This window comes from Aquibium sp. A9E412, from assembly GCF_030398335.1.
Classification (GTDB): Bacteria; Pseudomonadota; Alphaproteobacteria; order Rhizobiales; family Rhizobiaceae; genus A9E412.
In genome coordinates, this window is sequence record NZ_JAOAOP010000001.1 from 167,979 (window position 1) to 224,329 (window position 56,351).

Genomic DNA, 56,351 nt, shown 5'->3' on the forward strand with positions numbered 1-56,351 from the left:
AGCCGCGCGGCGAACTCGCGCAGCACCGCGTCGCCGGCGTCGTGGCCGTGCGTGTCGTTGATCGCCTTGAAGCGGTCGATGTCGGCGATCATCACCGACAGCGCCGTGCCGCGGTCGGCGGCGCGCGCCACCAGGGCCTTCAGGTGGGTGTCGAGATAGGCGCGGTTGTGCAGGCCGGTCAGCGGATCGGTGACGGCGAATTCCAGCGTCTGGCTGACGCTGGCGCGCAGCGCGTCGTTGTAGCGCTTGCGGCGGAACTGGCCGCGCAGCCGCACGACGAGCTCGTTGCCGTCGAGCGGACGCACCAGATAGTCGTTGATGCCGAGCTCGAGGCCGCGCAGGATGCGCCCCTCTTCGCCCTCGCCGACGATCAGCATGATCGGCACGAAGCGCGTGCGTTCGAGCGCACGGAGCTGCGAGACGACGCGCAGCGGATCGTGCTCCGACGGCCCGGTGGCGACCACAACGCAGTCGCAGCCCTTTTCCGCGGCGAAGAACAGCGCGGCCTGCGGATCGGCCACCACCTCGACGTCGCAGGCTGTGCCGACCAGCCGGCGGAAGCGGCGCGCCGCCGCCGCATCGGGCTCGACCAGCAGGGCCAGCGGCCGCCCGTCGGTCTCCTCGGCGCCGCGCAGCATGGCGGCGATGCCGATGTCGCGCGTCGTCGCCGCGCGCAGCCGCAGCTCGTCGGTCAGCGATTTCAGCCGCACCAGGTTCTTGACCCGCGTCATGAGCTGCAGGTCGTCGACCGGCTTGGTGAGGAAGTCGTCGGCGCCCGCCTGCAGCCCGCGCACCCGGTCGGAGGCCTGGTCGAGCGCGGTGACCATGACGACGGGAATGTGCGCGGTCGCCGGATCGGCCTTGAGCCGGCGGCAGACCTCGAAGCCGTCCATCTCCGGCATCATGACGTCGAGCAGCACGACGTCGACGGCGCCGTTCTCGCACTGCTCCAGCGCCTCGGCGCCGCCATGCGCCGTCAGCACCTCGAAATACTCCGCCCGCAGCCGCACCTCGAGCAGCTTCACGTTGGCGGGAATGTCATCGACGACGAGGATGCGTGCGGTCATGGCTGCCTTTCCTGCGGCCGTCAGGCGTCGCCCAGATAGGATTTGATCGTCTCGATGAACTTCGGCACCGAGATCGGCTTGGAGATGTAGGCCTCGCAGCCGCCCTGGCGGATGCGCTCCTCGTCGCCCTTCATGGCGAAGGCGGTGACGGCGATCACCGGGATCGAATGCAGGTCGTCGTCCTCCTTCAGCCACTTGGTGACCTCGAGGCCGGAGACCTCGGGAAGCTGGATGTCCATCAGGATGAGGTCGGGCCGGTTCTCGCGCGCCAGATCGAGCGCCTGCAGCCCGTTGCGCGTGCGCACGGTCTCGTAGCCGCTCGCCTCGATCAGGTCGCGGAAGAGCTTCATGTTGAGCTCGTTGTCCTCGACGATCATCACCTTCTTGGCCATCGGTCTCCCGTCCTCCCGCGCCGGTCGCCGCACCCGCGGTGCCTGCCGGACGAGGGGCTCATGCGCCTGTTGGTACACTGGTTTGCTTTAAGAATCGGAAACTACCGCCGACGAAACGGCGCGATCAAGCGCCGCGGCCCGCGACGCTTGCGCTCTGGCCCGGCCGCGCGCTTTGGGCTAGACAGGCCGCATGATCCGACAGCCGACATCCGCACCGCCGGCGGGCGACGCCGAACGCGAGGCCGCCGAGCGCCTGGCGATCGAGGCGCTGGGCTTCCTGGCGCGCGACGAGGAGCTGATGACGCGCTTTCTGGCCATGAGCGGCATCGAGGCGGCGGCGATCCGCCGGGCGGCGCGCGAGCCGGGCTTCCTGGCCGGCGTGCTGCAGTTCATCGCCGCGCACGAGCCGACGCTGCTACGCTTCTGCGAGGACACCGACACGCCGCCGCAGCGGGTGACGCGGGCGCTCGAGGCGCTGCCGCACGGCCGCCGCAACGACGAGAGCTGGTCGGCGTGAGCGACGATCCCGAGACGCGGCGCCAGATCGCGGCCCTTGCCGCCGACGACCGGCCGCTGCTGGTGCTCGACGTCGACGACGTGGTGCTGGAGTTCATCCGCCCCTTCCCGCGCTTCCTGGAATCGATGGGCTACCGGCTGAAGCTCGACAGCTTCCGCCTGCATGGCAACGTGGTCGCCGTCGACAGCGGCCGGCCGGCCGAGCCGGCCACGGTGACCGAGCTGATGGACGCCTTCTTCTCAAGCCAGGCCGACTGGCAGATGCCGACCGAGGGCGCGGCCGAGGCGCTCGCCGCCTTCGACGGGCCGGCCGAGATCGTCATGCTGACGGCGATGCCGCACCGCCACCACGCGGTGCGCCGCGGCCATCTCGAGGCGCTCGGCCTGTGCCACCCGCTGGTCACCACCGAGGCGGCCAAGGGCCCGGCGCTGAAGGCGCTGCGCGGCGCGCACCCGCGGCCCGTCGCCTTCGTCGACGACATCCCGCGCAACCTGATCTCGGCGCGCGAGACGGTGGCCGACGCGCATCTCTTCCACCTGATGGCCGACAACAGCCTGCGCGCCCTGCTGCCGCCCTTCGAGGCGGCCGGCATCACCACGGTGGAAAGCTGGCCCGAGGCGCAGCCCAAGATCGCCCGCGCGCTGGGGCTCTGAGGCCGCCGGGCCGCAGGCGGCGCGCGATTGCCGACAGCGCGTCAGCGGCCGAAGCAGGTGCCCCGCCGGCCGGGGCCCGGCCTCGACCGATCGCTGGAAACGGCCGGCGCGCCCGCGCGACGGCTTGCCGAAGCGGCCCGGCGGGCCGATACTGGCCGACCAGATGTTCGTGGAACGTTCGCACCCGTGACGGCGCCTGTCAACGACCCCGCAGCCGGCTTCTGCCGCGACTGCCTCGCACCGGCGGCCCCCGCCCTGCGGCGCTGCGCGGCCTGCGGCAGCCCGCGGCTGGTGCGCCACCCCGAGCTTGGCGGGCTGAGCCTGGCGCATATCGACTGCGACGCCTTCTATGCGGCAATCGAGAAGCGCGACGACCCGGCGCTGCGCGAGCGGCCGCTGATCATCGGCGGCGGCCGGCGCGGCGTCGTGTCGACGGCCTGCTACATCGCCCGCATCAACGGCGTGCGCTCGGCGATGCCGATGTTCAAGGCGCTGCAGGCCTGCCCCGAGGCGGTGGTCCTCAAGCCCGACATGGAGAAATACGCCCGCGTCGGCCGCGAGGTGCGCGACATGATGCGCGCCCTCACCCCGCTGGTCGAGCCGCTGTCGATCGACGAGGCGTTTCTCGACCTGGCCGGCACCGAGCGGCTGCACGGCGCCATGCCGGCGCTGGTGCTCGCCCGCTTCGCCCGCGCGGTCGAGCGCGAGATCGGCATCACCGTCTCGGTCGGCCTGTCCTACTGCAAGTTCCTCGCCAAGGTGGCCTCCGACATGGACAAGCCGCGCGGCTTCTCCGTCATCGGCCGGGCCGAGGCGCAGGGCTTCCTGGCCGACAAGCCGGTGACGCTGGTCTGGGGCGTCGGCAAGGCCTTCGCCGAGACGCTGGCGCGCGACGGGGTGACGCGCATCGGCCAGCTCCAGCGCATGGAGCGCGGCCAGCTGATCGCGCGCTACGGCACGATGGGCGACCGGCTCTACCGGCTGGCGCGCGGCGAGGACACGCGCGCCGTGGTCGCCGACCACGCCGCCAAGAGCGTGTCGTCGGAGACCACCTTCGACCGCGATCTCGCCGCGCTCGAGGACCTGGTGCCGGTGCTGCGCCGCCAGGCCGAGCGCGTCGCGGCACGCCTCAAGCGCGCCGGCCTGGCCGGCCGCACCGTCGTCCTGAAGCTCAAGACGGCCGACTTCCGCAGCCGCACGCGCAACCGCCGCCTCGCCGACCCGACGCGGCTGGCCGACCGCATCTTCGCCACCGGGCTGGAGATGCTGAAGCGCGAGGCGGACGGCACGCGCTTCCGGCTGCTCGGCATCGGCGTCGCCGAGCTGGCGCCGGGCGAGCGCGCCGACCCGCCCGACCTCGTCGACCCGCTGGCGCAGAAGCGCGCGGCGGCCGAAGGCGCCGTCGACGCGCTGCGCGAGAAGTTCGGCACGGCGGCGGTGGAGACCGGCTACACCTTCGGCAAGGGCCGTCCCGACCGCCCGCAGCGCGAGGGGTGAGGACGACCGCCGGCCGTACGGCTCGCCAGCCGGCCGTCCTGCCTCTACGGTGAGGCACCCTGGACCGTGCTCGACCTCGGGAGACCGACCATGACGAATCCGGCCGCATCGCAGTTCGAGACGCTCGCCGCGCTCTACGAGGACATGGCGCGCTGGCCGTTCCGCCGCGACATCGAGATTCCGAGCGTGATGGGCGTGCTGGGCGACCTGTCGGGCAAGGACGTGCTCGATTTCGGCTGCGGCACGGGCATGTATGCGCGCTGGATCAAGGATCGCGGCGCGCGCCGGGTCGTCGGCTTCGACCTGGCCGAGGGCATGCTGTCCTTCGCCCGCCGGCAGGCGGCCGCGCAGGGCTACGACATCCGTTTCGTCGACGCGCTCACCGACGATCTCGCGCGGCAGTTCGACGTCGTCGTGGCGGTCTACGTGCTGCCCTATGCCGGCAGCCGCGACGAGCTCGACGCCATGTGCGCCTCGATGGCGCGGCTGCTGCGCCCCGGCGGCCGGCTCGTTGCCCTGCCGATCCACCCCGACTACCACCCCGATCCCGATTTCTACCGGCCGCTCGGCCTGTCCTACGCGGCCGACGATCCGGCGACCGCGCCGCACAAGGACGGCGGCGTGATCCACGTGTCGCTGTCGCGGGGCGGGCAGAGCGCCGCCTTCGACGCCTGGTACTGGTCGCGCGGCTCGATCGAGGCGGCGATGCGGGCGGCCGGCCTCGGCCCCGTCACCTGGCATGCGCTGACGCAGGCCGAAGGCACGCAGCCCGACGTCGACCCGGCCTTCCTGCGCGCCTTCCTGGCCCGACCGCACGCCGTCGTCACCGAAGCCGTGCGCATGGCGGGTTAGCGCCGATCCGCGATTCCGCGACGAGCAGATCGGCTCCAGCTTCTTGTCTTGACGTCGAGCACCGCGTCGATCTGGTCGGCGACGCCATCGGGTTCGAGCGCGACGAGGGATCGCGCGCCCGCGGTGTCCCGCGCCACGACGGCGGTGATGGAGCTGCAACGCAACCCTGCGACCATCGCGGATCCTGCGTCCGGTCGGACGGGCGGACATGCCCGCCTTCAAAGAACAAGCTGGGTCTGAACCGACAGCGCGATCGCCCGCGCGGCTTCGTCCTCGATGGTCGTCTGCCACACCGAAACGCGCCTGCCCACCGACACCGGCAGCGCGGTCCCCACGAGACGTGTGCCGCTTGTCGCGCGTCCCAGGAAATTCGTCTTGCTCTCGATCGAGACCGTGCCGCCCGCCCCGTCCGGCAGGTTGAGATGGGCGCCGATCGCGGCGAGACAATCGGCAAAGGCCATCAGCGCTCCGCCATGGGCGCTGTCGCCGACGGTGCACAGCTCCGCCTTGACGGTGATCGTGCCGACCACCCGGTCCGGCGTCGCATCGGTCAGGTCGAGCCCGAGCAGCCGGGCGAACGGCATGGCATGGGCGAGTTCGGACATGGGGCACCTCCTATCCATGATCGTTTCTGCCATGGCGCCCGAACGAGGTGCTGGAATCAATAACCTCGCAGGTTATGATTACCGAGAAGCAATCGCGTCGCGATCGCGGGATCGGAGGCCAAGCCCCTTGCAGGCGTTCGGACCGACAGTGAAGGCCTGGCGGACACGGCGGCGGATGAGCCAGATGGCGCTGGCGCTCGCCGCCGACGTCTCGACGCGCCACGTCTCCTATCTCGAGACCGGAAAGGCGGCGCCGAGCCGCGACATGGTGCTGCGCCTTGCCGAGGCGCTGAACGTCCCGGCCCATGCCCGCAACGACTGGCTGACGGCGGCGGGCTTCGCGCCGATCTACCAAAGCCGGCCGCTCGACAGCGCGGAGCTTGCGCCCTTCATCGAGGCCGTCTCCCGCCTTCTCGAGCGCCACGATCCCTATCCGGGCTGGGCGCTCGATCCCGACTGGCGGATCGTGCTGTGCAACCGCGTCGGCGCGAGACTGCTGCGCCGGGTCGGCATCGCGCCGGGCGACAGCCTCGTCGCCGCCCTCGTCGACGACCCGACGCTGGGCGGCGCCCTTCTCAACTGGCGGGAGGCGACGCTGCCCCTGGCCCACCGGCTCGGCGCCGAGGCGAGACGGCGCGACGATGCCGAGACGGCAAGAGCGGCCGAAACGCTGGCGGCGCTCGGCGGTCAGAGCCCGCTTGCCACACCGGCGTCGGCCGCCGTCACCACAAGGCTCGGGATCGACGGGCGGGTGATCGAACTCGTGTCCATCCAGGCCGCCTTCAACACGGCGAACGACCTGACGCTGGCGGACCTGAGGGCGGAACTGTTCTTTCCCCTCGGCGCCGACAGCGAGCGCAACCTCGCCAAGGCGTTCCCGCTCTATAGCGTTTCCAGGCGAAGTGGAAACCGGTTCGCCGTTCGGAAGCGCGTGAAAACAATGAGTTAGAGCCGATCTGCGATTCCGTGAAACGCAGAACGGCTCTAGGCGGTAAAGCCCGATCAGGCCGCGCGCTTCCGCGCCTCGAAATGGTGGTTCTCGCCCTCGTCGACATGTTCGGCGATCAGGTCGAGACCCGCCGCGTCGAGGAGCCGGCCATATTCCGCCGCGCCCAGCGACGACGACCGCCGGCCGGTCAGCACATCGTCCCAGGCGCGGGCCTGGCGCGGCGCGGTGAACAGGAACCGCCCGCCCGGCTTCAGCGCGCCGGCGACCCGCCCGACCAGGGCGCGCTGGGCGTTCTCGGGCAGCAGGAACATGAGGCCGATCGCGACGGCGCCATCGAAGCGGCGGCCGAAGAACCGGCTGCGTTCGGCCGGCTCGCACGCCACCTCGACAGCGGGGAAGCGCCGGCGGAACGCCGCGACCAGCGCCGGCGAGGCATCGAGGGCGGAGACCGCCAGTCCGGCGTCGATCAGCGCGGCGGTGACCGGCTCGCCCGACCCGCAGCCGATATCGACGACCGTTCCTCCGGCCGGCAGCGACGCCGCCCATCGGCGGATGACCGCGCGCCCGGTCGTCGAGCCCGATCGCGCGGCCACGAACGCATCGGCGATCGCGTCATAGCCGTTGGACCTGTCTTCGATCATCGCGTGCTTCCGATGCCGGCAGCCGGCGCACTCGCCGTTCCTCGACGGTGCAATCGACGGGCAGCTCAATCGCCGGCTTGTCCATCGCGGCGACGCGGCTGCCCGAACCTGCGGGTCCGCCTTTCACGAAACCGCGCGGCCGCGCGCATTCGCGGCCTCGATGCGGTTCGCGGACGGCGCACCGGTTGCCGCTTGGCCTGCAAGCGGGCCCGGAGCCGGCCCGGCTCACACCAGCTCGACGTCGACCACGCCGGGCACGGCGCGCATGGCCGAGGCGATCTGCGGCGAGATGCGGTAGCGCTCGGGCAGCTCGATCTCGACCTCGCCGGCGCCGCCCTGCTTGATGACGACGAGGCTCACCTGGCCCTCGCCGCGCGTCGTCAGGTGGTTGCTCAGCGCCGCCACCGGGGCGGCGTCGCGCAGATAGACGCGCAGCGCGCGCTGCAGCCGGCTCGCCTCCTCCTCGAGCGACTGCACGGTCTGGATGCGCAGGTTGACGCCCTCCGGCCGGTCCTCCGCCGAGACGGTGACGACCAGCGAGCGGCCGGGCTCGAGCAGCTCGCGGTAGTGCGCCAGCGCCTCGGAGAACAGCACCGCCTCGTACTGGCCGCTGGTGTCGGAGAACTGCACCACGCCCATCTTGTTGCCGGTGCGCGTCTTGCGCTCCTGGCGCTGGGTCACGGTGCCGGCGAGCCGGCCGGCCGTGGCTCCCTGCTTTACGGCGGCCTGGAAGGCGGCCCAGCTCTGCACGCGCATCTTGTCGAGCGTGGCGGCGTACTCGTCGAGCGGATGGGCCGACAGGTAGCAGCCGACGGCCTGGAACTCGCGGTGCAGCTTCTCGGCCGGCAGCCACGGCTCGACGTCGGGCAGGCGCAGCGCCGGCTGGCTGGCGGCGGCGCCGAACATGTCGCCCTGGCCGATCGCGGCGTCCTCGTGGCTGCGCGCGGCGAGCCCCATCAGCCGCTCGACGCCGGCGAACAGCGCCGCGCGCTCGTGGCCGAAGCAGTCGAGCGCGCCGGCGGCGACCAGGCTTTCCAGCACCCGCTTGCCGACGATCTTGGGATCGATGCGGGCGCAGAAGTCCTCCAGGCTCGCGAACGGCTTCTCGCGGCGCTTGTCGACAATGTGCGCCACGGCCGCCTCGCCGACGCCCTTGATGGCGGCGAGCGAATAGTAGATGCGCCCCTCGCCGACCTCGAAGTCGCGGTGCGAGCTCATCACCGAGGGCAGCACGACCTCGATGCCAAGGCGCATGGCGTCGCGGCGGAAGTCGTTCAGCTTGTCGGTGTTGGCCATGTCGAGCGTCATCGAGGCGGCGAGGAACTCGACCGGATGATGCGCCTTGAGATAGGCCGTCTGGTAGGAGACCAGCGCGTAGGCGGCGGCGTGCGACTTGTTGAAGCCGTAGTCGGCGAACTTGGCCAGCAGGTCGAAGATGAAGTCGGCCTGCTGCTTCTTCAGCCCGCGCTCGACCGCGCCGTCGACGAAGCGCACGCGCTGCTTGTCCATCTCGGCGCGGATCTTCTTGCCCATGGCGCGGCGCAGCAGGTCGGCTTCGCCGAGCGAGTAGCCGGCCAGCTCCTGGGCGATCTGCATGACCTGCTCCTGGTAGACGATGACGCCCTGCGTCTCGGCCACCAGGTGGTCGATCTTGGGATGGATGGAGGCGACCTCTTCCTCGCGGTGCTTGCGCGCGTTGTAGGTCGGGATGTTCTCCATCGGGCCGGGGCGGTAGAGCGCCACCAGCGCGATGATGTCCTCGATGCGGTCGGGCCGCATGCCGATCAGCGCCTTGCGCATGCCGGCCGATTCCACCTGGAAGATGCCGACCGTCTCGCCGCGCGCCAGCATGGCGTAGGTGTCGGGATCGTCGAGCGGGATCTGCGACAGGTCGATGTCGATGCCCTTGCGGCGGATCAGCCGCACCGCCGTCTCCAGGACGGTCAGCGTCTTCAGGCCGAGGAAGTCGAACTTGACGAGGCCGGCGTCCTCCACCTTCTTCATGTTGAACTGGGTGACCGGCATGTCGGAGCGCGGGTCGCGGTACATCGGCACCAGCTCCGACAGCGGCCGGTCGCCGATGACGATGCCGGCGGCGTGCGTCGAGGCGTGCCGGTAGAGGCCCTCCAGCTTCTGCGCGATGTCGAGCAGCGTGCCGACGATCGGCTCGGCCTCGACGGCCTCGGCGAAACGCGGCTCGTCCTCGATCGCCTTGGACAGCGACACCGGGTTGGCCGGGTTCTGCGGCACCATCTTGCACAGCCGGTCGACCTGGCCGTAGGGCATCTGCAGCACGCGGCCGACGTCGCGCAGCACGGCGCGCGCCTGCAGCGTGCCGAAGGTGATGATCTGCGCCACCTGGTCGCGGCCGTACTTCTCCTGCACGTAGCGGATCACCTCGTCGCGGCGGTCCTGGCAGAAGTCGATGTCGAAGTCGGGCATCGACACGCGGTCGGGATTGAGGAAGCGCTCGAACAGCAGCGAGAAGCGCAGCGGGTCGACGTCGGTGATGGTCAGCGCATAGGCGACCAGCGAGCCGGCGCCCGAGCCGCGGCCCGGCCCGACGGGGATGTCGCGCGCCTTGGCCCACTTGATGAAGTCCGACACGATGAGGAAGTAGCCGGGATACTTCATCCGCTCGATGATCGACAGCTCGTGGTCGAGCCGGGCGCGGTAGTCCTCGGCGGTGAAGCCCTCGGCCGGCCCGTGCCGCGCGAGCCGGCTGGCCAGCCCGTCGCGCGCCTGGCGGCACAGCTCGGCCGCCTCCTCGGCGACGGCGGCCTCCGCGTCGTCGGTCTCGCCGGCGGCGAAGCGCGGCAGGATCGGCGCGCGGTTCTGCGGATAGTAGGAGCAGCGCCGGGCGATCTCGACGGTGTTCTCAAGCGCCTCCGGCAGGTCGGCGAACAGCGCCGCCATCTCCGCCTGGCTCTTCAGGTGGTTGTCGGGCGTCAGCCGGCGGCGGTCGTCGGAGGCGATCACCGCGCCCTCGGCGATGGCGATCAGCGCATCGTGCGCCTCGTGGTCGGCGCGCTTGAGGAAGAAGGCCTCGTTGGTGGCGACCAGCGGCAGGTCGTGGCGGTAGGCGAGCTCGACCGTGGCCGCCTCGACGCGGCGGTCGTAGCCGGCCAGCCGCTCGATCTCGACATAGAGCCGGTCGCCGTAGATCGCCCGCAGCGTCAGCAGGCGGCGCTCGGCCAGCTCGGGATGGTCGGCCTTGAGCGCGGCGCCGAGCGGGCCGCGCGGACCGCCGGTCAGGCAGATGATGCCGGCACCGGTCTCCGCCATCCATTCGGGCGTCACCTGCGGCGGGGTGCCGGGCGGATTGTCGAGATAGGCGCGGCTGACCAGCCGCACCAGATTGGCGTAGCCCTCCTCGGTGGCGGCGATGAGAACCAGCGGGTGGAGCGCCGGTCCGGCGCGGCGCGCATGGCGCCCGTTCGCCTCCTCGTCGCCGAACGCGACGTCGAGCTGGCAGCCGACGATCGGCTGCACGCCGTCCTTGGCCGCCTTCTGGGCGAACTCCAGCGCGCCGAACAGGTTGTTGGTGTCGGTGACGGCGATCGCCGGGGCGACGTCGGACACGGCATGGCCGATCACCTTGTCGAGCGGCAGCGCGCCCTCGAGCAGCGAATAGGCCGAATGAACCCTGAGATGGATGAAGCGCGGCGGCCCATCGGCGCGCGGCCGGGCCGCCTCGGCCTTGATCGGATCGGTCTTTCTGCCGCCTGCCACCGCTGTCGCTCGCTGCCGGAATCGGGAATGGGTCGCAGCCATTGTCGGCCGCCGCCGGCCGCCTGTCCACAGCGCCGGCGGGCCGTCAACAGGCGCGCGGCGCAGGCCGGCCGCGGATCAGGCGGCGGCACCGGCGAGCAGCCCGGCGACGGCGCCGGGCAGCGCCGGCGGCCGCTCGGCGATCGCCGCGGCGCCGGCCGTCTCGAGCTCGGCGCGGTCGCCGAAGCCCCACAGCACGCCGAGCGCGGCCAGCCCGTTCGCCCGCGCGCCGGCGACGTCATGCCGCCGGTCGCCGATCATCAGCGCCTCAGACGGCGCCAGCGCGTGGCGCGCGACGACGTCGGCGATCAACGCCGCCTTGTCGGCCAGCGCGCCGTCGGGGCGCGAACCGCAGACCCCCTCAAAATATTGCGCAAGATCGAAATGCTCAACGATGTCCGCCGCATAGCTCTCGAGCTTCGACGTACACACGAACAGCCTGAAGCCGGACGTCCGCAGCGTGTCGAGCGCTTCGGGAATGCCGTCGATCAGCCGGTTCTCGAACTTGCCGACGGCGGCGTAGCGCTCGCGGTAGAGCGCGACGGCGCGCGCCACGGCGGCCGCATCGTCGTCGAGCAGCGCGGCGAAGACGGCCTGCAGCGGCGGGCCGATGCACCAGCGCAGGCTTTCGGCCGGCGGCACCGGCCGGCCGAGGCCCTGCAGCGCATGGCCGATCGAGCGCGTGATGCCGACGAAGGGATCGGTCAGCGTGCCGTCGAGGTCGACGAGCAGCGCCGGCCGGCCGCTCACCCGTCGAACTCCATGATGACGGCGTCGACGGCCAGGCTGTCGCCCGGCTTGGCGTTGATCTTGGCGACGGTGAGATCGCGCTCGGCGCGCAGCACGTTCTCCATCTTCATCGCCTCGACGATCGCCAGGATCTCGCCGCTCTTGACCTCCTGGCCCTCGGCGACGGGAATGGTGACGACGAGGCCGGGCATCGGGCACAAGAGCATGCGCGAGGTGTCGGGCGGCGTGCGGATCGGCATCAGCCGGTCGAGCTCGGCGATGCGCGGCAGCATCACGCGCAGCGTCTCGGCCATGCCCTTCCAGGCGATCCTGACGCCGTTGAGCACCGGGCGGATCTGCGCGGCGACGGCGTGCGTGCCGACGACGCCCTCCCACACCGGCTCGCCCGGCCGCCACGACGAGGCGACGGCGAGCGCCGGACCGCCGTCGACGCGCACGACGAGGTCCATCGGCAGGCCGATGCCGCCGCTCTCGATGGTCACCGGCACGAAGGCGTCGCCGATGCGCACCACCCAGTCGCGCTGCAGCCGGCCGGGATGCGGCGCCAGCCGGCCGGGCAGCCGGTCAAGCCGGTCGCGCCGCAGCAGCTCGGTGACCAGCGCCACCGCGCAGAACACCGCGCGCTCGTCGGCATCGGGCGCCGGCGGCGCGAAGCCGTCGGGATACTCCTCGGCGATGAAGCCGGTCGACAGCCGGCCCTCGCGCCAGCGCGGATGGCGCATCAGCGCGGCGAGGAAGGGAATGTTGTGCTCGATGCCGTCGACCACGAAGCGGTCGAGCGCGTCGGACATCGCGTCGATGGCGGCCAGCCGGTCGGGCGCCCAGGTGCACAGCTTGGCGAGCATCGGGTCGTAGAACATCGAGATCTCGAGGCCCTCGGCCACGCCGGTGTCGTTGCGCACCACGACGTCGCCGAAGCGGCCCTCCTGCGGCGGCCGGTAGCGCGCCAGGCGGCCGATCGAGGGCAGGAAGTTGCGCGTCGGGTCCTCGGCGTAGAGCCGGCTCTCGATCGCCCAGCCGTCGAGCCGCACCGCGTCCTGCGCGATCGCCAGCCGCTCGCCGGCGGCAATGCGGATCATCTGCTCGACGAGGTCGATGCCGGTGACGAGCTCGGTCACCGGGTGCTCGACCTGCAGGCGGGTGTTCATCTCCAGGAAGTAGAAGTTGCGGTCCTTGTCGACGATGAACTCGACGGTGCCGGCGCTCTGGTAGTCGACGGCTTTGGCGAGCGCGACCGCCTGCGCGCCCATCGCCGCCCGCGTCTCGGCGTCGAGGAAAGGCGACGGCGCCTCCTCCACCACCTTCTGGTTGCGGCGCTGGATCGAGCACTCGCGCTCGCCGAGATGGATGCAGTGGCCGTGCGCGTCGGCCAGCACCTGGATCTCGATGTGGCGCGGCTCGACGACGAACTTCTCGATGAACACGCGGTCGTCGCCGAACGAGCTGCGCGCCTCGGAGCGGGCGCGCTCGAAGCCGTCGCGCAGCTCGCCGTCGGACCAGGCGATGCGCATGCCCTTGCCGCCGCCGCCGGCCGAGGCCTTGATCATCACCGGATAGCCGATCTCCGCGGCGATCGTCTCGGCGTGGCCGGTGTCCTCGATGACGCCGAGGAAGCCCGGCACCGTGCTGACCTTCGCATCGCTGGCGAACTTCTTCGATTCGATCTTGTCGCCCATGGCGCGGATCGCCTTGGGCTTGGGGCCGATGAAGACGATGCCCTCGGCCTCGAGCGCCTCGCAGAAGGCGGCGCGCTCGGACAGGAAGCCGTAGCCGGGATGCACCGCCTCGGCGCCGGTCTGCTGGCAGGCGGCGATGATCCTGTCGGCGACCAGATAGCTCTCGGCAGCCGGTGCGGGGCCGATATGGACCGACTCGTCGGCCATGTCGACATGCACGGCATCGCGGTCGGCGTCGGAATAGACGGCGACGGTGGCGATGCCCATGCGGCGCGCCGTCTTGATGATACGGCAGGCGATCTCGCCGCGGTTGGCAATCAGGATCTTCTTGAACATGCTCGGCCCTGCTCCCCCGGAATATGCGGCCCTTTTATAGGCATCGCGCGCGTTTCCCAAGCGGCACGGTGGTCGCGGCCGCCCGCACCGGCGCGGAACGGGCCGCTCACACCTTGGGCACGGGCCGCGGCCGCTCGCGCCGCCGGCTCTCGCGCCAGAAGGTGTAGAGGCCCGAGCCGACGATGATGGCGATGCCCAGCCATTTGGACGCGCTCGGGAAATCGCCGAACACGAGGAGCCCGACGAGCGTGGCGGAGATGATCTCGATGTACTGGAAAGGCGCCAGCAGCGAGGCCTCGGCATGGCGGAAGGCCTGCACCACGAACAGGTGACCGAAGGTGGCGAGCACGCCGAGCAGCAGCAGCAGGCTCCAGGCGGCGGCGTCCGGCGGCAGGCCCGGCATCAGGTCGTCGATGCCGAAGACGAGCCCGACGCCGAGCGCGGCGCCGGTCAGCGCCGTGCCGCCGATGCCGGCGGCATACTGCATGACGAGCGGCGAATCGTGCAGCGTCAGGCGCCGGTTCAACAGCATGTAGGTGGCGAAGAACGTCGCCGTGCCGAGCGGCAGCAGCGCGGCCAGGCCGAACAGCGCGAAGCTCGGCTGGATGACGATCAGCGCGCCGACGAAGCCGACGCCCACCGCGCTCCAGCGGCGCCAGCCGACCGGCTCGCGCAGGAAGACGGCCGACAGCACGGTGAGAATCATCGGCTCGACGAAGAAGATCGCCATCGCATCGGCGAGCGGCATGTACTTGACCGCGGTGAAGAAGCACAGGCTGGCGCCGCCGAGCAGCACGCCGCGGATCAGGTTGGGCCACAGCCGCGCCGGGCGCAGCCGCGCAAAACCGCCGGTGCCGGCGACCAGAAGCGCGGAAAACAGCATCTGCAGCGCGAAGCGCAGGAACGTCACCTGGCCCGGCGCCATGCTCGAGGCGGTGGCGAGCCACTTGGCGATGGCGTCCATGAGCGGCAGCAGCATCATGGCGAAGGCCATGATGGCCATGCCGCGGGCGTGGTTGGCCTGGTGCGTCATGGGCGGCGACACTGGGCCGCCGGCCGGCAGGCTGCAAGCACCCTGCCCGCGCCAAGCGCTGGGCCAGCGCGACCGATCGTCCGCGGCCGCGCATCCCGGTTGACGGCGCGGCCGGCCGTCTGGTCAGATCGCGCCTTTGCGTCTGGCGGGAAAGGATCGGCGGGATGAAGACACGGGCTGCGGTGGCGACGGCGGCGGGCAAGCCGCTCGAGATCATGGAGGTCGACCTGGAGGGCCCGCGCGCCGGCGAGGTGCTGGTCGAGGTCAAGGCGACCGGCATCTGCCACACCGACGAGTTCACGCTGTCGGGGGCCGACCCGGAGGGCCTGTTTCCCGCCATCCTCGGGCACGAGGGCGCCGGCGTGGTGGTCGACGTCGGGCCCGGCGTGGAAAGCCTGAAGAAGGGCGACCACGTCATCCCGCTCTACACGCCCGAATGCCGGCAGTGCCCGTCGTGCCTGTCGCGCAAGACCAATCTGTGCACCGCGATCCGCGCCACCCAGGGCCAGGGCGTGATGCCCGACGGCACCAGCCGCTTCTCGGTCGGCGGCGAGCGGCTGTTCCACTACATGGGCTGCTCGACCTTCGCCAACCACACGGTGCTGCCGGAGATCGCGCTCGCCAAGGTCCATCCGGAGGCGCCCTTCGACAAGATCTGCTACATCGGCTGCGGCGTGACGACCGGCATCGGCGCCGTCATCAACACCGCCAAGGTGGAGCCCGGCGCGACGGCGGTGGTGTTCGGCCTCGGCGGCATCGGCCTCAACGTCATCCAGGGGCTGCGGCTGGTGGGCGCCGACATGATCATCGGCGTCGACCTCAACAACGCCAAGAAGGAATGGGGCGAGCGCTTCGGCATGACCCATTTCGTCAATCCGAAGGAGCTCGGCTCCGACCTGGTGCCGCACCTCGTCGACATGACCAAGCGCGGCGCCGACACGATCGGCGGCGCCGACTACACCTTCGACTGCACCGGCAACGTCCAGGTCATGCGCCAGGCGCTGGAGTGTGCCCATCGTGGCTGGGGCGAATCGATCATCATCGGCGTGGCCGGCGCCGGCCAGGAGATCGCGACGCGGCCCTTCCAGCTCGTCACCGGCCGGGTGTGGAAGGGCACCGCCTTCGGCGGCGCGCGCGGCCGCACCGACGTGCCGAAGATCGTCGACTGGTACATGGACGGCAAGATCGCCATCGACCCGATGATCACCCACACGCTGACGCTCGACGAGATCAACAAGGGCTTCGACCTCATGCATGCGGGCGAATCGATCCGCAGCGTCGTCGTCTACTGACCGGCGTGGCCGGCCCCACCGTCTATGTCGACGCCGACGCCTGCCCGGTGAAGGCGGAGGTGCTGCGCGTGGCCGAGCGGCACGGCGTGCCGGTCGTCTTCGTCTCCAATGGCGGCCTGCGCCCGTCGCGCGATCCGATGGTGCGCCACGTGGTGGTGAGCAAGGGCGCCGACGCGGCCGACGACTGGATCGCCGAGCACGCGGCGGCCGGCGACGTGGTGGTGACGGCCGACATCCCGCTGGCGTCGCGGGCGCTGGAACGCGGCGCCCAGGCGCTCGGCCCGACCGGCAAGCCGTTCACCGAAAGCTCGATCGGCGGCGCGCTGGCGATGCGCGACCTCAAGCAGCATCTGCGCGAGACCGGCGCCATCGCCGGTCACAATCCGGCCTTCACGACGCGCGACCGCTCGGCCTTTCTCGGCGCGCTCGACCAGGCGCTGCGGCGGGCGGCGCGGCAGGCCGCGGAGGCCGGACCGCGCGACGGCCCGGCCCGACACAGCGCCTGATGCAGTAGGCTAAGAATCGCCTTCAACCTTCTGCAATTGAAGAACTTTCTCAAGATTTGGCCGGACCATGCCGGGCGTCCGCAGGCGGCCAAACTTGCGCTCGCAGGCCGCTTCCTGCATGCTTCCGGCAACCACACACCGCGTGGACGCGATCGGAACCGGATGCGTTTTCCAGCCAGGCGACGTCGCTTGGCGTCGCGCCGATGCGAAAGACGATCAGATAGAGTGGGCAGGTGAACGGTCATCGGCGCATGCCGCTCTGAACCAATTCGGGAGATGCCAGTGGCGTCGGACACCAGCAACATCTATTCGGAAGCACAGGACATGGACACGATCGGCGGCCGTCTTTCACGGGCGCGCGATGCGGCCGGCCTCAGCGTCGCGCAGCTCGCCCGCCGGCTCGGCGTCAAGAGCGCCACCATCCAGGCATGGGAGAGCGACCGCTCGCAGCCGCGCGCCAACCGGCTGGCGATGCTGGCCGGCGTGCTCAACGTCAGCCTGTCGTGGATCCTCTACGGCGTCGGCACGGCCCCGGTTGAGGACAACCGCTCCGACCTGGTGCGCTCGCTGTCGACCCAGCTCGACCGGCTGCGCCGGCTGCAGCAGGAGACCGACCAGGTGATCGGGCAGATCGAGAACGACCTCAACCGCTTCGCCGCCAACGGCTGAGCGCCGCCCGACGCGGCGACTGCGCGCGGCGCGTGACATCGCCGCCGCGATCCGATAGCGTTGGATTCGTCGAGGGCCGCGAGGCCCTGCCGGTCTGCGGGAGAGAGTCGCCACGTGCGACCGCCGAAGGGGAAATCGCCCGAAATCTCTCAGGCAAAAGAACCGCAGACGGGTCAAGACACTCTGGAAAGTCGGGGCTTTGGCCCCGCGCCGAAGGTGTAAGCGTCGCCGACAGGGTTCCGGTGGCGCGAGTCTCTCAGGCTTCCGACAGAGGGGCATCGACGGGCTGCCGCAACGGCGGCTCGCGTGTGCCTTTGGAGGACCGATGCCGGAGACGGAACCGACACGACACTTGCCGCTCGAAGACTTGCACGAGGCCGCCGGCGCCCGCTTCGGCCCGTTCGCCGGCTGGCGCATGCCGATCAGCTATCCGCCGGGCGTCATGCGCGAGCACCAGCACACCCGCGCCGAGGCCGGGCTGTTCGACATCAGCCACATGCAGCTCGTCGAGATCGCCGGGCCGGACGCCGCCGCGCTGCTGTCGGCCGCCTGCCCGCTCGATCCGGCAGCACTCGGCCAGGGCCGCAGCAAGTACACGCTGCTGCTCAACGAGGACGCCGGCATCATCGACGACCTGATCGTCACGCGGCTGTCGCCCGAGCGCTTCATGGTGGTGGCCAACGCCGGCAACGCGGACGGCGACGTCGCCCACCTGACGGCGCTGGCGGCCGGCCGCGACGTTTCGGTCGCGCCGCTCGAGCGCGTCTTCCTGGCGCTGCAGGGGCCGGCCGCCGAGGCGGTGCTGACCGCGGCGGGGCACGACCTGTCCGCCCTCACCTTCATGACCGCGGTCGAGCCGAAGGCCGACTGGTTCGTCAGCCGCTCCGGCTACACCGGCGAGGACGGCTTCGAGCTGGCGCTGCCGGCTGCGGCCGCGCGCGAGGTGGCGGCCGCGCTGCTCGCCGACGCGCGCACCATGTGGGTCGGGCTGGCGGCGCGCGACAGCCTGCGGCTGGAGGCCGGGCTGTGCCTGCACGGCCAGGACATCGACGAGACGACCGATCCGGTGGCCGCGCGGCTGATGTGGGCGATTCCCAAGCCGCTGCGCGAGGGCGGCGCCTACACCGGGGCGGCCGCGCTGGCGCGCATCCGCGCCGCCGGACCGGCCGAGCGCCGCGTCGGGCTGAAACCCGAGGGCCGCCAGCCGGTGCGCGCCGGGGCTGCCCTGTTCGACGCCGAGGGCCGGCCGGCCGGCCGCGTCACCTCCGGCGGCTTCGGCCCGACCGTCGGCCACCCGGTGGCCATGGGCTACGTGTCGGCCGCGCTCGCCGAGCCGGGCACGGCACTTTCGGCCGAGGTGCGCGGCAACCGCGTGCCCGTCGCCGTCCACCCGCTTCCCTTCACGCCGCATCGCTACCACAAAGGATAGTCCTCCATGGCGACCACCTACTTCACCGAAGATCACGAATGGATCCGCGTCGAGGACGGCGTGGCGACGGTCGGCATCACCGACTACGCCCAGGAGCAGCTCGGCGACCTGGTCTTCGTCGAGCTGCCGGAGGCCGGCAAGACGCTCGCCAAGGGCGACACGGCGGTCGTCGTCGAATCGGTCAAGGCCGCTTCCGACGTCTACGCGCCGGCCGACGGCGAGGTCACCGTCGTCAACGAGGCGCTTGCCGGCGACCCGTCGCTGGTCAACTCGTCGCCGGCCGGCGACGGCTGGCTGTGGAAGATGTCGCTCGCCGACGCCAGCCAGCTCGACGGCCTGATGGACGAGGCCGCCTACAAGGCGCACGTCAGCTAGGAGCCTGCCATGAGCACCCCCGCCCTTCCCTTCGCCGCCCGCCATGTCGGGCCGCGCAACGGCGACAGCCGCGCCATGCTCGCCGCCCTCGGCGTGCCCTCGCTCGAGACGCTGGTCTCGCAGGCGGTGCCGAAATCGATCCGCCTCGACCGGCCGCTCGACCTGCCGGCGGCCGCCGGCGAGGCCGAGGCGCTCGATGCCCTGACCGCGCACATGCGCCAAAACCGCGTGCTCAAGAGCTTCATCGGCCAGGGCTATCACGGCTGCCACGTGCCGCCGGTCATCCAGCGCAACCTGTTCGAGAACCCGGCCTGGTACACCGCCTACACGCCCTACCAGTCGGAGATCAGCCAGGGCCGGCTGGAGATGCTGTTCCACTTCCAGACGCTGGTCGCCGAGCTGACCGGGCTGCCGGTCGCCTCGGCCTCGCTGCTCGACGAGGCGACCGCGGTGGCCGAGGCGATCGGCATCGCCTGGCGCCACCACCGCGGCAAGCGCCACCGCGTCGCCTTCGCCGGCCGGCTGCATCCGCAGACGCGCGACGTGGTCGACACGCGCGCCGGCACCATCGGGCTGACGCTCGCCGACGAGGCGACGGCCGACGGCGAGACGGCCGCGCTGGTCGTGCCGTGGCCCGACACCGACGGCGTCTTCGGCGACCATGCGGACGCGATCGCGGCGGCGCGCGAGACCGGCGCGCTGGTCGTCTTCGTCGCCGATCCGCTGGCGCTGGCGCTCGGCGAGCCGCCGGCCGCGCTCGGCGCCGACATCGCGGTCGGCTCGATGCAGCGCTTCGGCGTGCCGATGGGCTTCGGCGGGCCGCACGCCGCCTACTGCGCCGTCGCCGAGCCGCTCACCCGGCTGATGCCCGGCCGCCTCGTCGGCCAGTCGGTCGACCGGCACGGCCGGCCCGGCTACCGGCTGGCGCTGCAGACGCGCGAGCAGCACATCCGCCGCGACAAGGCGACGTCGAACATCTGCACCGCGCAGGCGCTGCTCGCCAACATGGCGGCGGCCTACGCCGTCTGGCACGGGCCGGACGGGCTGACGGCCATCGCCGAGCGGGTGCACGGGCTCGCCGCGCGCCTCGATGCCGGGCTCGCCGCGGCTGGGCTGAAGACCGCCGGCGCGCGCTTCTTCGACACCGTGACGGTGCGGGTGCCGGGCAAGGCCGAGGCGATCGCCGCGGCCGCCGAAGAGGGCGGCCGCATGCTGCGCGTCGTCGACGGCGACACGCTCGGCATCAGCTTCGACGAGACGTCGGACGAGACCGATCTCGCCGCGCTCGCGGCGCTGTTCGGCGCCGAGGCGCCGCCGACCGCCGACCGGGCCATGCCGGGCGGGCCGCGCGGCGCGCGCTTCATGACCCAGCCGGTGTTCCACGAGAACCGGTCGGAAACCGAGATGATGCGCTTCCTTCGCCGGCTCGCCGACAAGGACCTGGCGCTCGACCGGGCGATGATCCCGCTCGGCTCGTGCACCATGAAGCTCAACGCGGCGGCCGAGATGATGCCGGTGAGCTGGCCGAGCGTCGCCGAGCTGCACCCCTTCGCGCCGGCCCGCCACACGCGCGGCTTCCGTGCCATGATCGGCGAGCTGGAGGCCTGGCTCGGCGAGATCACCGGCTTCGACGCCGTGTCGCTGCAGCCCAACGCCGGAAGCCAGGGCGAGTATGCCGGGCTGCTGGCGATCACCCGCTACCACCGGGCGCGCGGCGAGGGCGAGCGCGACGTCTGCCTGATCCCCTCCTCCGCGCACGGCACCAACCCGGCCAGCGCCTCGATGGCGGGGCTGCGGGTCGTCGTCGTGCGCTGCACCGAGGACGGCGACATCGACGTCGAGGACCTCAGGGCCAAGGCGGCCGAGCACGCCGGGCGGCTGGCCGCGCTGATGATCACCTATCCCTCGACGCACGGCGTCTTCGAGGAGGGCGTGCGCGACATGTGCGCCATCGTGCATGAGCACGGCGGCCAGGTCTATCTCGACGGCGCCAACCTCAACGCGCTGGTCGGCCTTGCGCGGCCGGGCGACTTCGGCGCCGACGTGTGCCACATGAACCTGCACAAGACCTTCTGCATCCCGCATGGCGGCGGCGGGCCGGGCGTCGGGCCGATCGGCGTCAAGGCGCATCTGGCGCCGCACCTGCCGGGCCACGTGGCGGAGGGCGGCAGCCACGCCGTCGCCGCCGCGCCCTACGGCAGCGCCGCCATCCTGCCGATCACCTGGATGTACATCCGCATGATGGGGCCGGACGGGCTGAAGCGGGCGACGGAGATGGCGATCCTCAACGCCAACTATCTCGCCGCCCGCCTGAAGGACGCCTATCCGGTGCTCTACAAGGGGCGCAACGGGCGCGTCGCGCACGAGCTCATCCTCGACACCCGCGTGCTCAAGGAGCGCGCCGGGGTGACCGTCGAGGACGTCGCCAAGCGGCTGATCGACTACGGCTTCCACGCGCCGACCATGTCGTGGCCGGTGGCCGGGACGCTGATGGTCGAGCCGACGGAATCGGAGCCCAAGGCCGAGCTCGACCGCTTCTGCGAGGCGATGCTGTCGATCGCGGCGGAGGCCGACAAGGTCGCCTCCGGCGCCTGGCCGAAGGACGACAACCCGCTGGTCAACGCGCCGCACGCCGCGATGGAGCTGATGGCCGACCGCTGGACGCACCCCTATGGCCGCACGGAAGCCGCCTTCCCCGCCGGCGGCCTCGACCCGGCGTCGAAGTACTGGCCGCCGGTCTCGCGGGTGGACAACGTGGCCGGCGATCGCCATCTGGTGTGCTCCTGCCCGCCGCTCGAGGCGCTGGCGAGCTGACCGGCGCGCCGCGCGGGCGCCTGCCGACACGCAACGGGCGGACGACACCCGCGCGGCGCCTGTCGCCGCGCGGGCGCAAAGCGTGGCACACTCGCCGGTGATTCGCGACGAACGGACCTTTCGCCCGATGGACGACAACAACAACGACCTCTTCTCCGGGATCGACGCGCCGCGCGCGCGGCCGGCCGAACCTTCGTCGGCACCGCCTGCGCCGCGCCGCAGCGAGCCGCCGCGCCCGGCCGTGCGCGATGCCGAGGGCTACAGCGCGGCCGACATCGAGGTGCTGGAGGGGCTGGAGCCGGTGCGCCGGCGGCCGGGCATGTATATCGGCGGCACCGACGAGAAGGCGCTGCACCACCTGTTCGCCGAGGTGATCGACAACGCGATGGACGAGGCGGTGGCCGGCCACGCCAGCTTCATCGAGGTCGAGCTCGACGCCGAGGGCTATCTGTCGGTGACCGACAACGGCCGCGGCATTCCGGTCGACCCGCACCCCAAGTTCAAGGACAAGTCGGCGCTCGAGGTCATCATGACCACGCTGCACGCCGGCGGCAAGTTCGATTCCAAGGTCTACGAGACCTCCGGCGGCCTGCACGGCGTCGGCGTGTCGGTGGTCAACGCGCTGTCGGAAAGCCTCGAGGTGGAGGTGGCGCGCGGCCGCAAGCTCTACCGCCAGCGCTTCGCGCGCGGCGCGCCGGCCGGGCCGCTGGAAAGCCTCGGCGAGGTGCACAACCGGCGCGGCACGCGCGTGCGCTTCCGGCCCGACCCGCAGATCTTCGGCGGCAGGGCCGAGTTCGAGCCGGCGCGGCTCTACCGCATGACGCGCTCCAAGGCCTATCTGTTCGGCGGCGTCGAGATCCGCTGGGTCTGCGCCGGCGAGCGGATCGCGGCCAAGGACGACACGCCGGAAAAGGCGACCTTCCACTTTCCCGGCGGCCTCAAGGACTATCTCGCCGCCTCGCTGGAGGGCGAGTTCCAGGTCACCCGCGAGGTGTTCGCCGGCAAGAGCGACAAGCGCGGCGGCCACGGCACCGTCGAGTGGGCGATCACCTGGTACGGCGGCGACGGCTTCCTCAACTCCTACTGCAACACGATCCCCACGCCGGAAGGCGGCACGCACGAGACCGGCCTGCGCACCGCCCTGCTGCGCGGGCTGAAGTCCTATGCCGAGCTGACCGGCAACAAGCGTGGCGCCGTCCTCACCAGCGAGGACGTGATGGTGTCGGCCGCCGGCATGCTGTCGGTGTTCATCCGCGAGCCGGAGTTCGTCGGCCAGACCAAGGACAAGCTGGCCACCGCCGAGGCCGCCCGGGTGGTCGACAGCGCCGTGCGTGACCCCTTCGACCACTGGCTCGCCGACAACCCGCAGGAGGCCTCCAAGCTGCTCGACTGGGTGATCGCGCGGGCCGACGAGCGGCTGCGTCGGCGCCAGGAGCGCGAGGTCAGCCGCAAGTCGGCGGTGCGCAAGCTGCGCCTGCCGGGCAAGCTGGCCGACTGCACGCTGGGCGCCGCGGCCGGGGCGGAGATCTTCATCGTCGAGGGCGATTCGGCCGGCGGCTCGGCCAAGCAGGCGCGCGACCGGGCGACCCAGGCGGTGCTGCCGCTGCGCGGCAAGATCCTCAACGTGGCGAGCGCCGGGCACGGCAAGCTGGCCGCCAACCAGCTCATCGCCGACCTGGTGCAGGCGCTCGGCTGCGGCACGCGCGCGAAGTACCGCGAGGACGACCTGCGCTACGAGCGCGTCATCATCATGACGGACGCCGACGTCGACGGCGCGCACATCGCCTCGCTGCTCATCACCTTCTTCTACCAGGAGATGCCCGAGCTCATCACCGGCGGCCACCTCTACATGGCGGTGCCGCCGCTCTACCGCCTCAGCCAGGGCGGCAAGACGCTCTACGCGCGCGACGAGGCGCACAAGGACGAGCTGCTGCGCACCGAGCTGACCGGCCGCGGCAAGGTCGAGATCGGCCGCTTCAAGGGGCTCGGCGAGATGATGCCGCAGCAGCTCAAGGAAACGACGATGGACCCGGCCCGCCGCACGCTGCTGCGCGTCGAGGTGCGCGAGGACAAGGCGGCGACGCGCTCGGCGGTCGACGCGCTGATGGGCACCAAGCCCGAGGCGCGCTTCCGCTTCATCCAGGAGCACGCCGCCTTCGTCGACGAGCTCGACATCTAGCGCCGTTCTGCGTTTCACGGAATCGCAGATCGGCTCTAATTTATTGTTTTGACGCGTTTCGCGGACGGCGAACCGCGTTCCGCGTCGCCCGGACACCCTGTCAGGCGAGAGGCCGGAAGGCTGACGCGGGCCATCGCACGTTTCGCTCGCGACGGTCTTGCCGGGCTGCACCGCGCGCGAGATTTGGGGCGGAATCCTTGGTGGCGGGACCCGGCGGCGCGCCGTCGCCTCGCCTCGCCCCTACGCGGCGGCGATCGCCAGCGCCGCGCCGCGCGCATTGTCGCGCAGCGCCTCGAGATGCACCGACTTCAGGAGCGCCGCGATCTCGGCGCATTCGGGCGCCGGGCCGGCCTGGTCGGGCGCCGCCTCGAGCGTGCGCAGCATCGCCCAGGAGACCTCCTGCACGCCGGCGACACGGCCGCCATTGGCGACCTCGCGCCAGATCTTGAGGGCGCGGATCAGCGGCGCGTGCGCGCCGTCCGGCAGGCCGGCCGCGCGCATCAGCGCGGCGAGCGGCGTGTCGCGGCCGCCCGACAGGAGCGCGCGCACGCGGCCCGGCGCCTGGCCGGTCAGCGCCACCAGAACGGCGCCGAAGAAATCCACCTTGCCGTGCGCCACGGCACGCACGACGAAGCCGACGGTCAAGTCGCCGCGCAGCCGCAGATGCTCGGCCAGCGCCGCCTGCTCGTCGAGCGCGGTGTTGTCGATCAGCGTCAGCGAGGCGCGCGCGCACGCCTCGCGCGTCAGCCGCTCGGCCCGCGCGCGGCCCATCAGCGCGCGCACCAGCGGCGTCTCGCACAGCGTCTCGCCGACGCGCACGAGCAGCGCGTGGCGGCAGTCGGACGGCAGCCCGGGATGGCCGATCAGCGCCTCGCGCAGACCGGCGTCGCCGCCGTGCCGCTCGATCATGCGGCGAAAGCTCAGCGAGGCGATCTCGGCGCCCGAATTGGCGAGCAGCGCGGCACAGGCCCGCGGGCCGGCGACCTCGGCGATCGCCGCCGACAGCGCCATCGAGACCTGCGGCCGCATGGCGACCAACCGGTGCACCGCCTCCTCGCCCGTCGCCACGCGGTCGATCAGCTCGCCGTCGCCGAGAAGCGGCGAGCGCGCGAGCACCGGACCGGCGACCTCCGGCTGGTCGGCGGCCAGCGCGACGACGACCTGCAGCGGCGCGCGCCGGCTCATCGACAGCGCCTCGGCGAGCGCACCGCGCACCTTCGGCGAGGCGTCGTCGAGCAGCAGCGTCAGCGCCGCTTCCGCCGCGCAGCGATCCTCGAAGGCGAGCTCATGCTCGACATAGGCGCGGGCGAGCGCCGCGGCAGCCGCCGCGCGCTCTGACGCCCTGGCGGTTGCGATCCATTTCAGGAAGTGCTGGACGACGATCACGCAAACCCCCGACGGCATGTCTGACTGAGCACGGCCCGCCGGGCGCTGCCGGCGGCGGCGATCGCACTCGCGAAACCGCATCCGAGGCTAGCGGCAAATCGTTTACGAACGGTTCACCATGTTTTGCCGGCGCTTGCCGCCGCCGCCGCCGCGGCCTATCAGAAAAGGACGGCGCACGAGCGGGGGGACGCGATGGCTGGGCTTTATCTCGAGGAGTTCGAACCGGGCCAGGTGATCCGCCATCCGCTGCGCAAGAGCGTGACGGAAAGCGACAACATGCTGTTCTCGGTCATGACGCTCAACCCGCAACCGCTGCACATCGACTTCGCCTTCGCCGCCGACAGCGAGTGGGGCCGGCCGCTGGTCAACTCGCTGTTCACGCTCGGCCTGATGATCGGCATCTCCGTGCACGACACGACGCTCGGCACGACGATCGGCAATCTCGGCATGACGGAGACGGTGTTTCCGCACCCCGTCTTCCACGGCGACACCATCCGCGTGGAGACCGAGGTCCGGTCGGTGCGCGAATCGCGCTCCAGGCCGGACCGCGGCGTCGTCGAGTTCGAGCACCGCGCCTACAACCAGGACGACGTTCTGGTGGCGCGCTGCGTGCGCCAGGCGATGATGATGAAGAAGGCGGCCTGAGCGGTGCGCTCGCTGTTGTTCGTGCCCGGCGATTCGGAGCGCAAGCTCGACAAGGCGCGGCAGGCCGGCGCCGACGTGCTGATCGTCGACCTGGAGGATTCGGTCGGCGTGGAGCGCAAGGACGCCGCGCGCGCGCTGGCGGCCGGCTTCCTGGCCGAGCCGCGGGCGGCCGGCACGCCGCGGCTGTTCGTGCGCGTCAATGCGCTCGACAGCGGGCTTGCCGAGGACGACCTGGCCGCCGTGATGGGCGGCCGGCCCGACGGCATCATGCTGCCCAAGGCCGAGGGCGGCGACGACGTGGTGCGCCTTGCCGCGATGCTGCGCGTGCACGAGGCGGAGAACGGCACCGCGGACGGCGCGACGGCCATCCTGCCGATCATCACCGAGACGCCGGCGGGGGTGCTGGCGGCCGACACCTACAGCCATTGCGGCGCGCGGCTCGCCGGCCTTGCCTGGGGCGCGGAGGACCTGTCGGCGGCGGTCGGCGCGCGCGCCGCACGCGATGCGGACGGCCGTTTCACCGACCTCTTCCGCCTGGCGCGCACCATGACGCTGCTGGCGGCGACCGGCGCCGGCGTCGCGCCGGTCGACGGCATCTTCGCCAATTTCCGCGACGAGGCCGGCCTGCGGGCGGAATGCGCGGAGGCCGAGCGCGACGGCTTCACCGCCAAGATGGCGATCCACCCGGCGCAGGTGCCGGTGATCAACGCCGCCTTCACACCGTCGGACGAGGCCGTCGCCGAGGCCGAGGCGGTCGTCGCGGCGTTCCGCGCGGCGGGCGATCCCGGCGTGGTGGCGATCGACGGCGCGATGTACGACCGGCCGCATCTCGAGCGCGCGCGGCGACTGCTGGCGCGCGCCCGCGCCGCCGCACGCTGACGGCGTCCGCTCAGACGTCGCCCTCGCGCCAGCGCGGCCGGCGCATCTGGAACACCTCGGTGACGGCGGAGAAATCCATGTAGCCGAGGCGCGACAGGTTGCCGGCCTTGACGACGTCGAACAGCCCGTCGGTCATCGCCGCCTCGTCGAGGTGCACGCCGACCACCTGGCCGGTGACGACCACGGCACCGACCGGCCGCCCGTCGAGGTCCTTCGGCCGGTGGATCTCCGTCACCCGGCATTCGAGCGCGGCATGCGCCTCGGCCACGCGCGGCGCGTCGACCAGCCGCGCCGGGACGGCCGTCAGTCCGGCATAGCCGAACTCGTTCACCCCGCGCGGGGCGTCGACCGAGGTGGCGTTCATCTTCTCGGCCAGCGCGCGGCCGGCGAGATTGACGACGAAGACGCCGCTCTCGCGGGCGAAGGTGACGCTGTCCTTCTCGCCCTCGGAGGAGAACCAGACCAGCGGCGGGTTGCCCGACAGCGCGTTGAAGAAGGAGTAGGGCGCGAGGTTGACCGCGCCGTCGCCGTTGCGGGTCGAGATCCAGCCGATCGGCCGCGGCGCGACGATCGCCTTGAAGGGGTCGTGCGGCAGGCCGTGGCCCTTCGCAGGCTCGTAGAACATCGTCTCAGCCCTCCCACGGTCCGGCATAGTCGCTGACGAGGCTGGCCGGGTCGGGCCGCGGCCGGTCGGGCACGCCGCCGGGGTGGCTGCCGACATGGACGAAGCCGACGACCCGCTCGTCCGGCGCCAGGCCGAGGATGCGCCGGCCCTCGGCGTCGTCGGAATACCAGTTGGTGACCATGTTGGTCGCGTAGCCGAGCGCGTTGGCGGCGATCATCAGGTTCAACGCCGCCATGCCGCCGGACACCAGCATCTCCCACTGCGGGATCTTGCGGCTCTCGCGCGGCACGTTGACGACGCCGATGACGAGCGGCGCGCGGATGAAGCGCGTGCGCTCCTGTTCGAGGCGTGCCTCCGGCAACGGTCCCTCGCGCGATTCGGCCAGTGCGGCGAGCGCCTCGCCCAGCCGGACGCAGGCCTCGCCGCGGTAAAGCACGAAGCGCCAGGGCTGCAGCCGGCCGTGGTCGGGCACCCGGCTGGCCACGCGCAGCATGGTGTCGAGCTCGGCCTCGCTGGGCGCGGGCGGGCGCAGCTCCTGGATCGGCGCGGATTTGCGGGCGAGCATGAAGTCGATGACGGACGCGGCCACGGCAGGCTGTCTCCTGTACGGGATCGGCGGCGTGCCGGCGCGACCCGCCGGATCGCGACGCCCGGCACGCGGGGCGGAAGGCCTTGAAATTGCCACCGGCCTGCGCTTCAACGCAAGTCATGGGCTGGATCGACTCTTCCGCGAGGCTTGCCGCTGCGATCGCGCTCGGCGCGACGCTGGGCTTTGCCGGCGCGGCCGGCGCGCAGGACGGCGGCGACGCGGCCGTCGACCGCGACCTCGAGCAGCTCCGCCTGCCGGGCATCTCGAACTACGCTCCGGCCGGCCGCGAGGGCCCGCTGTCGCAGGGCGAATTCGGCACCATCACCGTTTCGGCGCAGCTCACCGAGGGCGCGGAGGAGATCTCGCGCGGCCTGGTGTGGCGCGTCTTCAGCCCGGAAACCGGCGACGACGGCAAGCTGCCGATGATCGCCACCGCGCAGGGCGGCACCAGCGTCTTCCAGCTCGCGCCGGGCACCTATCTGGTGCATGCGGCGTTCGGCCGCGCCGGCGCCACCAAGAAGATCACCGTCGGGCCGGAGCCGCGCCGCGAGAGCCTGGTGCTCGAGGCCGGCGGGCTGAAGCTCGACGCCGTGCTGTCGGGCGGCCTGCGCATCCCCTCCGACCGGCTGCGCTTCTCGATCTACGAGGAAAAGCCCGACGCCACCGGCAACCGGCCGCTGATCGTGCCCAACGTGGCGCCCGACACGGTGGTGCGGCTCAACGCCGGCACCTACCACGTCGTGTCGACCTACGGCTCGGTCAACGCGGTGATCCGCTCCGACATCCGCGTGGAGGCCGGCAAGCTGACCGAGGCGACGGTCGAGCACCGCGCCGCCAGCCTGACCATGAAGCTGGTGCGCGAGGAAGGCGGCGAGGCGATCGCCGACACCGCCTGGTCGATCCTCACCGACACCGGCGACATCGTGCGCGAGACCGTCGGCGCCTACGCCTCGATGGTGCTGGCGGAAGGCGACTACACGATCGTGGCGAAGAACCGCGAGCGGCTCTACCAGCGCGACTTCACCGTGGTGGCCGGGCGCAACCAGCCGGTCGAGCTGACGCCGGACGACCTCCTGGACGACGCCGGCTTCGACGGCTGAGCCTCCGCGCCGGCGCCGCGACCACCGTCTTGCATCGCGGAACGGCCGCCGGTTGCGGCCGGCGCGCGGCGTCAGCCGCGGCGACGCATCACGTCGGGCGGCACCGCCTCCTCGGCGAGCGCGGCCGCCGCCTCGTCGAGCGGCATCGCGGTCTGGTCGCGCGAGCCGAGACGGCGCAGGTTGACCGTGCCCTCCTCCGCCTCGCGCTTGCCGCACACGAGAATGACCGGCACCTTGGCGAGCGAGTGCTCGCGCACCTTGTAGTTGATCTTCTCGTTGCGCAGATCGGCCTCGACCTTGAGACCGGCCGCCCGCAGCCGCTCGACGACGCTCACGGCGTAATCGTCGGCATCCGAGGTGATGGTGGCGACCACAACCTGCAGCGGCGCCAGCCACAGCGGGAAGTGGCCGGCGTGGTTCTCGATCAGGATGCCGAGGAAGCGCTCCATCGAGCCGCAGATCGCCCGGTGCACCATGACCGGCTGCTTCTTCTCCGAATCGCGGTCGATGTAGAAGGCGCCGAAGCGCTCCGGCATGTTGAAGTCGACCTGCGTCGTGCCGCACTGCCAGTCGCGGCCGATCGCGTCGCGCAGGACGTATTCGAGCTTGGGGCCGTAGAACGTCCCCTCGCCCGGATTGACGCCGGTCTTCACACGACCGCCCGATTCCGCCTCGATCCGCTCCAGAAGCTCGCTCAGCACGCGCTCGGCATGATCCCACATGGCGTCGCTGCCGACGCGCTTTTCCGGCCGCGTCGCGAGCTTGACCGTGATCTCGTCGAAGCCGAAATCGGCGTAGGTCGACAGGATCAGCGCGTTGATCTTGAGGCACTCCTCGGCGAGCTGCTCCTCGGTGCAGAAGACGTGCGCATCGTCCTGCGTGAAGCCGCGCACGCGCATCAGCCCGTGCAGCGCGCCGGACGGCTCGTAGCGGTGCACGGCGCCGAACTCGGCGAGCCGGATGGGCAGGTCGCGATAGGACTTCAGCCCGTGCTTGAAGATCTGCACATGGCCGGGGCAGTTCATCGGCTTGAGCGCGAAGACGCGGTCGTCGTCGGCCTCCTCGCCGGCGACCTGCACCTTGAACATGTTGTCCTTGTACCAGCCCCAGTGGCCCGACGTCTCCCACAGCGCCTTGTCGAGCACCTGCGGCGCGTTGACCTCGTCGTAGCCGTCCGCCTCGATGCGCCGGCGCATGTAGCCGACCAGCGACTGGAACAGCCGCCAGCCCTTCCGGTGCCAGAAGACGACGCCCGGCCCCTCCTCCTGGAAGTGGAACAGGTCCATCTCGCGGCCGAGCCGCCGGTGGTCGCGCTTCTCGGCCTCCTCCAGCATGTGCAGATAGGCATCGAGCTGCTTGCGGTCGGCCCAGGCCGTGCCGTAGATGCGCGTCAGCATCGGGTTGTCGGCGTCGCCGCGCCAGTAGGCGCCGGCCACCTTCATCAGCTTGAAGGCGTCGCCGATCTGGCCCGTCGAGCGCATGTGCGGCCCGCGGCACAGGTCGAACCAGTCGCCCTGCCGGTAGATGCGGATCTCCTGGTCCTCGGGGATCGCGTCGATCAGCTCGAGCTTGAAGGTCTCGCCCTTGTCGGCGAAGACGCGCCGGGCCTCCTCGCGCGGCCACACCTCGCAGGTGAACGGCGCGTCGCGCGCGATGATCTCGCGCATCTTCTTCTCGATCACCGGCAGGTCGTCCGGCGTGAAGGGCTCGTCGCGCGCGAAGTCGTAGTAGAAGCCGTTCTCGATCACCGGCCCGATGGTCACCTGCGTGCCGGGCCACAGCTCCTGCACCGCCTCGGCCATCACGTGCGCGGTGTCGTGGCGGATGAGCTCCAGCGCGCGCGGATCGTCGCGGGTGACGATCTCGAGGGCGCCGGCGCGGCCGAGCGGCCGCGACAGGTCGCGCAGCTCGCCGTCGAGCGCATAGGCGACGGCCTTCTTGGCGAGCGATTTGGAGATCGACCGGGCGATCTCCTCGCCCGTCGTCGCCGCGTCGTGCTCGCGCACGGAACCATCGGGAAATGTCAGGGAAACCTGCGTCATGCCGTTCTCCTATCCAGTCCCGCAAACGAGCGCGGGTGGGATTGTCGGGTGTCGCGCGGGCGCGCCTCGGCGGCGGCGCCCGCGGCAACGGGCGCTACATAGGCTGCACGCCCGCGCGCGTAAACCCCCGCACGCAGGCGCCGGCTGCCGGATGGATGTGCCGCCGGGAGGCGCCGGCCGGGCCGGCGCCGCGCCATCAGGCCTGGCTGTTGTCCTCGACGGGTGCGCCGGGCCCGTTCTTCTTGATCGAGTCGATCGCGTTCTGCGCGCTGGCCTTGGAGCTGTAGCCCTCGGTGGAGAACATCACCTCGCTGTTGTACTTGAAGCGCACGCGATACTCGCCCTTCTTGTCGCGGTAGATCTCGAACTTGTGAGCCATCGCCAATTCCCCTCCGTAAGCTTGGACCCTTTGCCTCATAACCGGTGCGGGTCGGGCTGGCTAGGGCCTATGGAGGATCGGCACGCCGCGATGCGTCGGAGGCCGTGATCACCGGGGGCAGGCGCGCCAGAAATCGCCGGCCGCGGGCGGCAGCGTGGCGAGCACCGCGTCGAAGGCCGCAGCGTCGACGTTGCGCCGCAATGCGGCCGCGACGTCGGCGATCGCGGTATCGCTGGCCGTGTTGTGGTCGCGCCGTTCGGCAAGCACCTCGGCGTGCAGCGCGCGCCGATCCGGAAACGGGGTGGCCGGCACCGCCGGATCCCACGCCTCGACGAAGATGGCGCGCAGCACCGGCGGCAGCGCGTCCGCGAAGCGCAGCGCCTGCGGCGTCTCGAGATGGCTGCGGAACGTGCGCAGCACGGCGCGGGTCATCGCATAGCACTGGTTGTGCGTGGCGAGCAGCGAGATCGCCTTGAGATCGGCCAGGAAGCGCTCGAAGTCGCGCGAGGCACGCAGGTATTCCGCCGGGATGGTCAATGCCGGCACCGGGCGCGGCGGCCGGCGGCGTGGTAGCGCCAGGGCATGGACCAGCGCAGCCGCGGCGCCAGCGTCTCGGGCACGTTGTCGATGCCGTGCGTGCCGCCCGGACCGCAGCGCCCGACGCGGAACAGCGCCAGCCAGCCGCCGGCCCACAGGCCGTGCCGCGCGATCGCCTCGTAGGCGTATTCCGAGCAGGTCGGCAGATGCCGGCAATGGTTGCCGACGAAGCCCGACAGCGTGAGCTGGTAGAGCCGCACGAACCCGGTGCCGAACAGCCGCGCCGGCGTCTTCGGCCAGGGGCCGGCGTAGTTGCGCGAGCGGTTGGTCGGCGGCGAGGTCATCGTTGCGCTGCGTCCGTGCCACGAGCGCCGAGCGGAACGTCGCGGGCGCAGTCCTTGCAACGGACGAGCGAACCGGCCGGATCGCGGCCGGCCGCCGGATCGGGCCGGATCGATCCGATGCCATTGCGGCAACACCCGGGCGAAGCCGAAAAGGGACGCATGGCCGCCTCAGGCCGCCGCCTCGGCGCGCTTCTTCTCGATCTGGTCGATCGCGTCGACCACCGCGTCGAAGGTCAGCATGGTGGAGGCGTGACGCGCCTTGTAGTCGCGCACCGGCTCGAGATACTTCAGATCGGCGAAGCGGCCTTCCGGCGGCGGGCCGTTTTCCTTGAGCATGCGGCGCATGGTCTCGCGCACGGCGCGCAGCTCGTCGGCGCGCGCGCCGACCACGTGCTCGGCCATGATCGCCGAGGAGGCCTGGCCGAGCGCGCAGGCCTTCACCTCGTGCGCGAAATCGCTGACCACATCGTTCACCATCTTGAGATCGACCGTGACCGTCGAGCCACACAGCTTGGAGTGCGCGCGGGCCGTGGCATCGGGCGTCTCGAGCCGGCCCAACCGGCTGATATTGCCGGCAAATCCGAGGATCTTGGCGTTGTAGATGTCGTCGATCATCGGCTGGCCTTCCGCTCCGCGCTGCAACGCGCCGTGTCGTGGGCGTCCCTTCCCAAGGGGGGCTCGGACCTTATATAGTGGTCGGACCCTGACGGCGGCAAGGCGACTTGCCATCGTGTCAAGGTTCCGCGCACGCCGCATTCGGGCAGGATGGAGCGCAAGTTCACCGATCCCGCAGCGAGGCCGTGGTCCGTTCAACTCGTTCCTTCGCGAAAGGAACTACGGAGAGAGACCGAGCATGGACGCCGTCATCCGAAACTTCCCCCGCAGCGACAAGGATGCCGATCCGGCGACCCATCACGCGCCGCTGCCGCACGCCGAACGGCCGAGCCGCGAGGAGGCCGAGGCGGCGGTGCGCACGCTGCTGCGCTGGGTCGGCGACGATCCGCAGCGCGAGGGGCTGGTCGACACGCCGGAGCGCGTGGCCAAGGCCTATCGCGAGATGTTCGAGGGCTACGACCTCGACCCGGCCGAGGCGCTGGGCCGCACCTTCGAGGAGGTCGCCGGCTACGACGATCTGGTGCTGATCCGCGACATCGCCTTCCACTCGCATTGCGAGCACCACATGGTGCCGATCATCGGCAAGGCGCATGTCGGCTACCTGCCGGACGGCCGCGTCGTCGGCCTGTCGAAGGTCGCCCGCGTGGTCGATATCTTCGCCCGCCGCCTGCAGACGCAGGAGGCGATGACGGCGCAGATCGCCGGCGCCATCCAGGAAACGCTGGCGCCGCGCGGCGTGGCCGTGATCGTCGAGGCCGAGCACATGTGCATGTCGATGCGCGGCATCCGCAAGCGCGGCTCGACCACCCTCACCTCCACCTTCACCGGCGCGTTCCGCGACGACCCGCAGGAACAGGCGCGCTTCATGACCATGCTGCGCGAGGCGCGGCGCGACTAGCCGCGCCGCACACCCCTGGAGACCGCTCCCGATGGCTGCATTCGCGACGCCGCCCGCCGACAAGACGCGGCTCGAGGAAGGTGATGCGCTGACGCCGCGCTTCGACGCGGCAGGGCTGGTGACGGCGGTGGTCACCGACATGGCCAGCGGCGAGCTCCTGATGGTGGCGCACATGGACGCCGACGCGCTGCAGCGCACCATCGAGACCGGCCAGGCGCATTTCTGGTCGCGCTCGCGGCAGGCGCCGTGGAAGAAGGGCGAGACCTCGGGCAACGTGCTCGAGGTCGGCGAGCTGCGCGTCGACTGCGACCAGGACGCGGTGTGGCTGCGCGTCACGGTCGCTGGCGACGGCGCGGCCTGCCACACCGGGCAGCGGAGCTGCTTCTATCGCCGCGTCGAGACCGGCGCGGAGGGTGCGAGCCTCGTCGAGGACGATGCGCTGGCGGCGCCGCAGCGCTAGCGGCGGCACGGCCGCCGACCCGGCCGCTGCCGGCACGGGCGACGAGACGTCGCGCCCCGCCCGCCCCGCCATTCACCAATTCGATACGCCCGCCGTGCTAAAGGACGACGGGGTCGAGGAGACGACGATGCTTGACTGGGCATCCCTGCGGACGCGCCAGGGCCAGCGGGAGGCGGAACCGCCGCCGCCCGAGCAGCCCGCTCCGGCGTCCGCGCCGCGCAGGCCGGGCATCGCGCTGGCGCTCGGCGGCGGCGCGGCGCGCGGCTGGGCCCATATCGGCGTGCTGCGCGCGCTCGAGGAGGCCGGCATCCGCATCGACATGATCGCCGGCACCTCGATCGGCGCGCTGGTCGGCGGCTGCTACCTGGCCGGCAAGCTGGACGCGCTGGAAGACTTCGCCCGGGCGCTGACGCGCCGGCGCATCTTCGGCCTGCTCGACTTCACGCTGCGCGGCAGCGGCATCCTCGGCGGCATGAAGCTCGACCACCGCATGCAGGAGCATCTGGCCGGCATCACCTTCGCCGATCTCGGCCGGCCGTTCGTCTGCGTCGCCTCGGAGATCCGCACCGGCCACGAGATCTGGCTGTCGAACGGCTCGCTGATCACCGCCATGCGCGCCTCCTACGCCCTGCCCGGGGTGTTCGAGCCGGTGGTGTGCAACCGCCGGGTGCTGGTCGACGGGGCGCTCGTCAATCCGGTGCCGGTTTCGGTGTGCCGCGCCTACGAGCAGCCGCTGGTGGTGGCGGTCAACCTGCACTACGACCTGTTCGGCCGCGCCGCCGTCATCAAGCACAGCGCCGACATGCCGGAGATCGCCGACGGCGAGCCGGTCGGCGACAAGGCGCCGCTCGTCGTCGACAAGGGCCCGCGCGAGCGCGACGCGCGGCTCGGCATCACCGGCGTCATGGTCGAGGCCTTCAACATCATCCAGGACCGCATCTCGCGCGCCCGCATGGCCGGCGATCCGCCCGACCTGGCGCTGCATCCCAAGCTCGGCCATATCGGGCTGACGGAGTTCTACCGCGCCGACGAGGCGATCCGCCTCGGCTACGAGGCGACGCGCGCGCAGATCGGCGAGCTGCAGCGGCTGCAGACGGTGCTCGGGTAGAACGAGCCGCCGCCGGCGAGACGCCTTTCGGCAACGTCCTGCGCGCTCAGGCCTCGGCGGCGTCGCTCAGCCTGAACTGCACCCGGCGCTGGCCGTTCCATTCGTTGATCGCCGGGGTGCCGGCGAGATGCACCGTCGCGCCCGAACGCTCGAGCAGGAAGCGGCCGAGCGGACCGTCGGCCGCGCGGAAGGCGATCGCCTGGACGCGCGCGCCGGTCGGCGTCTGCACGTCGGCGCGCACATGGCCGTTGCCGACCACCCGCACGCCCGACAGCCGGTGGCGCGGCAGCGCCAGCACCGGCTGGGCATGGCCGGCGCCGAACGGACCGGCCGTCTCCAGCGCCGCGATCAGCTCCGGCGTCGCCCCCTCGCCCGACAGCGCCGCGTCGATCGACAGGCGCTCCGAGCCGCGCAGCGCCGCCACCGCGTCGGCCGCCTGCTCCTCGAAGAAGCCGCGCAGCGCGCCCAGCCGGTCGCGCTCGACGGTGATGCCGGCGGCCATCGCGTGGCCGCCGCCCTTGACCAGAAGGCCGCGGGCGACGGCCTCGCGCACCAGCCGGCCGAGGTCGAAGCCGGGGATCGAGCGGCCCGAGCCGGTGCCCACGCCCGAGGCGTTGAAGGCAATGGCGAAGGCCGGCCGCCGCGCGTGCTCCTTCAGGCGCGAGGCGATCAGCCCGACGATGCCGGGATGCCAGCGCTCGCTCGCCGTCACCAGCACGGCCGGACCGTCGCCGGCGGCGAGCTCGGCATCGGCCTCCGCGCGCGCCTCGGCCAGCATCTCGGCCTCCATCGCCTGGCGCTCGCCGTTCAGCCGGTCGAGCGTGGCGGCGATGCTGTCGGCCTCCGCCGCGTCGGCGGTGGCGAGCAGGTTGCTGCCGAGCGCGGCGTTGCCGATGCGGCCGCCGGCATTGATGCGCGGGCCGAGCAGGAAGCCGAGATGATAGGGGTTGAGCGGCTCGCCGATGCGCGCGATCCGGGCGAGCGCGGCCAGCCCCGGCGCCTGCATGCGGCGCGCGGCCGCCAGCCCCTTGACCACGAAGGCGCGGTTGACGCCGACCAGCGGCACCACGTCGCACACCGTGCCGAGCGCCACCAGATCGAGCCAGGACAGAAGATCGGGCGGCGCGGCGCGGTGGCCGCGGCTGCGCAGCTCGCGCAGCGTCTGCACCAGCGCCAGGAAGACGACGCCGGCCGCGCACAGATGCCCCTGCCCCGACAGGTCGTCCTCGCGGTTGGGATTGACCACGGCCAGCGCGTCCGGCAGCGGGCCGCCGACCTGATGGTGGTCGAGCACGACGACGTCGGCGCCGGCCGCGCGGGCGGCCGCGATCGCCTCGGCCGAGTTCGTGCCGCAGTCGACGGTGACGATCAGCCGGGCGCGCCCGGCGAGCTCGCGCATGGCCTCGGGGTTGGGGCCGTAGCCCTCGAAGATGCGGTCGGGAATGTAGATCTCGGCCGGCACGCCGTAGTGCGCAAGGAAGCGCTTGAGGCTGGCCGAGGAGACCGCGCCGTCGACGTCGTAGTCGCCGAAGATCGCCACCGGCTCGCCGCGCTCGACCGCATCGGCCAGCCGCCGGCCGGCGGCCGCCATGTCGGTCAGGCTCAGCGGGTCGGGCAGCAGGTCGCGGATGGTGGGCGCCAGGAAGCGGCTGGCCTCGTCGGCGGCGATGCCGCGCCCGGCCAGCACGCGCGCGACGATCTCGGGGATGCCGTGCGCCTGCGCCATCGTCAGCGCGACGTTCTCCTGGCGTTCGTCGAGGCGATGCTCCCAGGCGAGCCCGCGCGCGGAGCGGCGCACGTCTAGGAACGGGCGGCGCTGCCGCGGCGGCGGCGTTTCGGAGGCGCTGGCCGGGCGCGTCAGAACTTCTCCATGTCCTGGTGATGCGCCTTGATCTCGCGCACCGTGCGCGAGGACGAGCGCATGACGATGGTGTGGGTGACGACCGCGGTGCGGCCGAACTTGACGCCCGACAGGAGATTGCCGTCGGTCACGCCGGTGGCGGCGAACAGCACGTCGCCGCGCGCCATCTCCTCCATGCGGTAGACCTTCTTGGGGTCGTCGATGCCCATCTTGGCCGCGCGCGCCACCTTGTCGTCGGTGTTGAGCTGCAGCCGGCCCTCCATCTGGCCGCCGATGCAGCGCAGCGCGGCAGCCGCCAGCACGCCCTCGGGCGCACCGCCGATGCCCATATAGATGTCGATGCCGGTCTCGTCGGGATCGGTGGTGTGGATGACGCCGGCCACGTCGCCGTCGCCGATCAGGCGGATCGCCGCGCCGGTCGAGCGCACCTCCTCGATCAGCCGGGCATGGCGCGGCCGGTCGAGGATGCAGGCGGTGATCTCGAAGGGTTGAACGCCCTTGGCGCGGGCCAGGTTCTCGATGTTCTCGGCCGCCGGCGCGTCGAGCGCCACCACGCCGTCGGGATAGCCCGGCCCGACCGCGATCTTCTCCATGTAGACGTCCGGCGCGTTGAGCAGGCTGCCGGTCTCGGCGATGGCGATGACGGCGAGCGAGTTGGGCAGGTTCTTGGCGCAGATGGTCGTGCCTTCCAGCGGGTCGAGGGCGATGTCGACCTGCGGCCCGTCGCCCGAGCCGACCGCCTCGCCGATGTAGAGCATCGGCGCCTCGTCGCGCTCGCCCTCGCCGATCACCACGGTGCCCTTGATCGGCAGCTTGTTGAGCTCCGAGCGCATCGCGTCGACGGCCGCCTGGTCGGCCGCCTTCTCGTCGCCGCGGCCGCGCAGCCGGGCGGCGGCCACCGCCGCGCGCTCCGTCACGCGCACGAGTTCGAGGGTCAGGATGCGGTCGAGACCGGAGGTTGCGCTCAGGGGCATCGGGCTTGGTTCCTGCTCATTGTCGCCTGGATGCCTTTCGCCTGGTCGGCATCACGATCGAAGCTTGTCGTTCGGGCGCCGCCCGCGCGCAAGGACCGGTGTCCGCCGCGCGCCCGCGGGCCCGCGCCGCAGGGATGCGGCGCGGCTTCTTTTGTCAAAGAGCCGGTGGCGCGGCAAGAGGCGAGCGCACGAAACGCCGCGCCGCGCGCGCCGGCCGCGGCCGGCGCCCGTTGCCGGTCGCCCCGCCGCTTCACAAGACGAATCCAGAACCGCCGGCAAGTGGCCGGCAGCCAAGAGCTTTTTCTCTCCTAGCCGGCGCGCTCGATGCGGATCACCTGCGGCTTGTCGACCAGATGGCCGTCGCGCGTGATGCCGTCCACCGCCTTGCGCACGGCCGCTTCCGTCGTCTCGTGCGTGACCAGAACCACCGTCTTCTGCGATTCGATCTCCAGCGCGTCGCCGTGCTGGACGATCGATTCCAGCGAAATGTCGTTGTCGGCCATGCGCTTGGCGATGGCGGCGAAGACGCCGGCCCGGTCGTGCACGGTCAGCCGGATGAAGTAGCCGCCGGCATGGGTGCGCATGCGCGCGCGCTTGTAGGGCGCGAGCTCGCGCGCCGGCCAGCCGAACACCGGTCCGTGCTGGAAGCCCGGCCGGCTCTTGGCGATGTCGGCGATGTCGCCGATCACCGCCGACGCGGTGGCCGCCCCGCCGGCGCCCGGCCCCGACAGCAGCAGCTCGCCGAGGATGTCGGTCTCGATCGCCACCGCGTTGGTGACGCCATGCACCTGGGCGATCACCGAGGCGGTCGGCACCATGGTCGGGTGGACGCGCTGCTCGATGCCCGACTCGGTCTTCTGCGCCACGCCGAGCAGCTTGATGCGGTAGCCGAGCGTGGCGGCGGCGCGGATGTCGGCCTGGGTGATGTTGGAGATGCCCTCCATGTAGACGTCGGCGGCCGAGATGCGGCAGCCGAAGGCCAGGCTGGTGAGGATCGACAGCTTGTGCGCGGTGTCGTGCCCCTCGATGTCGAAGGTCGGGTCGGCTTCGGCATAGCCGAGCCGCTGCGCCTCCTTCAAACAGGCGTCGAAGGTCAGCCCCTCCGCCTCCATGCGGGTGAGGATGTAGTTGCACGTCCCGTTCATGATGCCGAAGACGCGACTGACGGTGTTGCCGGCCAGCGCCTCGCGCATCGTCTTGATAATCGGGATGCCGCCGGCCACCGCCGCCTCGTAGTTGAGCAGCACGCCCTTGCGCTCGGCGATCTCGGCGAGCGCCACGCCGTGCTTCGACAAAAGCGCCTTGTTGGCGGTGACCACGTGGCGGCCGGCCTCGAGCGCCGTCCTGACCGACTTGCGCGCCGGCCCGTCGTCGCCGCCGATCAGCTCGACGAAGACGTCGATGTCGCCCGAGCGCGCCAGCTCGGCGGGATCGTCGAACCACTGCGTGTTGCCGAGATCGATGCCGCGGTCGCGGCTGCGGTCGCGCGCCGAGACCGCGGCCACGGCGATCTCGCGGCCGCACTGGCGCGACAGCTCGGCCGACTTCGCCGACAGGCTGCGCACCACCGAGGCGCCCACCGTGCCGAGACCGGCAATTCCAACACGCAACGCTTCGGCCATCGATCCGGCGCCTCCTTTCGGGTGTTCGTCGTCGTCAGGGTTCAGTGGCGCGCGCCGAGCGACACCACGTTGTCGGGGGGCGCACCGGCGGACGCCAGGAAGCGCTTGAGGTTGCGGGCGGCCTGGCGGATGCGCTGCTCGTTCTCGACCAGCGCGATGCGCACGTGATCGTCGCCGTGCTCGCCGAAGCCGATGCCCGGCGCCACCGCGAGGTCGGCCTCCTCGACCAGGCGCTTGGAGAAGGCGAGCGAGCCGAGGCCGCGCAGCGGCTCGGGGATCGGCGCCCAGGCGAACATGGTGGCCGGCGGCGGCGGCACCGCCCAGCCGGCGCGGCCGAACGCCTCGACCATCACGTCGCGGCGCCGGCGGTAGACCGCGCGCACCTCCTCGATCTCGTGCCCGTCGCCGTTGAGCGCGGCGGCGGCGGCGACCTGGATCGGCGTGAAGGCGCCATAGTCGAGATAGGACTTCACGCGCGCCAGCGCCGCGATCAGCCGCTCGTTGCCGACCGCGAAGCCCATGCGCCAGCCGGGCATGGAGAAGGTCTTCGACATCGAGGTAAACTCGACGGCGACGTCCATGGCGCCCGGCACCTGCAGCACCGAGGGCGGCGGCGTGCCGTCGAAATAGATCTCGGCATAGGCGAGGTCCGACAGCACGATGATGTCGTGCTTGCGCGCGAAGGCGATCACGTCGCGGTAGAAGTCGAGCGTGGCGACATAGGCCGTCGGGTTCGACGGATAGTTGAGGATCAGCGCCAGCGGCTGCGGGATCGAATGGCGCACCGCGCGCTCGAGCGACGGGATGAAGCGGTCGTCCGGCTCGGCCGCGGTCGAGCGGATGACGCCGCCCGACATGATGAAGCCGAAGGCGTGGATCGGATAGGTCGGATTGGGGCACAGCACCACGTCGCCCGGCGCGGTGATCGCCTGGGCCATGTTGGCGAAGCCCTCCTTGGAGCCGAGCGTGGCGACGACCTGCGTCTCCGGGTCGAGCTTCACGCCGAAGCGGCGGCCGTAATAGGCCGCCTGGGCGCGGCGCAGGCCGGGAATGCCGCGCGAGGCGGAGTAGCGGTGGGTGCGCGGGTCGCGCACGACCTCGACCAGCTTGTCGACGATGCCCTGCGGCGTCGGCAGGTCGGGGTTGCCCATGCCGAGATCGACGATGTCGGCACCGCGCGAGCGCGCGCTCGCCTTCAGGCGGTTGACCTGCTCGAACACGTAGGGCGGCAGGCGGCGAACCTTGTGAAACTCTTCCATGCCTGGTCCAGTCGGCAAAGGGCGGCGGTTGCGGCCCTATACACGGCTTCGCGACGGCGGTCGATAGCCGCGGCGGCGGCCGGCCTCACTCGCTCTTCTCGATCTCCTCGAGCGCCTCCTCGGCGTGGCGCCGGGCGAGCGTGCGCAGGCGCTCGGCGTCCGACGGCCCGGCCACCGTGCCGGCCTCGGCGGCCTGCCGGCGCTGCGCCGCGCGCAGGGCGCGCAGCCGCGCCGCCGTCTGGCCCGGCGTCAGCGGCTCGGCCGCCGAGCCGGGCGGCACGTTGAGATCGGGAAAGGTGCCGCTGTCGCGCGGGCCGCTGCGCGCGGCCTGCGCCGCATCGTCGGCCGCGCCGGCTTCGGCCGGGTCGGACGGTACGGCGGGAAAGGCGGAGCCTGGCTGCGCCTCGGGCGCGGCGGCCAGCGCACCGGCCGGCACCGCCTCCTCGATGGTGGCGGTGGCACAGGCGGGCAGGCCGGCGGCGAGCGCGAGCGCGGCGAGCGCCGCGGCGACGGGTCGCCTGCCCCTGCCCCTTGCGTGCGCGTCCTTCATATTGTCTTCCCGATCCTGCGCTAGGCTCCGTCGCGGATCAGCGCGTTGTGCTGCGTTGGACCCAATTCCGGGTCCCATGGTATTGTGTCAACATAACGCCCGCGGGAGGAAACGCGAGGTCATGGCGACGAAGAACAGGACGGGCGAGACCTGCCAGGACGGCGCGCCGGGCGTCGAGCAATACGTGGTCAAGGATCCCGAGCGTTTCGCGCTCAACCTGGCGCGCATGGTGGAGGAAGCCGGCAAGGCGGCGGCCGCCTGGGCCGGCCCGCGGGAACGCGGCGAGCGGCGCGACACGGTCGCCGAGCCGGTGTCCGACATGGTCAAGACCTTCTCGCGGCTGTCGGAATACTGGCTGTCGGACCCCGCCCGCGCGCTCGACGCGCAGACGCGGCTGTTTTCCGGCTACATGGACGTGTGGGCCCGCGCGGTGGCGCGCGCGGCCGGCAGCGCGGAGGCCGAGCCGGCGGCCGAGGGCAAGCCCGACAAGCGCTTCGCCGATCCCGAATGGGGCCGCAACGCCTTCTTCGACTTCCTGCGCCAGACCTATCTGGTCACCGCGCAGTGGGCGCGCGACCTGGTCGAGCACGCCGAGGGGCTGGACGAGCACACGCGCCACAAGGCCGGCTTCTACGTCAAGCAGCTCAGCGAGGCGATCTCGCCGTCGAACTTCATCCTGACCAATCCCGAGCTGTTCCGCGAGACGGTGGCGAGCGACGGCGAGAACCTGGTGCGCGGCATGCGCATGCTGGCCGAGGACATCTCGGCCGGCGGCGGCGAGCTGAAGCTGCGGCAGACCGACTATGCCCGCTTCGCCGTCGGCAAGAACATCGCGGTCACCCCCGGCAAGGTGGTGGCGCGCAGCGCGCTGGCCGAGATCATCCAGTACGCGCCGGCCACCGAGACGGTGCTGAAGCGGCCGCTGCTGATCTGCCCGCCGTGGATCAACAAGTTCTACATCCTCGACCTCAACCCGGAGAAATCCTTCATCCGCTGGGCGGTCGAGCAGGGCCACACCGTGTTCGTCATCTCGTGGGTCAACCCGGACGAGCGGCACGGCCGCATGGGCTGGGACGACTACATCCGCGACGGCGTGGAGTTCGCACTCGAAACGGTGGAACAGGAGACCGGCGAGCGCCAGGTCAACGCCATCGGCTACTGCGTCGGCGGCACGCTGCTGGCCGTCGCGCTGGCGCTGATGGCGCGCGAGGGCGACACGCGCATCGCCTCGGCGACGCTGTTCACCACCCAGGTCGACTTCACCCATGCCGGCGACCTCAAGGTCTTCGTCGACGAGGAGCAGCTGCAGACGATCGAGCGCGCCATGCGCGACAAGGGCTATCTGGAAGGCAACAAGATGGCCACCGCCTTCAACATGCTGCGCGCCGGCGACCTGATCTGGCCCTACATGGTCAACAACTACCTGCGCGGCCGCGCGCCGGTGCCCTTCGACCTGCTCTACTGGAACGCCGATTCGACCCGCATGGCGGCGGCCAACCATTCCTACTACCTGCGCAACTGCTATCTCGACAACGCCATCGTGAAGGGCGAGGCGGTGCTGCGCGGCGCGCCGGTCTCGCTGGCCGACGTCACCATCCCGGTCTACAACCTGGCCGCGCGCGAGGACCACATCGCCCCGGCGCGCTCGGTGTTCGAGGGCTGCCGCTTCTTCGGCGGCGAGGTGGAGTACGTGATGGCCGGCTCCGGCCACATCGCCGGCGTGGTCAACCCGCCGGCGGCCGGCAAGTACCAGCACTGGACCAACGGCCGCCCGGTCGGCCGCTTCGAGGACTGGCTGGAAAAGGCGACGGAGACGCCGGGCTCGTGGTGGCCGCACTGGCACGCCTGGATCGAGCGGCAGGACGACGCCCGCGTGCCGGCGCGCCAGCCGGCGACGCGGCTGACGCCGCTCGCCGATGCGCCCGGCGAGTATGTGACGGTGCGCGTCTGAAGGCTTGACGTGCGCGCGCAGCGGGGTGCAAGGCGGCGCTGACGGGGCGTCACCATGTTCTCGCCCCATTTGCGGCCTAGCCGCGAAAGGCCGGCCACGGTCGGAGATTCGTTGCGCGCGCGACGGCCAGCGGGGGCTGCCGGCCGCGCGTCGAAGCCATGCTTCCGGCGAGGGGGACATCTTGCACCGAACGAACGGCCGCCCAGCATCCCGAAACGGCCTGTCCGCGCTGGCGGGTCTGTGCGCGCTGCTCGCCCTTTCCGCCTGCACCACCGCCGGGTCCGACCCCATCGCCCAGCTCGGCCTGGCGCCGGGCGCCGATTTCGCCACCGAGGTCGCCTTCGCCGACGGCGAGGTGCTGACGCTCGAGGCCGGCGACGGCGCGGACGCGACGACGGCCGCCGCACCGGAGGCCGCCGCCGCGGCGGCACCCGCCGTGCCCGCCCCGGCACCGCGCCCCGAGACCGCCGCCCTGCCCGACCAGCCGACCGCCGCCGCCGCGCCGAGCGCCGAAACCGCGGGCACGGAAACCGCGGCGGCAGAGCCGGCGCCGCCGGCCGCCGAGACGGCCGCCGCACCGGCCGAACCGGCCGCGCTCGACGACAAGCGGCGCGGCTTCCTGTCCGCCTTCTTCTCGCCCGCCCCGGCGCGCGGCGCCCAGGCGACGCAGCGGCTGATCGAGCCGCAGCGCGGCGCCGCGGCCGACGGCGACGGCGGCAACGAGACGCGCAAGACGATCACCCTGGCGGCCGCCGAGCGGCCGGCGCGCGCGGCGACGGGCCTCGGCGGCGGCGAGGCGCTGCCCGGCGTGCGTCAGGGCGACGGGCTGTTCGAGATCAGCCGGCGCTCGGGCATGGACGACGACAGCGACGTCGACCTCTACGAGGGCGAGGACAGCTACCAGGTGGCGTCCGCCGCCGGCCTCGCCCGGCTGGCGCCGAACGGCCTGCTGACGCAGCGCGACAGCGTCGACGTGGCCTGCCTCAAGCCGGCGCTGGTGCGCACGCTCAAGACGATCGAGCGGCACTACGGCAAGCCGGTCGTCGTCACCTCCGGCTATCGCAACCCCAAGCACAACAAGCGGGTGCGCGGCGCGCGCAACTCGCTGCACATGTACTGCGCGGCGGCCGACGTGCAGGTCGACGGCGTCAGCAAGTGGGAGCTGGCGAAGTTCGTCCGCGCCATGCCCGGCCGCGGCGGCGTCGGCACCTACTGCCACACCAATTCCGTGCATGTCGACGTCGGGCCGGAGCGCGACTGGAACTGGCGCTGCCGCCGGCGCAAGCGCTAGCGCACGCCCGTCTGCTCTTCACGCAATCGCAGAGCGGCTCCGACCTGTCGGTTTGACGCGTTTCCAGACGGTCTCCGCTTCGCCTGGCCAATGGGGCCGGTCTGCTTTCCACGGGATCGCAGATCGGCTGCAAGTCGTTGTTCTGACGCGTTTGCCAACGGCGAACCGGTTTCCACTGCGCCTGGAAACGCTTTGAAAGCCGAGGCGGGCCGGCCCGCGTCGCCGCAGCCGCCAAAAAAGCCGCGCGGCGGCGCGGCGACGGGTTGCCGCCCGCCGGCAAGCTCACTATAACCCGCTGGTCCTCGCGCGCCCATCGTCTAGCGGTCTAGGACGCCGCCCTTTCACGGCGGAAACACGGGTTCGAGTCCCGTTGGGCGTGCCAATCTTTTCAAGGACTTAGGCCGCAGGCCTACCGAATCGTGAAATATCCGTGAAATAAACGGCTACGCATGCCAACGAACGGATATGGCAAATCCGACGACTCGCCCTCTTCGCATCCCTGATCTGCGGGGCCCCGTGGATGTCTTTGCGGGAAAAATCCAAGTCGGCCGAGGTTGGTTTGCGTTCGGCTGCGGAGCGCAAATTATTCCCCGTGGGGCCGGCAACCTCTCTCCGCTCCTGCGCCACGTCGTACTCTTCGGCTAGCCGTTTTGCAGATCCTATCCATATCAAGGAGCCCACGAGAAAATGAACGAACTGCCGAACTGGGTAGAAATCCTTGCCGCGCTGCTCACTCCAACGATCGCCGTCGCGGTGGCTGTTGTCGCATACCGGCAATGGCGCACGGCTCATAGCCGCCTGGTCCTCGATCTCTTCGATCGTCGACTTTTGGTTTACCAAAAGGTCCGGCGCTCGGTGCGCGTAGTAAACATCAGCGGTAAAACATCGCGTGAAGCGGAAATCGATTTGCTTGAAGCGATAGACGCTGCGCGTTTCCTTTTCGGCCGCGATGTCCAGAAATATCTCGATGGTTTATGGGAATCATATATTTTCTTAAAAGCAAATACCAAGATGGCCGAATCCGATGATGAGTCTACCAGAAATGAAGCCAGCTCTAAGGCGCCTGAACACAAAAAAGATATTTTAAGCTTTTATGACGATAGCGCGAAAGTTTTTTCGCCATATATGAGGATGGATCACAAGCTTCCGAACTGAGAGTCCTCTCTGATTGGGGTCGTTGAGGTCAAGCTACCCCCGTCATTTGTTTGGACCGATCCGCCGCTCACCGAGGCCCGGCTTCTGCGCCGCTACAAGCGCTTTCTCGCCGACGTGCGGCTGGCCGACGGCACCGTTCTCACCGTGGCGGTGCCAAACACCGGCTCGATGATGGGGCTGACGGCGCCGGGCTCGCGCGTCTTCCTGTCGCGCTCGGCCAATCCGAAGCGCAAATACGCCCACACGCTGGAGATCGTCGAGGCCGACGGCACGCTGGTCGGCGTCAACACGGGGTTGCCGAACCGGCTCGCCGAGGAGGCGATCCGCGCCGGGCTGGTCGGCGATCTCGGCGACTATCCGGTGATCCGCCGCGAGCAGCGCTACGGCACCGCCTCGCGCATCGACCTGCTGCTCGAGCACCCCGCGCGGCCGGCCGCCTATGTCGAGGTCAAGAATGTGCACATGGTGCGCCGGCCGGGGCTGGCCGAGTTTCCCGACACGGTGACGGCACGCGGCGCGCGCCATCTGGCCGAGCTCGGCCGCGTGCGCGCGGCGGGCTGCCGCGCCGTCATACTCTACGTCGTGCAGCGCGCCGACTGCACGCGCTTCGCGCTGTGCGGCGATCTCGACCCTGCCTATGCCGAGGCCTTCGCCGCGGCACGGCGGCTGGGGGTTGAAGCCTGCGCGATCCGGTGCCAAATCAGTGAGCACGGCATCGTCGCCGAGCGCCTGATCGCCATCGAGCCCGCGGAACACCCATGATCACCTATCTCGACGCCGCCACAGCGCCGCTGCGCAACACCGGCCAGGTGCGCCTTTACGGCGAGGACGGCTTCGCGGGCATGCGCAAGGCCTGCGCGCTGACCGCGCGCTGCCTCGACGCGCTGGCCGACATCGTCAAGCCGGGCGTCGCGACCGAGACGATCGACCGCTTCGTCTTCGAGTTCGGCATGGACCACGGCGCCATGCCGGCGACGCTCAACTACCGCGGCTACACCAAGTCGTCCTGCACCTCGATCAACCACGTGGTCTGCCACGGCATTCCCGACGCCAAGCCGCTGCGCGAGGGCGACATCGTCAACATCGACGTCACCTACATCCTCGACGGCTGGCACGGCGATTCCAGCCGCATGTACCCGGTCGGCCAGATCAAGCGCGCCGCCGAGCGGCTGCTCGAGGTGACGCATGAATGCCTGATGCGCGGGGTCGCGGCGGTGCGGCCGGGCGCGCGCACCGGCGCCATCGGCCAGGCGATCCAGGCCTATGCCGAAAGCGAGCGCTGCTCGGTGGTGCGCGACTTCTGCGGCCACGGCGTCGGCCTGCTGTTCCACGACGCGCCCAACATCCTGCACTACGGCCACGCCAATGAGGGCATCGAGATGCGGCCGGGCATGATCTTCACCATCGAGCCGATGATCAATCTCGGCCGGCCGCACGTGAAGGTGCTGTCGGACGGCTGGACGGCGGTGACGCGCGACCGCTCGCTGTCGGCGCAGTACGAGCACACCGTCGGCGTGACGGAGAGCGGCTGCGAGGTCTTCACCCTGTCGCCGGCCGGGCTCGACCGGCCGGGGCTGGCCTAGGGCGGCGGCCGTGGCGCCGGCGCCCGGCACGCGCGGCGGGGGCTGACGGCATGGGCGCCGAGGAGGACGACGAGCGCGGCTTCTTCGCCGAGCAGCCGGCTCCGGCGCCGGCCAGGCGCGCCGGCAAGCAGGCCAGCCCGCACTATCACGGCCACCGCGAGCGGCTGCGCCGGCGCTTCGCCGAGGGCGGCCCGGACGCGCTGGCCGACTACGAGATCCTCGAGCTCGTCCTGTTCCGCGCCATCCCGCGCGCCGACACCAAGGCACCGGCCAAGGCGCTGCTCAAGCGCTTCGGCACGCTCGGCCAGGCGCTCGGCGCGCCGGAGCACCTGCTGCGCGAGGTGCCGGGCGTCGGCGCCCAGGCGGCACGCGACCTCAAGGTGGTGGCCGCCGCCGCGCAGCGCATGCTGCGCAGCGAGGTGCGCGGCCGCCAGGTGCTCGGCTCGTGGAGCCAGGTGATCGACTACTGCCGCGCGGCGATGGCCTTCGAGCCGCGCGAGCAGTTCCGCGTGCTGTTTCTCGACAAGAAGAACGCGCTGATCGCCGACGAGGTGCAGCAGGTCGGCACCGTCGACCACACGCCGGTCTATCCGCGCGAGGTGGTGCGCCGCGCGCTGGAGCTGTCGGCCACCGCGCTCATCCTGGTGCACAACCACCCCTCGGGCGACCCCACCCCCTCGCGCGCCGACATCGCGATGACGCGCCAGGTGGTGGAGTCCGCGCGCCCGCTCGGCATCACCGTCCACGATCACATCATCATCGGCAAGGACGGCCACGCAAGTTTCCGCGGCCTGCAGCTTATCTAGACTTTTAATAAAAGGCCCGGCAACGGCCCGCGCACAACAGCCGGACTCTGGCAAACAACAGGGTTCGCCGCCGAAGTGCATTAACCCTTTCTTAAGACGTGGATCGAAGAGCGCGTTAAACCTTGTTAACACTCTTTCCGGGTGACGACGGGAGAGTGTCATGTCTTTTTCGCAAGCCGCCGGCCTTGCCGGGGAGACGGTCGGGCCACGCCGGCCCGACCCCTACACCGACACGCAAAGTCGCGAATTCGGTTTCCGCGCGCGGCGCTTCGCGCATGTGCGCCGGCTGATCGAGGCGGTGCTGGACGAGCGCGGCGAGGCCGACATCGTCGATCTCGGCGGCACGGAGACCTACTGGCTGATCGGTGCCGACTTCATGCGCGCCCACCGGCACCGGCTGCGCGTCACGCTGGTCAACACCGAGGCGCAGACGCTCGACGACAGCGGCCTGTTCGACGCGGTGCAGGCGAGCGCGGCCGATCCGGCGCTGTTTTCTGGCCGCCGCTTCGATCTGGTGCATTCCAACTCGGTGATCGAGCATGTCGGCGACTGGCGTGCCATGCAGGCCTTCGCCGCCAACGCCCGGCGCCTGGCGCCGCGCTACTACGTGCAGACGCCGAACTACTGGTTCCCCTTCGAACCGCATTTCCGCTTCGCCGGCTTCCAGTACCTGCCCAAACGCCTGCGCGTGGCGCTGCTCATGCGCTTCGCGCTCGGCTTCTTCCGCCGCATCCCGACGCGCGCGGAGGCCGACGAGATCATCTTCCACCACCGGCTTCTGTCGACGCGCGAGATGGCCGGCCTGTTCCCCGACGGGCGCGTGCTGCACGAGCGCTTCGCCGGTCTCAACAAGTCGATCATCGCCATGCGCGACGGCGCCTGAGGCGCCGGCGCGGCAACCGGCGCGATCCGGCACACGAAAAAAAGCGCCCGGCCGTGATCGCGGCCGGGCGCCTTTTTTCCGCCGGCTGCGCAATCGCGTGACCGGCTCTCAACCGCTGTCTTGACGCATGTGCGGCCGCGCCGCCTGCGTTAGGCGGAGCCTTCCTCGCTCGCCGCCTCGTCGGCGGCCGGCGCGGCGGCGTCGTCCGCCTTCTTCTTGGCCGCGGCCTTCTTCTTCGGCGCCGCCTTCTTCTTGGCCGGCTTTGCCTCGGCGGCCGCCGCCTTGTCGCCGGTCTCCTCGTCGTCCTCGGCCATCAGCTCGTCGCGCGTCACCTTCTTGTCGGTGACGTTGGCCTCGGCGAGCAGGTGGTCGACGACCTTCTCCTCGAACAGCGGCGCGCGCACATTGGCGAGCGCCTGCGGGTTGTCGCGGTAGAACTCGTAGATCTGGCGCTGCTGGTCCTGCGGGTAGCGGCGCACCGAATCGATCAGCGCGCGCTGCATCTCCTCCTCGGAGACCTGGATGCTGGCCTTCTCGCCGATCTCGGCCAGCACCAGGCCGAGGCGCACGCGGCGCTCGGCGAGCTGGCGGTACTCCTCGCGCGCCGCCTCCTCGGTGGTGTCCTCGTCGGCGAAGGTGCGGCCGGCCTGCTCGAGGTCCTGCGTCACCTGCCGCCAGATGTTGTCGAACTCCGCCTCGACGAGGCGCGCCGGCGCCTCGAACTTGTAGGCCTCGTCGAGCTGGTCGAGAAGCTGGCGCTTGGCCTTCTGGCGCGTCACGCTGCCGAACTGGCTCTCGATCTGGCCGCGCACGATCTCGCGCAGCTTGTCGGCCGATTCGACGCCGAGGCTCTGCGCCACCTCGTCGTTGATCTCCAGCGCGCCGGGGCTCGCCACCTGCTTGACCGTCACGTCGAAGGTGGCGGTGCGGCCGGCCAGGTGCTCGGCGGCATAGGCGTCGGGGAACGTCACCTCGATGGTCTTCTCCTCGCCGGCCTTGGCGCCGACGAGCTGCTCCTCGAAACCGGGGATGAACTGGTTGGAGCCGAGCACGAGGTCGGAATCGGTCGCCGCGCCGCCGTCGAACGGCTCGCCGTCGAGCTTGCCGACATAGTCGATGGTGACCTTGTCGCCCTCGGCGGCCGCGCCGTCCTTGGGCTCGTAGGCGCGCACGGAATCGGCGATGCGCACAACCTGCTCCTCGACCTCCTCGTCCGGCACGTCATAGACCGGGCGGGTGATGGCGATCTCGGAGAAATCCTTGATCTCGATCGGCGGGATGATCTCGTAGGTCAGCGAGAACTCGAAATCGGCGTCGCCGGCGAGGATCTTCTCGGCCTCCTTCTCGTCCTCTGTCATCGCGACCTCGGGCTGCATGGCCGGCTTCTCGCCGCGCTCGGCGAGGATGTCGCGCGAGGATTCCGACAGGATCTCGTTGACGATCTCGGCCATGAAGGATTTGCCGTAGAGCTTGCGCAGGTGCTGCAGCGGGACCTTGCCGGGCCGGAAGCCGTTCAGGCGCACCTTCGCCTTGGCCTCGTTGAGCCGGCTCATCAGCCGCTGCTCCATGTCCTGGGCCGGCACGGTGACCTTGATCTCGCGTTTCAAGCCGGAATTCAGCGTTTCGGTTACCTGCATCATCGAACCTTTGTGTTGTCGTCGACCGCCGCCGAAGACGGCCACCCACTGCTCAGCCTGCCGGGATTTGTGGACCGGGAATGGCTTCCCTGGTGCGGGTGGAGGGACTTGAACCCCCACGGCTTGCGCCACAGGAACCTAAATCCTGCGTGTCTACCAGTTCCACCACACCCGCTTCGAAAGCCGCAGGCTCCCGAAAGCGCGGGTTCTATATCACCCGGACATGGTGGTTCAAAGGAAAATTGCCAGCAAATTCGGGCTTTTTTCCGCCAAAGACGGGGAAATCGTGCCGCTTTTCCGCGTCGCCCGCCGACGCCGGCCCGAGGGCGCGCCGGCGGGCCGGCAGCGGCCCCTCATACTGCTCTGCACAACGGTCTTTGGTGCGATGCACAAAGCGCAATGCTGCCATGCAACATTAGCGCTTCAATCCCGCCCGGCGTCCGCCTATCTACCAATCGCAACAGAGATTTGCTCAACCAGTCCAAACGAAAAGACCAAAGAGATGAACATCGTCCGCAACTACCGCAACTGGCGCCGCTACCGGCAGACTGTCAGCGAGCTGAGCCGCCTGTCGAACCGCGAGCTCAACGATCTGGGCATCAACCGCGGCGACATCCCGTTCGTGGCGCGCAAGTCGCTCTGATTTCGGTTTCGTCGAGGCCTACCTCCTCCCAGGCCTCGGCGGATAAGACCGGCCTTTTCCTCCTCCCTAAGGCCGGTCACCAAAACGGCACCCGTCGGTCTCCTCCCCCGGCGGGTGCTGTTTTCGTTTCGTGCGGCCGGATTGTCGTGCGGCAACGCCGCGCCCTCTGTCCCGCATCTCAGCGCGCGCCCCTGTCAGCGTGCGCCCATGACTCCGCGGGCCTGCCATTCTTCGAGCGGCATGATGTCGGGGGATCCGCCGGCCGGCTCGTACCAACTGTCGACCGCCCAGCGCCGCCCGGATGGGTCGCGGATCACCGCCGTGGCATGCGGATAGCGCCCATCGACGAAGAAGCCGCGCGACACGTTCGCCTCCACCTCGTGGTGCCTGAGCAGACCGCGCGCGGCGAGATAGCGCAGCAGCGAGCGGGTGTTGGTGGATTCGTCGATGCAGTCCATCTGGCCCTTCTGGCCCGACTGGCCGAGCACCGACTTCGGCGCGTCGCGCACGCCGATGGTCGCCACCGTCATCTCCTCGAAATGCCGCACGGCGGCGGCGATCGCCCGGCGCTCGGCCTGCGGCCCGGCGCGGCCCGGCGCCATGATGGCGGCGAAGCGCTCGGCGGCCTGCGGCCCGACGGCGATGCGCGTCTTGTACGTGCAGTTGAAGCCGCTGCAGGCATAGATGCGGCCCGCATCGGCGCGCGTGATGGCGCCGGTGTAGTTCGACGACACCGAGGTGCAGCCCGCCGACACGGCCGCGGCGAGCAGCGCCGCGGCGATTCCCCCGCCTTTTGTCATATGCGAATCGTAACCGCGGGGCGCGGCGCGCGCAAACCGCGCGGCCGGCGCGGCACGATCATCCACGGAATTCGTTGCAAAGCGGCCGCGCGCGGCCTATTTCCCCGGCCATGAGCGACACTCCCATTCACGTGATCGGCGGCGGGCTGGCTGGCTCCGAGGCCGCCTGGCAGGCGGCGGAGGCGGGCGTGCCCGTCGTGCTGCACGAGATGCGGCCGCTGCGCGGCACCGACGCGCACAAGACCGACGGCCTGGCCGAGCTGGTGTGCTCCAACTCCTTCCGCTCCGACGACGCCGAGACCAACGCGGTCGGCCTGCTGCATGCCGAGATGCGGCTCGCCGGCTCGCTGATCATGCGCGCCGGCGACGCCAACCAGGTGCCGGCCGGCGGCGCGCTGGCGGTCGACCGCGACGGCTTTTCCGACGCCGTCACCGCGGCGATCGCGCGCCACCCGCTGATCACCGTGGAGCGCGGCGAGGTCGACGGCCTGCCGCCGGAGAGCTGGGACCAGGCGATCGTCGCCACCGGGCCGCTCACCTCGCCGGCGCTCGCCGAGGCGATCCGCCAGGCGACGGGCGCCGACGCGCTCGCCTTCTTCGACGCGATCGCGCCGATCGTGCATTTCGACACGATCGACATGGAGACCGCCTGGTTCCAGTCGCGCTACGACAAGGTCGGCCCCGGCGGCACCGGCAAGGACTACATCAACTGCCCGCTCGACCGCGCCCAGTACGAGGCCTTCGTCGCCGCGCTGGTGGCCGGCGGCAAGACCGAGTTCAAGGAGTGGGAGGGCACGCCCTATTTCGACGGCTGCCTGCCCATCGAGGTGATGGCAGAGCGCGGGCCGGAGACGCTGCGGCACGGGCCGATGAAGCCGATGGGGCTGACCAACGCGCACCGGCCGGACGTCAAGCCCTATGCGGTGGTGCAGCTGCGCCAGGACAACGCGCTCGGCACGCTCTACAACATGGTCGGCTTCCAGACGAAGCTGAAATACGGCGAGCAGGTGCGCATCTTCCGCACGATTCCCGGCCTCGAGCAGGCCGAGTTCGCCCGGCTCGGCGGGCTGCACCGCAACACCTACATCAACTCGCCGGCGCTGCTCGACGGCACCCTGCAGCTCAAGGGCCGTCCCGGCCTGCGCTTCGCCGGCCAGATCACCGGCTGCGAGGGCTATGTGGAAAGCGCGGCGATCGGGCTTCTGGCCGGCCGCTTCGCCGCCGCGCAGCGCCAGGGCCGCAGCCCCGACGTGCCGCCGGCGACGACCGCCTTCGGCGCGCTGCTCGGCCACATCACCGGCGGCCATATCCTCGCCGAGGAGGAAGCCGGCAAGCGCTCGTTCCAGCCGATGAACGTCAATTTCGGGCTGTTCCCGCCGGTCGAGGTGCCGAAGCCGGAGGGCCGGCGGCTGCGCGGCAAGGAAAAGGCGCAGGCCAAGAAGCGTGCGGTCACCGCCCGCGCGCTCGACGACTGCCGCCGCTGGCTCGGCCTCGCCGCACGGGTGGCCGCCGAGTAGCCGCTACGGCCTTTTGTCCCGTGCGGGCCGGCAGCGGCCCGTCGCCTCCCCCGGTGCCGGAAAGGCGCCGTGGAGCCGATCTCTTTTTCACGGGCTCGCAGATCGGCTCCACGTTCTCGCTTTGACGCGTCGGCGAACGGCGAACCGGTTTCCACGTCGCCTGGAAACGCTCTATTGCGCCGCCGCGCCGTCCTCTGGCGGCCAGTCGGCCGCGCGCAGCGCAAGCGCGCCGTGGATGGCGGTCAGCCGCGCCTGCGGCCGGATCTGGCCGTAGAGCGCCGTCGGCAGGATCAGCAGCCGCCGCGTGTCGGCCGCAAGCGCGAGCCGCTGCGGCGTGTCGCCGCCGGCGGCATGCAGCGCCTCGACGGTGGCGGCGGCGATGGCAAAGCGCACCGGCGCGCCGGCGCCCGTCCGCACCACGAGCGCCCCGTCCTCGAGCGCGATGCGCAACCGCGCGCCCGTGTCGAGGGTGAGCGCCAGCCCCTCCTCGGCCTGCGCGAACAGCGCGACGGCCGGCACGATGCGGTCGTAGCCCTCCGTGGCGAGCGCCGCGGTGGCCGGATAGCCGAGGCTGAAGCCGCCGTCGGCCAGCGTGCGCGGGCGGTCGGGATCGAGACCCCAGGCGGTCGCGACGGCGCGGTAGAGGCCGATCTCCTCGGTGCTGCCGGAAAAGCCGGGCGGCGCGACGCGCAGAATGGCGTCGTAACGGCCGAGGAAGCGCAACGCCGCCAGCGCCTCCTGCTCGGCCGCCTCGTCCGGAGCCGCATCGGCCTCGACGATCGCCAGGAAGCGCTCGGACTGGCTGCGCAGCGCGGTCGCCACCGCGCCCTGCGGCCCGAAGCTCGCCATCGCCAGCGCGGCGACCGGCAGCGCCACCATCAGCCGGATGTCGCCGCGCAGCCGCGGCAGCGCCTGACCGACGAGCACGGCCAGCGTGACCAGCCCGAACAGGCCGAGCAGATAGCGCGGCGGCGTCCAGCCATAGGCATCGACGCGCAGATAGAGCGCGACGAACAAGAGCACCAGCGGCACCGGCAGCAGCGCCGGCCAGATGCGCAGCACAAGCCGGGTCGGCGCGCGCGCGGCGTCGAGAAACGGATGGATGACGATCAGCGAGCCGAACAGGCAGAAGCCGTAGGCGAGCGTCAGCCAGCCGATCTGCCCCTTGGGCAGCTCCAGCGTCAGCCCGATCTTGAGCGCATAGGCATGCAGCACGGCGGCATAGACGAGCAGCAGCGGCGCGGCGACGAAATCGCCCAGCGCGCGCATGCCGCGCTCGGCGAGCCCCGTCAGGCGCGGCGGCTCGGCCGCCAGGTCGCGCGGCACCTGGCCGAGACCGAACAGCGGCGCGGCGAACAGCCCGCTGACCGCCCACAGATGCGCGTAGAGCCGGTCGGGCACCGGCAGGCCGAACAGATAGGTGAGGCTGGCGAAGACCGCCGACAGCCCGCCGGCGAACAGCCCGAGCGCGAGCACGGCGAGCGCGGCGGCGAAGCCGAGATGCAGCGCGAAGAACCAGAACTGGATCGAGCGGCCGCGGCCGAGATAGGGCGCCAGCGGCACGGCGCCGGCGAGCGCGGCGACGAGCGCCCATTGCAGCGTCGCCGCGGGGCGCTCGAAGACGGTCAGCGCCAGTGCGACGAGCGCCAGCGCGGCGGCCGCTCCGTGCCGCCAGGCCGCGCCGGAGCGCCGCGCCTCCGCCGCCAGCGTGGCGGCAAGCCCGGCGAGCGCGGCGGCGGCGAGGCCGACGCCGACGTCGTCCTCGGCGTCGCCGAACGGGTGCAGGTCGGCGATCGCCAGGTTGACGTGCAGCGCCAGCAGCGCCAGCGCCAGCGCCGGCACGGGGAAGCGGACGAGCGCGTCGCGCGTGCCGGCCAGCATCTCCTCGGCGACGGCGCGCCAGCCGCCGTCCTGCCGGCCGGCCGTGCGGGCAAGGCTCATTCGACCGCCTCCGGGCCGAGCGCGCCGCCGGCCGCGCCGGCGCCGGGCAGGCCCGGCCGGCCGGCCTCCGCCGGGTTGCGCCGCACGTAGTCGGCCTTCAGGTCGGCGGAGGTCTTGCGGCTGCCGTCGTGGCTCCAGCCGGGCGGGGCGAAGAGGTATTTCAGCCGCTGGCCGGGCGTCAGGCCGGGCGCCAGCGCATCGCGGAACATGCCGATCCACTCGTGGAAGGCGACCTTGAGCGGATTGAAGGTGCCGATGTTGCGGACGA

The 56,351-nt window shown here is 71.2% G+C and carries 53 protein-coding genes, 2 tRNA genes and 1 riboswitch (2 of these 56 cut by a window edge); of the genes, 28 read left to right on the forward strand and 27 right to left on the reverse strand.

The window, feature by feature from the left end; genetic code table 11:
- On the reverse strand, positions 1-1,067 hold the 5' portion of the coding sequence (locus N1F89_RS00800) for a PleD family two-component system response regulator (protein WP_290080543.1). The gene continues 301 nt to the left of window position 1, outside the view; the window shows 1,067 of its 1,368 coding nt (coding positions 1-1,067); the start codon lies at positions 1,065-1,067; its stop codon lies beyond the left edge, outside the window.
- Between the two features lie 20 nt (positions 1,068-1,087).
- Positions 1,088-1,459: a response regulator gene (locus N1F89_RS00805; protein WP_290080544.1), complete on the reverse strand. Its 372-nt coding sequence runs from the start codon at positions 1,457-1,459 to the stop codon at positions 1,088-1,090.
- A gap of 190 nt (positions 1,460-1,649) precedes the next feature.
- Here N1F89_RS00805 and N1F89_RS00810 point away from each other — a divergent pair, with 190 nt between their 5' ends.
- The 4 genes from N1F89_RS00810 (at position 1,650) to N1F89_RS00825 (ending at position 4,978) form a co-directional block, all read left to right on the forward strand.
- Positions 1,650-1,976 carry a DUF3572 domain-containing protein gene (locus N1F89_RS00810; RefSeq protein WP_290080546.1) on the forward strand — a complete coding sequence of 109 codons (327 nt, stop codon included), beginning with the start codon at positions 1,650-1,652 and terminating at the stop codon, positions 1,974-1,976.
- On the forward strand, positions 1,973-2,629 hold the full coding sequence (locus N1F89_RS00815; protein ID WP_290080548.1) for a hypothetical protein: 657 nt from the start codon (positions 1,973-1,975) through the stop codon (positions 2,627-2,629). The genes N1F89_RS00810 and N1F89_RS00815 overlap by 4 nt, the downstream gene beginning before the upstream one ends.
- A gap of 186 nt (positions 2,630-2,815) precedes the next feature.
- Positions 2,816-4,126 (forward strand): DNA polymerase IV, encoded by a 1,311-nt coding sequence (locus tag N1F89_RS00820; protein ID WP_290080550.1) that lies wholly within the window; start codon positions 2,816-2,818, stop codon positions 4,124-4,126.
- 90 nt (positions 4,127-4,216) lie between these two features.
- On the forward strand, positions 4,217-4,978 hold the full coding sequence (locus tag N1F89_RS00825; RefSeq protein ID WP_290080553.1) for a class I SAM-dependent methyltransferase: 762 nt from the start codon (positions 4,217-4,219) through the stop codon (positions 4,976-4,978).
- Here the strand turns inward: N1F89_RS00825 and N1F89_RS00830 are convergent.
- On the reverse strand, positions 4,975-5,154 hold the full coding sequence (locus N1F89_RS00830) for a hypothetical protein (RefSeq protein ID WP_290080556.1): 180 nt from the start codon (positions 5,152-5,154) through the stop codon (positions 4,975-4,977). The two genes, N1F89_RS00825 and N1F89_RS00830, sit on opposite strands and share 4 nt — an antisense overlap.
- Positions 5,155-5,196: 42 nt before the next feature.
- Positions 5,197-5,583 carry a PaaI family thioesterase gene (locus N1F89_RS00835; protein ID WP_290080557.1) on the reverse strand — a complete coding sequence of 129 codons (387 nt, stop codon included), beginning with the start codon at positions 5,581-5,583 and terminating at the stop codon, positions 5,197-5,199.
- A gap of 31 nt (positions 5,584-5,614) precedes the next feature.
- Here N1F89_RS00835 and N1F89_RS00840 point away from each other — a divergent pair, with 31 nt between their 5' ends.
- Positions 5,615-6,532, forward strand: a complete 918-nt coding sequence (locus tag N1F89_RS00840; protein WP_290080701.1) for a helix-turn-helix domain-containing protein — start codon at positions 5,615-5,617, stop codon at positions 6,530-6,532.
- Between the two features lie 53 nt (positions 6,533-6,585).
- Here N1F89_RS00840 and N1F89_RS00845 read toward each other — a convergent pair whose 3' ends face one another.
- The 5 genes from N1F89_RS00845 to N1F89_RS00865 form a co-directional block, all read right to left on the reverse strand.
- Complete coding sequence (locus N1F89_RS00845; RefSeq protein ID WP_290080560.1) at positions 6,586-7,242, reverse strand: class I SAM-dependent methyltransferase; 657 nt, start codon at positions 7,240-7,242, stop codon at positions 6,586-6,588.
- A 156-nt stretch (positions 7,243-7,398) separates the two neighbouring features.
- Entirely contained in the window at positions 7,399-10,878 is a 3,480-nt protein-coding gene (gene dnaE, locus N1F89_RS00850) for a DNA polymerase III subunit alpha (RefSeq protein ID WP_290080703.1), read from the reverse strand.
- 144 nt (positions 10,879-11,022) lie between these two features.
- Positions 11,023-11,694, reverse strand: a complete 672-nt coding sequence (locus N1F89_RS00855; protein ID WP_290080562.1) for an HAD hydrolase-like protein — start codon at positions 11,692-11,694, stop codon at positions 11,023-11,025.
- Complete coding sequence (locus N1F89_RS00860) at positions 11,691-13,706, reverse strand: acetyl/propionyl/methylcrotonyl-CoA carboxylase subunit alpha (RefSeq protein WP_290080564.1); 2,016 nt, start codon at positions 13,704-13,706, stop codon at positions 11,691-11,693. Before N1F89_RS00860 ends, N1F89_RS00855 begins: the two co-directional genes overlap by 4 nt.
- Before the next feature lie 106 nt (positions 13,707-13,812).
- The gene (locus N1F89_RS00865; protein WP_290080566.1) at positions 13,813-14,739 is read right to left on the reverse strand and encodes a DMT family transporter; all 927 of its coding nucleotides are present in this window, start codon (positions 14,737-14,739) and stop codon (positions 13,813-13,815) included.
- 164 nt (positions 14,740-14,903) lie between these two features.
- On the opposite strand from N1F89_RS00865, the gene N1F89_RS00870 reads away from it, so the two are divergent.
- The 7 genes from N1F89_RS00870 to parE all read left to right on the forward strand — a co-directional run bounded on the left by N1F89_RS00870 (position 14,904) and on the right by parE (position 24,003).
- Positions 14,904-16,031 carry an S-(hydroxymethyl)glutathione dehydrogenase/class III alcohol dehydrogenase gene (locus N1F89_RS00870; protein WP_290080567.1) on the forward strand — a complete coding sequence of 376 codons (1,128 nt, stop codon included), beginning with the start codon at positions 14,904-14,906 and terminating at the stop codon, positions 16,029-16,031.
- A gap of 5 nt (positions 16,032-16,036) precedes the next feature.
- Complete coding sequence (locus N1F89_RS00875) at positions 16,037-16,537, forward strand: YaiI/YqxD family protein (protein WP_290080569.1); 501 nt, start codon at positions 16,037-16,039, stop codon at positions 16,535-16,537.
- A gap of 324 nt (positions 16,538-16,861) precedes the next feature.
- Entirely contained in the window at positions 16,862-17,206 is a 345-nt protein-coding gene (locus tag N1F89_RS00880) for a helix-turn-helix transcriptional regulator (protein WP_290080704.1), read from the forward strand.
- An 87-nt stretch (positions 17,207-17,293) separates the two neighbouring features.
- A riboswitch (glycine riboswitch) is annotated at positions 17,294-17,381 on the forward strand.
- Between the two features lie 150 nt (positions 17,382-17,531).
- Entirely contained in the window at positions 17,532-18,635 is a 1,104-nt protein-coding gene (gcvT, locus tag N1F89_RS00885) for a glycine cleavage system aminomethyltransferase GcvT (RefSeq protein ID WP_290080570.1), read from the forward strand.
- A 6-nt stretch (positions 18,636-18,641) separates the two neighbouring features.
- On the forward strand, positions 18,642-19,010 hold the full coding sequence (gene gcvH / locus N1F89_RS00890; RefSeq protein WP_290080572.1) for a glycine cleavage system protein GcvH: 369 nt from the start codon (positions 18,642-18,644) through the stop codon (positions 19,008-19,010).
- A 9-nt stretch (positions 19,011-19,019) separates the two neighbouring features.
- Positions 19,020-21,824, forward strand: a complete 2,805-nt coding sequence (gcvP, locus tag N1F89_RS00895; RefSeq protein WP_290080574.1) for an aminomethyl-transferring glycine dehydrogenase — start codon at positions 19,020-19,022, stop codon at positions 21,822-21,824.
- A gap of 127 nt (positions 21,825-21,951) precedes the next feature.
- Positions 21,952-24,003 carry a DNA topoisomerase IV subunit B gene (parE, locus tag N1F89_RS00900; protein ID WP_290080576.1) on the forward strand — a complete coding sequence of 684 codons (2,052 nt, stop codon included), beginning with the start codon at positions 21,952-21,954 and terminating at the stop codon, positions 24,001-24,003.
- A gap of 240 nt (positions 24,004-24,243) precedes the next feature.
- Here the strand turns inward: parE and N1F89_RS00905 are convergent, their stop codons facing one another.
- Positions 24,244-25,386, reverse strand: a complete 1,143-nt coding sequence (locus N1F89_RS00905; protein ID WP_290080706.1) for a DUF2336 domain-containing protein — start codon at positions 25,384-25,386, stop codon at positions 24,244-24,246.
- Positions 25,387-25,512: 126 nt separating this feature from the next.
- Here N1F89_RS00905 and N1F89_RS00910 point away from each other — a divergent pair, with 126 nt between their 5' ends.
- Together N1F89_RS00910 and N1F89_RS00915 are read left to right on the forward strand one after the other, a co-directional pair.
- Complete coding sequence (locus N1F89_RS00910) at positions 25,513-26,034, forward strand: MaoC family dehydratase (RefSeq protein WP_354670300.1); 522 nt, start codon at positions 25,513-25,515, stop codon at positions 26,032-26,034.
- Between the two features lie 3 nt (positions 26,035-26,037).
- Positions 26,038-26,913, forward strand: coding sequence for a CoA ester lyase (locus N1F89_RS00915; protein ID WP_290080579.1), 876 nt, complete (start codon positions 26,038-26,040; stop codon positions 26,911-26,913).
- A 10-nt stretch (positions 26,914-26,923) separates the two neighbouring features.
- Here N1F89_RS00915 and N1F89_RS00920 read toward each other — a convergent pair whose 3' ends face one another.
- Both N1F89_RS00920 and N1F89_RS00925 read right to left on the reverse strand, forming a co-directional pair.
- On the reverse strand, positions 26,924-27,538 hold the full coding sequence (locus N1F89_RS00920; protein ID WP_290080580.1) for a flavin reductase family protein: 615 nt from the start codon (positions 27,536-27,538) through the stop codon (positions 26,924-26,926).
- 4 nt (positions 27,539-27,542) lie between these two features.
- Positions 27,543-28,127, reverse strand: coding sequence for a nitroreductase (locus N1F89_RS00925; protein ID WP_290080582.1), 585 nt, complete (start codon positions 28,125-28,127; stop codon positions 27,543-27,545).
- 119 nt (positions 28,128-28,246) lie between these two features.
- Between N1F89_RS00925 and N1F89_RS00930 the strand changes: the two genes are divergently transcribed.
- On the forward strand, positions 28,247-29,227 hold the full coding sequence (locus N1F89_RS00930) for a hypothetical protein (RefSeq protein WP_290080584.1): 981 nt from the start codon (positions 28,247-28,249) through the stop codon (positions 29,225-29,227).
- Positions 29,228-29,298: 71 nt separating this feature from the next.
- Here N1F89_RS00930 and thrS read toward each other — a convergent pair whose 3' ends face one another.
- From thrS to N1F89_RS00955, 5 genes are all read right to left on the reverse strand, one after another.
- Complete coding sequence (thrS, locus tag N1F89_RS00935) at positions 29,299-31,269, reverse strand: threonine--tRNA ligase (RefSeq protein WP_290080585.1); 1,971 nt, start codon at positions 31,267-31,269, stop codon at positions 29,299-29,301.
- 196 nt (positions 31,270-31,465) lie between these two features.
- Positions 31,466-31,648 (reverse strand): YegP family protein, encoded by a 183-nt coding sequence (locus N1F89_RS00940; RefSeq protein WP_290080586.1) that lies wholly within the window; start codon positions 31,646-31,648, stop codon positions 31,466-31,468.
- A gap of 108 nt (positions 31,649-31,756) precedes the next feature.
- A complete protein-coding gene (locus N1F89_RS00945; RefSeq protein ID WP_290080588.1) occupies positions 31,757-32,194 on the reverse strand; it encodes a DUF2267 domain-containing protein in 438 nt (145 codons plus the stop codon).
- Complete coding sequence (gene yidD, locus N1F89_RS00950) at positions 32,182-32,529, reverse strand: membrane protein insertion efficiency factor YidD (protein ID WP_290080590.1); 348 nt, start codon at positions 32,527-32,529, stop codon at positions 32,182-32,184. The genes N1F89_RS00945 and yidD overlap by 13 nt, the downstream gene beginning before the upstream one ends.
- A gap of 168 nt (positions 32,530-32,697) precedes the next feature.
- Entirely contained in the window at positions 32,698-33,144 is a 447-nt protein-coding gene (locus N1F89_RS00955; protein WP_290080592.1) for an iron-sulfur cluster assembly scaffold protein, read from the reverse strand.
- A 238-nt stretch (positions 33,145-33,382) separates the two neighbouring features.
- Here N1F89_RS00955 and folE point away from each other — a divergent pair, with 238 nt between their 5' ends.
- The 3 genes from folE (at position 33,383) to N1F89_RS00970 (ending at position 35,610) form a co-directional block, all read left to right on the forward strand.
- Complete coding sequence (folE, locus tag N1F89_RS00960) at positions 33,383-34,042, forward strand: GTP cyclohydrolase I FolE (protein ID WP_290080594.1); 660 nt, start codon at positions 33,383-33,385, stop codon at positions 34,040-34,042.
- A gap of 31 nt (positions 34,043-34,073) precedes the next feature.
- On the forward strand, positions 34,074-34,502 hold the full coding sequence (gene hisI / locus N1F89_RS00965) for a phosphoribosyl-AMP cyclohydrolase (RefSeq protein ID WP_290080597.1): 429 nt from the start codon (positions 34,074-34,076) through the stop codon (positions 34,500-34,502).
- Positions 34,503-34,629: 127 nt separating this feature from the next.
- Positions 34,630-35,610 carry a patatin family protein gene (locus tag N1F89_RS00970; protein ID WP_290080599.1) on the forward strand — a complete coding sequence of 327 codons (981 nt, stop codon included), beginning with the start codon at positions 34,630-34,632 and terminating at the stop codon, positions 35,608-35,610.
- 46 nt (positions 35,611-35,656) lie between these two features.
- On the opposite strand, the gene recJ is transcribed toward N1F89_RS00970, so the two are convergent.
- From recJ to N1F89_RS00995, 5 genes are all read right to left on the reverse strand, one after another.
- A complete protein-coding gene (gene recJ, locus N1F89_RS00975) occupies positions 35,657-37,408 on the reverse strand; it encodes a single-stranded-DNA-specific exonuclease RecJ (protein WP_290080600.1) in 1,752 nt (583 codons plus the stop codon).
- A 59-nt stretch (positions 37,409-37,467) separates the two neighbouring features.
- Positions 37,468-38,445, reverse strand: a complete 978-nt coding sequence (gene glpX, locus N1F89_RS00980; RefSeq protein ID WP_290080601.1) for a class II fructose-bisphosphatase — start codon at positions 38,443-38,445, stop codon at positions 37,468-37,470.
- Positions 38,446-38,753: 308 nt separating this feature from the next.
- A complete protein-coding gene (locus N1F89_RS00985) occupies positions 38,754-40,067 on the reverse strand; it encodes a homoserine dehydrogenase (protein WP_290080602.1) in 1,314 nt (437 codons plus the stop codon).
- A 41-nt stretch (positions 40,068-40,108) separates the two neighbouring features.
- The gene (locus N1F89_RS00990; RefSeq protein ID WP_290080604.1) at positions 40,109-41,326 is read right to left on the reverse strand and encodes an LL-diaminopimelate aminotransferase; all 1,218 of its coding nucleotides are present in this window, start codon (positions 41,324-41,326) and stop codon (positions 40,109-40,111) included.
- Positions 41,327-41,411: 85 nt separating this feature from the next.
- Entirely contained in the window at positions 41,412-41,876 is a 465-nt protein-coding gene (locus tag N1F89_RS00995; protein WP_290080606.1) for a hypothetical protein, read from the reverse strand.
- Between the two features lie 121 nt (positions 41,877-41,997).
- On the opposite strand from N1F89_RS00995, the gene phaC reads away from it, so the two are divergent.
- The 8 genes from phaC to N1F89_RS01035 all read left to right on the forward strand — a co-directional run bounded on the left by phaC (position 41,998) and on the right by N1F89_RS01035 (position 49,545).
- The gene (gene phaC, locus N1F89_RS01000) at positions 41,998-43,827 is read left to right on the forward strand and encodes a class I poly(R)-hydroxyalkanoic acid synthase (protein ID WP_290080607.1); all 1,830 of its coding nucleotides are present in this window, start codon (positions 41,998-42,000) and stop codon (positions 43,825-43,827) included.
- 181 nt (positions 43,828-44,008) lie between these two features.
- Positions 44,009-45,118, forward strand: a complete 1,110-nt coding sequence (locus N1F89_RS01005) for a YcbK family protein (protein ID WP_290080608.1) — start codon at positions 44,009-44,011, stop codon at positions 45,116-45,118.
- 306 nt (positions 45,119-45,424) lie between these two features.
- Positions 45,425-45,500, forward strand: a tRNA-Glu gene (locus N1F89_RS01010).
- A gap of 305 nt (positions 45,501-45,805) precedes the next feature.
- Complete coding sequence (locus N1F89_RS01015) at positions 45,806-46,273, forward strand: hypothetical protein (RefSeq protein ID WP_290080609.1); 468 nt, start codon at positions 45,806-45,808, stop codon at positions 46,271-46,273.
- A gap of 12 nt (positions 46,274-46,285) precedes the next feature.
- Positions 46,286-47,035: a DNA/RNA nuclease SfsA gene (gene sfsA / locus N1F89_RS01020; RefSeq protein ID WP_290080708.1), complete on the forward strand. Its 750-nt coding sequence runs from the start codon at positions 46,286-46,288 to the stop codon at positions 47,033-47,035.
- Positions 47,032-47,856, forward strand: a complete 825-nt coding sequence (gene map, locus N1F89_RS01025; protein WP_290080610.1) for a type I methionyl aminopeptidase — start codon at positions 47,032-47,034, stop codon at positions 47,854-47,856. Before sfsA ends, map begins: the two co-directional genes overlap by 4 nt.
- A 50-nt stretch (positions 47,857-47,906) precedes the next feature.
- A complete protein-coding gene (gene radC, locus N1F89_RS01030; protein ID WP_290080611.1) occupies positions 47,907-48,662 on the forward strand; it encodes a DNA repair protein RadC in 756 nt (251 codons plus the stop codon).
- A gap of 160 nt (positions 48,663-48,822) precedes the next feature.
- Positions 48,823-49,545, forward strand: coding sequence for an SAM-dependent methyltransferase (locus tag N1F89_RS01035; protein WP_290080613.1), 723 nt, complete (start codon positions 48,823-48,825; stop codon positions 49,543-49,545).
- A 149-nt stretch (positions 49,546-49,694) separates the two neighbouring features.
- Here the strand turns inward: N1F89_RS01035 and tig are convergent, their stop codons facing one another.
- Together tig and N1F89_RS01045 are read right to left on the reverse strand one after the other, a co-directional pair.
- Positions 49,695-51,182 carry a trigger factor gene (tig, locus tag N1F89_RS01040; protein ID WP_290080615.1) on the reverse strand — a complete coding sequence of 496 codons (1,488 nt, stop codon included), beginning with the start codon at positions 51,180-51,182 and terminating at the stop codon, positions 49,695-49,697.
- 90 nt (positions 51,183-51,272) lie between these two features.
- Positions 51,273-51,357: transfer RNA gene (locus N1F89_RS01045), tRNA-Leu, on the reverse strand.
- Positions 51,358-51,684: 327 nt separating this feature from the next.
- Here N1F89_RS01045 and N1F89_RS01050 point away from each other — a divergent pair.
- Entirely contained in the window at positions 51,685-51,825 is a 141-nt protein-coding gene (locus N1F89_RS01050) for a DUF1127 domain-containing protein (RefSeq protein ID WP_290080617.1), read from the forward strand.
- 194 nt (positions 51,826-52,019) lie between these two features.
- Here N1F89_RS01050 and N1F89_RS01055 read toward each other — a convergent pair whose 3' ends face one another.
- Positions 52,020-52,625 carry a hypothetical protein gene (locus N1F89_RS01055; protein ID WP_290080618.1) on the reverse strand — a complete coding sequence of 202 codons (606 nt, stop codon included), beginning with the start codon at positions 52,623-52,625 and terminating at the stop codon, positions 52,020-52,022.
- A 110-nt stretch (positions 52,626-52,735) separates the two neighbouring features.
- On the opposite strand from N1F89_RS01055, the gene trmFO reads away from it, so the two are divergent.
- Positions 52,736-54,142, forward strand: coding sequence for a methylenetetrahydrofolate--tRNA-(uracil(54)-C(5))-methyltransferase (FADH(2)-oxidizing) TrmFO (gene trmFO / locus N1F89_RS01060; protein WP_290080619.1), 1,407 nt, complete (start codon positions 52,736-52,738; stop codon positions 54,140-54,142).
- A gap of 171 nt (positions 54,143-54,313) precedes the next feature.
- On the opposite strand, the gene N1F89_RS01065 is transcribed toward trmFO, so the two are convergent.
- Entirely contained in the window at positions 54,314-56,083 is a 1,770-nt protein-coding gene (locus N1F89_RS01065; RefSeq protein ID WP_290080620.1) for a DUF4153 domain-containing protein, read from the reverse strand.
- Positions 56,080-56,351, reverse strand: the final stretch of a protein-coding gene (locus tag N1F89_RS01070) for a sterol desaturase family protein (protein ID WP_290080622.1). The gene runs 700 nt beyond the window's last position; the window shows 272 of its 972 coding nt (coding positions 701-972); its start codon lies off the right edge, out of view — the gene reads right to left on this strand; it ends in the stop codon at positions 56,080-56,082. The genes N1F89_RS01065 and N1F89_RS01070 overlap by 4 nt, the downstream gene beginning before the upstream one ends.

Excerpts from the sequence above, each read along its gene's own strand:
- N1F89_RS00805 (WP_290080544.1), bottom strand. The coding sequence starts at position 1,459 with ATGGCCAAGAAGGTGATGATCGTCGAGGACAACGAGCTCAACATGAAG.
- N1F89_RS00810 (WP_290080546.1), top strand. The coding sequence starts at position 1,650 with ATGATCCGACAGCCGACATCCGCACCGCCGGCGGGCGACGCCGAACGC.
- N1F89_RS00825 (WP_290080553.1), top strand. The coding sequence starts at position 4,217 with ATGACGAATCCGGCCGCATCGCAGTTCGAGACGCTCGCCGCGCTCTAC.
- N1F89_RS00830 (WP_290080556.1), bottom strand. The coding sequence starts at position 5,154 with ATGGTCGCAGGGTTGCGTTGCAGCTCCATCACCGCCGTCGTGGCGCGG.
- N1F89_RS00835 (WP_290080557.1), bottom strand. The coding sequence starts at position 5,583 with ATGTCCGAACTCGCCCATGCCATGCCGTTCGCCCGGCTGCTCGGGCTC.
- N1F89_RS00840 (WP_290080701.1), top strand. The coding sequence starts at position 5,615 with ATGGCGCCCGAACGAGGTGCTGGAATCAATAACCTCGCAGGTTATGAT.
- N1F89_RS00860 (WP_290080564.1), bottom strand. The coding sequence starts at position 13,706 with ATGTTCAAGAAGATCCTGATTGCCAACCGCGGCGAGATCGCCTGCCGT.
- N1F89_RS00865 (WP_290080566.1), bottom strand. The coding sequence starts at position 14,739 with ATGACGCACCAGGCCAACCACGCCCGCGGCATGGCCATCATGGCCTTC.
- N1F89_RS00870 (WP_290080567.1), top strand. The coding sequence starts at position 14,904 with ATGAAGACACGGGCTGCGGTGGCGACGGCGGCGGGCAAGCCGCTCGAG.
- N1F89_RS00880 (WP_290080704.1), top strand. The coding sequence starts at position 16,862 with ATGGACACGATCGGCGGCCGTCTTTCACGGGCGCGCGATGCGGCCGGC.
- gcvT (WP_290080570.1), top strand. The coding sequence starts at position 17,532 with ATGCCGGAGACGGAACCGACACGACACTTGCCGCTCGAAGACTTGCAC.
- gcvH (WP_290080572.1), top strand. The coding sequence starts at position 18,642 with ATGGCGACCACCTACTTCACCGAAGATCACGAATGGATCCGCGTCGAG.
- gcvP (WP_290080574.1), top strand. The coding sequence starts at position 19,020 with ATGAGCACCCCCGCCCTTCCCTTCGCCGCCCGCCATGTCGGGCCGCGC.
- parE (WP_290080576.1), top strand. The coding sequence starts at position 21,952 with ATGGACGACAACAACAACGACCTCTTCTCCGGGATCGACGCGCCGCGC.
- N1F89_RS00920 (WP_290080580.1), bottom strand. The coding sequence starts at position 27,538 with ATGTTCTACGAGCCTGCGAAGGGCCACGGCCTGCCGCACGACCCCTTC.
- N1F89_RS00930 (WP_290080584.1), top strand. The coding sequence starts at position 28,247 with ATGGGCTGGATCGACTCTTCCGCGAGGCTTGCCGCTGCGATCGCGCTC.
- thrS (WP_290080585.1), bottom strand. The coding sequence starts at position 31,269 with ATGACGCAGGTTTCCCTGACATTTCCCGATGGTTCCGTGCGCGAGCAC.
- N1F89_RS00940 (WP_290080586.1), bottom strand. The coding sequence starts at position 31,648 with ATGGCTCACAAGTTCGAGATCTACCGCGACAAGAAGGGCGAGTATCGC.
- yidD (WP_290080590.1), bottom strand. The coding sequence starts at position 32,529 with ATGACCTCGCCGCCGACCAACCGCTCGCGCAACTACGCCGGCCCCTGG.
- N1F89_RS00955 (WP_290080592.1), bottom strand. The coding sequence starts at position 33,144 with ATGATCGACGACATCTACAACGCCAAGATCCTCGGATTTGCCGGCAAT.
- folE (WP_290080594.1), top strand. The coding sequence starts at position 33,383 with ATGGACGCCGTCATCCGAAACTTCCCCCGCAGCGACAAGGATGCCGAT.
- hisI (WP_290080597.1), top strand. The coding sequence starts at position 34,074 with ATGGCTGCATTCGCGACGCCGCCCGCCGACAAGACGCGGCTCGAGGAA.
- N1F89_RS00970 (WP_290080599.1), top strand. The coding sequence starts at position 34,630 with ATGCTTGACTGGGCATCCCTGCGGACGCGCCAGGGCCAGCGGGAGGCG.
- glpX (WP_290080601.1), bottom strand. The coding sequence starts at position 38,445 with ATGCCCCTGAGCGCAACCTCCGGTCTCGACCGCATCCTGACCCTCGAA.
- N1F89_RS00985 (WP_290080602.1), bottom strand. The coding sequence starts at position 40,067 with ATGGCCGAAGCGTTGCGTGTTGGAATTGCCGGTCTCGGCACGGTGGGC.
- N1F89_RS00990 (WP_290080604.1), bottom strand. The coding sequence starts at position 41,326 with ATGGAAGAGTTTCACAAGGTTCGCCGCCTGCCGCCCTACGTGTTCGAG.
- N1F89_RS00995 (WP_290080606.1), bottom strand. The coding sequence starts at position 41,876 with ATGAAGGACGCGCACGCAAGGGGCAGGGGCAGGCGACCCGTCGCCGCG.
- phaC (WP_290080607.1), top strand. The coding sequence starts at position 41,998 with ATGGCGACGAAGAACAGGACGGGCGAGACCTGCCAGGACGGCGCGCCG.
- N1F89_RS01015 (WP_290080609.1), top strand. The coding sequence starts at position 45,806 with ATGAACGAACTGCCGAACTGGGTAGAAATCCTTGCCGCGCTGCTCACT.
- map (WP_290080610.1), top strand. The coding sequence starts at position 47,032 with ATGATCACCTATCTCGACGCCGCCACAGCGCCGCTGCGCAACACCGGC.
- radC (WP_290080611.1), top strand. The coding sequence starts at position 47,907 with ATGGGCGCCGAGGAGGACGACGAGCGCGGCTTCTTCGCCGAGCAGCCG.
- N1F89_RS01035 (WP_290080613.1), top strand. The coding sequence starts at position 48,823 with ATGTCTTTTTCGCAAGCCGCCGGCCTTGCCGGGGAGACGGTCGGGCCA.
- tig (WP_290080615.1), bottom strand. The coding sequence starts at position 51,182 with ATGCAGGTAACCGAAACGCTGAATTCCGGCTTGAAACGCGAGATCAAG.
- N1F89_RS01050 (WP_290080617.1), top strand. The coding sequence starts at position 51,685 with ATGAACATCGTCCGCAACTACCGCAACTGGCGCCGCTACCGGCAGACT.
- N1F89_RS01055 (WP_290080618.1), bottom strand. The coding sequence starts at position 52,625 with ATGACAAAAGGCGGGGGAATCGCCGCGGCGCTGCTCGCCGCGGCCGTG.
- trmFO (WP_290080619.1), top strand. The coding sequence starts at position 52,736 with ATGAGCGACACTCCCATTCACGTGATCGGCGGCGGGCTGGCTGGCTCC.
- N1F89_RS01065 (WP_290080620.1), bottom strand. The coding sequence starts at position 56,083 with ATGAGCCTTGCCCGCACGGCCGGCCGGCAGGACGGCGGCTGGCGCGCC.